Raw genomic sequence first — 54,877 nt, forward strand, 5'->3', positions numbered from 1 at the left:
AGGATGTCGCCGGCCCGGCCGCCGAGCAGCAGCAGTCCGCCGAAGGTGAGCGTGTAGGCGTTCACCACCCAGGACAGGCTCGTGGTCGAGAAGTCCAGCGAGCTCTGGATGTGCGGGAGCGCGATGTTCACGATGGTGATGTCGAGGACCACCATCAACTGGCACGAGGCGATGACGAACAGCGCCATCGCGCTCCCGCCGCCACCGGATTCCCCGGTGGCGGTCGTCTGTGGTGCGGCCGGCTGCGGGCTGCTGCCTGCGGTGTCCACCGTTCGACGGTACGCCCGCCTCCCGGACCTCACCACTCGTGCCGTGCTGTGCCGTCCGGCGGGCCGGTCGTGCCCGCGGCCCGGAGGGCGGTCGTCCGGGCGGGCGGTGATAATCCGATCGTGATCCGCGTTCTGCTCGTCCAGCACACCCGTCTCGTGCGGGGAGCGTTCGCCGCGCTGCTGTCACGCGAGGACGACATCGAGGTCGTCGCCGAGGCCGACGGCGACGGTGACGTGGTGGCGCGCGCCCTGGCGTGCCGGCCCGACGTGGCCGTGATCGACGTGGACTCCCGGGCGGGCGAGGAGGTCGCCGTCCGCGGCGAGCTGCGGGAACGGCTGCCGGAGTGCCGGATGCTGCTGATGATGGCCTCCACGACGCCGGAGCGGCTGCGTCGCATGCTGGATCTGCACGCGGCCGGTGTCATCAGCACGAACGCGCCGCCGGACCGGCTGGTGCACGGGGTGCGCAAGCTGGTGCGGGGGCAGCGGTTCGTCGATCCCGAGTTCGCCCTGGCCGCGCTGGACGCGGCAGCGAACCCGCTCACGCCCCGCGAGGTGGAGGTGCTGCGGCTGACCGCCGACGGCACGCCCACGCGGGAGATCGCCGAGCGGCTGTGCCTGTCCGTGGCGACGGTCCGCAACCATCTGTCGGCGATCAGCCGCAAGACCGGCGGACGCACCCGCATCGACGCGGTCAGGATCGCCACCGAGTCCGGCTGGGTGTGAGCAGCCGGGCCTCGCCGCGCCCTGCGGACAGAGGACGGCCGGGCAGGTCATCGAGGTTGTACCTGCCCGGCCTCCGTGGGCCCTCACGCCCTGTCCCGGGATCCGGTACGAGCATCTCAGAGCCCGGGGGCCGCGGACCAGCGCCGTTCGTCATGTGTACGGCGTGAGACCGTACGCGCGGACCCGGGAGGAACGTCGGGACGGGATGGGCGTTCGGCCCGGCGCCAGCCGCGGATCAAGCTCGTGAGCCGTCGCGCGGATCAGGCCCGTGAGCCGCCGCGGATCAAGCCCGTGAGATAGCGCCACAGTGAGGAGCGCTGCCGGGCGGACGGGTCGGGCAGGACTTCCCGCGCCACCTCGGGGGCCGGGTCGTCCACCGTCCCGGCTCGTCGCGCGGGCGTCGCGGCGAGCTCGTAGCGCACGGGCAGCGAGCGCAGGCCGCGCATGAACGGGGAGGACCGCCAAGGGAGTTGGTCGGCGGGCAGGGCCAGGTCGAGGTGGTCGAACCGCTCGAAGACGCGCCCCGCTGCCACCGCCGCGACCGTCGAGGCGAGTTCGCGGGCCGGGCACTGGCGCGGACCGGCTCCCCAGGACAGGTGCGCCCGGGTGCTGATGGCGGTGCCGGAGGCGACGTGGTCGGCGAAGAGCGGATCGGCGTGCGCGGCGGCCGAGGAGACCCACACCGGGTCGCCGGCCCGGATCGTGTAGTTGCCGAGCGGGGTGTCCCGGGCCGCGAAGCGCGGGACGAAGTTGACCAGCGGCGGCTTGCGCATGACGACCCGGTTCATGGTCTCCCTGACCATGCCGGCGGACAGGCTGGCGCGCACGCTGCTCTCGCCCGAGACGACCTCCACGACGGTGTTGGAGATGAGGATGCCGACGTGGTCGGAGGTCATGCCGAGCAGCATGAACAGCTCGCGGGCCAGGTGGTCGAGCGACAGGTCCGGGTGGGCGGCCAGCAGGTGGGAGGGGAAGTCGTCGCCGGGCTTCTGAAGCTTCTGCGCGGCCAGTTCGGCCAGCGTCGCCAGCAGCCGCTCCAGCGCGGCCTCGGCGTCCGGGCCCGCGTCGAGCACGCGCCACATGTCCATCAGCGCGTCGTCGCCCTGGGAGCCGGGGAAGCCGAGCAGGTGGCTGGCCACCATCAGCGGCAGCGGGCGGGAGAACTGCGCGGACAGGTCGGCCACGCCGGTCGTCCCGCCCTGCCCGATCAGGGTGATCAGTTCGTCGGCGTAGGCGGTGACGGCGGACTTCAGACGCTTGGCCTGCGCGTGGCGCGGGTCCTGGAAGGGCTTGAGGGCGGCGTCCCAGGCGGTGCGCAGCGGCCGGTAGCCGGGGCCGCCCTGGATCAGGATGTGGTTGACCTCCAGGGAGGGGCCGAGCGGCCAGTCGGAGGGCACCCGGCCCTCGGAACGGGCCCGCCAGTTCTCCAGCCCCTTGGGCCAGCCCTCGTCGTCCTGGAGCACCTGGAGCGCCTCGCGGTAGCCGAGGACGAGCCAGGCGGGCACACCCAGCAGGTCGACGGGGGCCACGGGGCCGTGCTGCCGGCGCAGCCGCTCGTACACGAGGGAGGGACGCGTCTCGTAGTCCCGGGTCAGCAGCGGTTCGGGACTCAGCGTCTCCAGCCCCGTGTCCTGAAGGTCCACGGATCCGCCGTCGTACCACTGGGAGTCCATCGTCTTGCCACCCTCCGACACGCCCTGTACCGGCACACCATCAGTCGGTAGCCGGAAACGGTGGGGACCCTACCCCAGAGGCAACCCGCGGGTAACGACGGGGGGTGGCGGGCGGCCGGGCCGGCGTCCCAATCGGGGCGCAGGGCACCCGAGTTGGCGGTGCCTATAGGGCGTCACCAGGGCCTTTCCCCTTGGCGGGGGTGGTGCGGCCAGCCCTGGAGGGGCACCGCGGCGTCACACGTCACGGACGGCGCTCGGCCCAGGAAGCTCACCCCAGGAGCTCAGCCGGGGAAGCTCACCCCAGGAAGCTCAGCCGCACCGTGCGGTCCGGGTTGTCGCGGTTGGTGTCGACCAGGCACACCGACTGCCAGGTCCCGAGCTCCAGCCGCCCGCCGAGGACCGGCAGGGTCGCGTGCGGCGGGACGAGCGCCGGCAGGACGTGGTCGCGGCCGTGGCCGGGGCTGCCGTGCCGGTGCTGCCAGCGGTCGTCGGCGGGCAGCAGCGTGTGCAGCGCGGCCAGCAGGTCGTCGTCGCTGCCGGCGCCGGTCTCCAGCACCGCGACGCCGGCCGTCGCGTGCGGCACGAAGACGTTGAGCAGACCGTCGCGGCCTGCGGCCGCCTCGCGCAGGAAGGACTCGCAGTCGCCGGTGATGTCGACGACCCTCTCCGCGGATCCGGTGGTGACATTCAGAACTCGGGTGGTGAACGCATCTGGCATGTCCTCCATCCTGACGCACCCGGCGGGATTCCCCCGGACCCGCCCGGCCGTGTTCCGGTACCGGAGTCCACTGGACGAGACGCCCGTTGACCGTGCGCATGCCGGCTGACTAGGTTCTGCGGCATGTTGCGTTCAGCCCTGCTCACCACGCGCGGTCACATCGACCTGCTGCGGGTGGCCTCCGCCGCGTGTCGCCGCGGCCGCTGACGCCCTCTTCCCTCACCTTCCCCACCCTTCTTTCCTCGCCTTCGTCGCGCCTGCCCGCCGACCGCCGCTGATCCCGGTCGCGTCGGTGTGCCGCGCGAGCAGGGCGTGCCCTCGTCTCGGCCCCCGCTCTCCTCCCGTGGAGCCCTCATGAGCATCAGCCATGCCCCGCCCACGCCCTCGAAACCCGCCGTATCCCCCGCAGAGGGCTCCGGTCCCGAACTTCAGCCCCTGGTCCCCGCTTCCTCGCGCCGCACCCGGGTGCCCCGCTGGCTGCGCCGCACCAGCGGTCCCGTCCTGCTGCTGGCGCTCTGGCAACTCCTCAGCAGCACCGGTGTGCTGGCCTCGGACATCCTGGCCTCGCCGGGCCGGATCGCGCGGGTCGCCGGGGACATGGTGGCCGACGGCTCGCTGCCCGCGGCCATGGGCACCTCGCTGCAGCGGGTCGCCGCCGGGCTGCTGCTCGGCCTCGTCGTGGGGACGGGACTCGCCCTGCTGTCGGGGCTGTTCCGGATCGGCGAGGACCTCGTGGACGCGCCGGTGCAGATGCTGCGGACCGTGCCGTTCGTGGGTCTCGTCCCGCTGTTCATCATCTGGTTCGGCATCGGCGAGGCCCCCAAGGTCGCCATCATCACCCTCGGCGTGACCTTCCCGCTCTACCTCAACGTCTACGCCGGGATCCGGGGCGTGGACGCCCAGCTGATCGAGGCCGGGGAATCGCTGGGACTGTCCCGCCGGGGGCTCGTGCGGCACGTCGTCCTGCCGGGCGCGCTGCCCGGCGCGATGACCGGGCTGCGCTACTCGCTCGGCATCGCCTGGCTCGCGCTGGTCTTCGCCGAGCAGGTGAACGCCGACTCCGGCATCGGGTTCCTCATGGTGCAGGCGCGGGACTTCCTGCGGACCGACGTGATCGTGGTCTGCCTCGTCGTCTACGCCTTCCTCGGCCTGCTGGCCGACTTCATCGTCCGCTCCCTCGAAAGGCTGCTGCTGCAATGGCGACCGACGTTCACCGGCCGGTGACCCCGCAGGCGGTCCATGTCCAGGGGCTCACCCGCTCCTTCGACGGACGCGCCGTCATCGACGATCTGCGCCTGGACGTCCGGCCGGGCGAGTTCGTGGCCCTGCTCGGCCGCAGCGGCTGCGGCAAGTCGACGCTGCTGCGCATCCTCGCCGGGCTCGACCGCGAGATCGAGGGCACCGTGCTGGTGCCGCGCCGCAAGGCCGTCGCCTTCCAGTCGCCGCGGCTGATGCCGTGGAAGAAGGTGTGGCGCAACGTCGTGCTCGGCCTGCCCGGCCGGCCCGAACGCGCCGTCGCCGAGCGGGCCCTGCACGAGGTGGGCCTCGGCCACCGCTCCACCGCCTGGCCCAAGACCCTGTCCGGCGGTGAGGCCCAACGCGCCTCCCTCGCACGGGCGTTGGTGCGCGAGCCCGATCTGCTGCTGCTGGACGAGCCGTTCGGCGCGCTCGACGCGCTCACCCGCCTCAAGGCGCAGCGGCTGGTCGGCGAGCTGTGGCAGCGCCGGGGCTGCGCGGTCCTGCTCGTCACCCATGACGTCGAGGAGGCCGTGCTGCTCGCCGACCGGGTCCTGGTGATGGACGGCGGAGTGATCGCGCACGAGCAGCGCGTCGACCTCGACCGGCCCCGCGACATCACCGACCCGCGCTTCGCCGCGCTGCGCGCCGGTCTGCTCGAACGCCTCGGTGTCGAGGCGACGGCCGCCGACGCCGCCTGAACCACCCCCCGCGAACGACCCGTAGGACCCGCTCGTACGTCCCTGCCGTACGACCCACACGAACGGAACCGTCATGCGACGACGTCTCATCCCCGCCGCCCTGCTCCTGCCCCTGGCCCTGCTGCTCACCGCCTGCGGCGGGAACTCGGCCGCGAGCACCTCGGAGGGCGGCACCGACGGCCGGGGCTCGGTGACGATCGACGTCGGCGACCAGAAGGGCGGCTCGGAGGCCATCCTGCGGGCCGCCGGGGAACTGGAGGACCTCGACTACAAGATCAAGTGGTCGACGTTCACCTCCGGTCCGCCCCTGCTGGAGGCCGTCAACGCGGGAGCCGTCGACATCGGCGGCGTGGGCAACACCCCGCCGGTCTTCGCGGCCGGGGCGGGCTCGAAGATCAAGGTGGTGGCGGCCTGGCACGGCACCTCCAAGGGCGACGCCGTCCTCGTCCCGGACGACTCGCCCCTGAAGCGTCCCGAGCAGCTGAGGGGCCGCTCGGTCGCCGTCGCCCAGGGCTCCTCCGCGCACTTCCAGCTGGTGGCGTCACTGAAGAAGGCCGGGCTGAAGCTGAGCGACGTCAAGGTGAAGTACCTCCAGCCGGCCGACGCGCTCGCCGCGTTCACCGCCGGCAAGGTCGACGCGTGGGCGGTGTGGGACCCGTACACCTCGCAGGTCCTCAAGGGCGGGCAGGGCCGGATACTGACCGACGGCGACGGGGTGACCAACGGCCACACCTTCCAGGTCGCCGCACCGGCCGCGCTGAAGGACGAGAAGAAGGCGGCCGCCGTCGAGGACTACCTGGAGCGGCTGCGGCGCGCCTACACCTGGGTCTACGACCACGAGGAGGAGTGGGCGAGGGTCTGGGCGAAGGAGACCGGGCTGCCCGAGGACGTGGCGCTGGCGGCGGTGAAGCGGACGTACACCACCCGTGTCGCCGTGGCGGTCGACGAGCCGCTGATCGCCTCCGAGCAGGAGATCGCCGACACGTTCACGGCGCTGAAGCTCATCCCGCGCAAGGTCGACTTCGCCGCGTTCACCGACACCCGGTTCAACGGCGACCTGCCGCCGTCGACCTCGGCGGCCCGGCCCTCGGAGGGCTCGTAGCGCGGGAAGATCCACGGCCGTCGCACCGTTGGTAGAAGCGTGAACAACACACGCGAGGTCGAGGTGGTCGTTGTCGGCGCGGGTCAGGCCGGTCTGGCCGCCGCCTATCACCTGCGGCGATCCGGTTTCGAGCCGGAGCGCGACTTCGTCGTGCTGGACCACTCCCCCGGCCCCGGCGGCGCCTGGCAGTTCCGCTGGCCGTCGCTGACCTACGGCAAGGTGCACGGGATGCACGCACTGCCGGGGATGGAGCTCACGGACGCGGACCCGGCACGGCCCTCGGCCGAGGTGATCAGCGCGTACTTCGACCGGTACGAGCGGACCTTCGGCCTGCGGGTGCGGCGGCCGGTCGACGTCCGGGCGGTGCGCGAGGGCACCGGCGGGCGGCTGCGGGTGGAGACCTCGGACGGGGTGTGGTCGGCCCGGGCGCTGATCAACGCGACGGGCACCTGGGACCGGCCGTTCTGGCCGCGTTACCCGGGCCAGGAGACGTTCCGGGGGCGGCAGATGCACACCGCGCAGTACCCCGGACCGCGGGAGTTCGCCGGGCAGCGGGTCGTCGTGGTGGGCGGCGGCGCCTCGGGCACGCAGCACCTGCTGGAGATCGCCTCGTACGCCGCGGCCACCACGTGGGTGACGCGGCGCCCGCCCGTCTTCCGGGAGGGGCCGTTCGACGAGAACGCGGGCCGGGCCGCCGTCGCGCTCGTCGAGGAGCGGGTGCGGCAGGGGCTCCCGCCCCGCAGCGTGGTCTCGGTGACGGGGCTGCCGCTGAACGACGCGATCCGGCAGGGCATCGAGGACGGGGTGCTGGACCGGCAGCCGATGTTCGACCGGATCACCCCTGACGGGGTCGCGTGGGACGACGGGCGACGGGTCGACGCCGACGTCATCCTGTGGGCCACCGGCTTCCGCCCCGCCATCGACCATCTGGCTCCGCTGCGGCTGCGCGGTCCCGGCGGCGGCATCCGCATGGAGGGGACGCGCGCGGCCGCCGACCCCCGGGTCCACCTCGTCGGCTACGGCCCCTCGGCCAGCACGATCGGCGCGAACCGCGCGGGCCGGGCGGCGGTGCGCGACATCCGGCGGCTGCTGGAGCGGGAGCCGGCCGCGGCGTAGGTACGCGCGCCGGCCGCGGCGCAGGGCGCGCCGGCCGTGGCCGGACCGGAGGTCCGCCGTGCCCTCAGGGGCGCGCCTCGGCGCTCTTGGCGCGGTGGGCGTTGAACTCCGCCACGTTGCGCGTGTGCTGACGGTAGTCGGCGGTGAAGCGGGTGTCGCCCGGGCGGACCGTGACGAAGTACAGCCAGTCGCCCGGCGGCGGGTTGACGGCCGCGCGCACGGCGTCCTCGCCGGGGTTGTCGATGGGCGTGGGCGGCAGGCCCATGCGCTGGTACGAGTTGTAGGGGCTGTCGATCCGGGTGTCGCTCGCGGTGGTGCGCAGGGTGGAACGGTTCAGGGCGTAGTTGAGGGTCGAGTCCATCTGCAGGGGCATGCCGCGTTCCAGGCGGTTGAAGATCACCCGGGCGACCTTGCCCATGTCGGTGCGGTTGGCGGCCTCCGCCTGGACGATGCTGGCGATGGTGACGGCCTGGTAGACGTTCATGGCGTTGCGCTGCGCGCCGGCGGTGATGGGGGCGCCGTTGAACTTCTCGTTGGCGGTGTCGACCATGAGCTGCAGGAGCTTCTCCGGCCTGGCTTTCTCCGGGAGCGGATAGGTCGCCGGGAAGAGGTACCCCTCGGGGTTGCCCTCGGCGTCGTTGGGCAGTTTCAGCATCGCCTTCGCGAGGGACTTCTTCGTGCTGCCGGCGGGCAGGGCGAGGGCCTTGTCGACGGCGGCGTAGACCTGGCTCGCGCGCCAGCCCTCGGGGATCACCAGGGTGGTGGGCCGGCTGTCCTCCTCGGGCGCCAGGGTGAGCAGCGGCACCGCCACGGCGGTACCGACCACGACGGCCCCGGTCACGACGAGGGCGATACGGCCCCGGCGCGTCAGTCGAATCGTGCTCCGTGGCGGAGTGTTCTTCTGCATGCGGGCACGGTAACCCGCATATCGTCACAAACCCGGCATATTTTCATCTTGTCGGCTCCAGTTGGGCGTCCCGGCGTACGAGGGCCGCGTACCGGCCGCCGTGCCGCAGCAGTTCCTCGTGCGTGCCGCGCTCGACGGCCCGGCCCGCGTCGAGGACGACGATCTGGTCGGCGCCGCGGACGGTGGAGAGCCGGTGGGCGATGGTGATCGTGGTGCGGTTCGCCGACAGGGCGTCGATGGCGTCCTGGACGGCGGCCTCGGTGCGGGTGTCCAGCGCGCTGGTGGCCTCGTCGAGGACGAGGACCGGCGGGTCGCGCAGGATCGTGCGGGCGATGGCCAGGCGCTGCTTCTCACCACCGGAGAAGCGGTGGCCGCGCTCGCCGACGACGGTGTCGTACCCGTCGGGCAGGGACGCGATGTGGTCGTGGATCTGCGCCGCCTTCGCCGCCCGGTGCAGCTCCTCGTCGGTGGCGTCGGGCTTGGCGAAGCGCAGGTTGTCGGCGACCGAGGCGTGGAAGAGGTAGGTCTCCTGCGAGACGACGCCGACCGCGCGGGCCAGGGTGTCGAAGTCGAGGTCGCGCACGTCGACCCCGTCGAGCGTGACCCGGCCGCCGGTGACGTCGTAGAGCCGGGGCACCAGGTGGCCGAGCGTGGACTTGCCGGCGCCGGTCGGGCCGACGACGGCGAGGCTGCCGCCCGCCGGGACCGTGAGGTCGATGTCGTCGAGGACGGGGCCGCGCTGGCCGTCGTAGCCGAAGGAGACGTGCTCGAAGCGGACCTCGCCCTTGATCCGGTCGAGGTGGACCGGGTCCGGGCGTTCGGTGATGTCGATCGGCAGGTCGAGGTACTCGAAGATGCGCTGGAAGAGGGCGAGCGAGGTCTGGATCTGCACACCGGTCGACAACAGGCTCACGGCGGGCCGGAACAGGCCCTGCTGGAGCGAGACGAAGGCGACGATCGTGCCGATGGAGACCGCGGGGCCGCCCAGTTGGAGGGCCATGCCGGCGGTCCAGTAGATGACGGCGGGCAGGGCGGCCATGACGATCGTGATGACGGCCATGCGCCACCGGCCGGCCATGTTGGACCGCACCTCCAGGTCGACCAGTTCCTCGGACTCGTCGGCGAAGGACTTCGTCAGGGAGTCGGAGCGGCCCATCGTGCGGCCGAGGAGGATGCCGCTGACGGAGAGCGACTCGGTGACGGTGGCGGCCATGACGGCCATCTGCTTCTGGCGCCGGGTGGTGATCTTGCGGCGTTCGTCGCCGACGCGGCGGCTGATCCACACGAACACCGGGAGCAGCAGCAGGGAGACGACGGTCAGGCGCCAGTCGAGGGCGATCATGGCGACGATCGTGGCGACGACGCTGGTCAGGTTCGAGACCAGGGACGTCGCGGTGGAGGTGACGGTGGCCTGCATGCCGCCGATGTCGTTGGCGATGCGGGACTGCACCTCGCCGGTGCGGGTGCGCGTGAAGAACGCCAGGGACATGCGCTGCAGGCGGCCGTAGACCGCGGTGCGCAGGTCGTGCATGACGCGCTGGCCGACCGTGGTGGAGATGAGGGTCTGCAGGACGCCGAAGACGCTCGTGAGGACGGCGCTGAGGATCATGCCGAGGGCGAGCAGGCTGAGCAGGCCCGTGCGCCCCTCGGGGATGGCGACGTCGAGGATCTCCTTCAGCAGGAAGGGCGTGGCGACCGAGACCAGCGACGCGGCGCCGACCAGCAGGCCGACGACGGCGAGCCGGCCCCGGTAGGGGCGGAACAGCCGCAGGATGCGGCGGACCTGCCGGGGCTGTTCCTCGGCGCCGGCCGGTGGGGTCCAGGGGGCTTCGCGGTCGGGATGCATGGGCTCCTTCGGGGACGGTCGGGCCGGGCGGCGCCGCCACGGGTGCGGCCCCGGCGCCCGGGCGGATCGGATCACAGCTCATTGTTACCTATACTCACAATGAACGTCATCCTGATATTGTTCCCGCATGACCACGCCCGATTCCGACGGCCTGCTCGCCGAGCAGCTGCTGCGGCTCACCCGCCGGGTGCACCGCATCCAGAAGCGTCATCTGGAGCAGCGCGACCTCGGCATCACCCCGGCCCAGTCCCGGCTGCTGCGCACCCTCGCGCACTGGGGTTCGCCGCCCCGCATGGCCGACCTGGCCGAGCGCCTGGAGGTGGTGCCGCGGGCCGTGACGACGCTGGTCGACGGGCTGGAGGCGAGCGGCAAGGTGCGCCGGGTCCCGGATCCGGCGAACCGCCGGGTGATCCGCATCGAGCTCACGGACGACGGGCGGGCCGCGCTGCGCGAGCTGCGGGCGGCGCGCCGGTCGGCGGCGGAGGAGATCCTCGCGCCGCTGACGGAGGAACAGCGGGAGTCGCTCGGCGGGCTGCTGGACACCCTGATCGACGGGACACCGGTGCGCTCCTGCTGACGACCCGGGACGTACCGCGGGCCGTGGCCGCCGCTCCTGCACGAGAAGCGGCGGCCACGGCCCTTTCCGGTCATGTGACAGCAGCTCACACGGCCCGCGTCACGGGTACGGCCCGCCTGTCGTCAGCAGCGGCTGCGGTCCTCCGTGAGGACGCCCTGCACGGTGGTCAGGGTGCGGTCGTGGCAGCCGTGCGAGCCGTACAGCCGGTAGCGCTCGCTCGTGGTCCCGACCGCGTGCCGCTGGTCCCGGGGCACGTTCGCCGTGTAGGTCGCGTCGCCCGTGTAGGTGTCGTCGAGCCGCGACCAGGCGGTGCGCCGGGCGCCGTGTGTCTCGACGGTCGTGGCGCGGTCGCCGAGGGTCAGGACCGTGCGCAGCCGGTCGCCCGCGCCGAGGGTGGTCGTGCCGTCCATCGTGTAGGTGCGGTGCGTGCGCGTGGTACGGCCGTCCACGGTCACCGACTCGCGGTCGGTCCAGGTGGCTTCGAGACCGTCGCTCGTCTCGCCGTCGGTCCAGCGGTGCACGGAGGTGTGGGCGAGGGAGCGGCCGACGGTGGTGTGGACGCGGCCGTGCGAGGTGTCGACGTATCCCGCGACGGTGAGGCGGTGGGCGGCGTCGGTGTCCACCCGGTGTTCCGTGCCGGGCGTGTGGGTGGAGGAGCCGGTCGGGTCGCTCTCCCGGTGCGCGGTGAGCTTCCCGGTGACCCGCGCGCGCCGCTCGTCCTGCCAGACCAGGACGTTCACGGGGGTGCTCCAGCCGGGCTGTCCCTCGGGCACGCCGGTCACCGCGACCTCGACGCGGTGCGGGCGGCCGTCGTTGAGGAGCCCGGCGAACGGGGTGAGGTCGTAGGTGATCGGCTTGATGTCGAAGGCGCGCGGGCCGGGGACGACGTACCACAGGAACGGGTTGGACCAACCGCCGGTCCACACGGTCGGGAACGGTGTGGCGATGCCCGCGAGCCGGCCGTCGACGCGGATCTGCACCTCGCGGTAGGGGCCGCGGGCGGCCTTGCATGAGTAGGGCGCCGGGTCGGGCACGGTCAGGTACCAGTACTCCTCGCAGCCGCCGCCGGAACCGGTCGCGTACACCTCGGCGACGACACGCTCGCTGTTGCGCGGGGTGGTGAGGGTGGTGCCCTGGTCGAGGGTGAGGACCCGGTCGGGGAGCGCGGGGTCGGGGCGGCCCGGGTGGAAGGTCAGCGTGACCTCGACGTCGAGCACGCCGGTGTAGGTGTCGTCGACGACGTTCCCGATGAGCATCTCGACGTCCTGGCCGCTGCGGAAGGTGTCGGCGTAGCGCGTGACGTCCTTCTCCACCGACCACGTGATGCCGTCGGGTGAGGGCTGTGGTGTCGAGGTGCGGAAGATCTCGACGCCGCCGACGTGGAGGTAGCCGAGCCGGTCGTACTGACGCCCCTTCACCTTGCCGTCGAGCCGCAGCACCACCTTGCTCCAGCGGTCGCCGCAGTCCTCGGGCGGGGTGTAGGTGCCGCGGTAGGGGGTGAAGTCGCGGAACTGCGCCCGCGCGAGGGTGACGTCGCAGGACTTCCCGGACGGCCTCTCGACGGGCGGGGCGGCCGTGACGGGGTCGTGCCAGTCGGTGGCGAACTCGGCGGGGACGTCGGCCGCGTGGGCGGGACCGGTCCCGAGGAGGGTGCTCACCAGGAGGGTCGCCCCGGCAAGCATGGACATGACGATCCGTCTCTTCATGGCCGGTGTTCTACGGGGAGTCGGCCCGCCCGCGCAATGCGCACCGGCCCGCCGCGCAGCCCTGTCCCCACCCGTGTCGGCCGGTTCCGTTCGGTGGGCGGAAAACCTGTTGCCTCCGACCACGCGGCGAAGCGAACCTGTCACGGTTTGCTGCCCGCGGCCCGCTCCCGCCGTGGCGGCTGCCCTGCCCGCTCCCCCTCCCCCCATCCCCTGACACGAGCCACTGGGACGTCATGCAGATTCAAGACCTTCCGTATCCCGACCCAGGTGTGCCCGACGCGCGTTCGGGGCCCCGATTCCTGTGGTGGCTCTTCCGCAATCAGCTGGGCGGTCAGCTCAAGTCGCTCGCCTGGGGGCTGCTGCACTTCGCCTCCGTCGCCGCCCTGCCGTTCTGCGTCGGTGTCGCCGTGCAGGCCGTCGTCGACCGCTCCGGCTCGCGCCTGGCCCTGGCGGGCGGCCTGCTGGCGCTGGCCTGCGTCGGCAACGCGGTCGGCGACACCTTCCTGCACCGCACCGCCATCACCAACTGGATCACCGCGGCCGCCCGCGTGCAGCAGCTCCTCGCCCGCAAGGCCGCCGGGCTGGGCTCGGCACTGACCCGGCGCGTCGCCGCCGGCGAGGTCGTCGCCGTGTCCACCGGCGACGTGGAGAAGATCGGCTGGTTCGTCGAGGCCCTGTCCCGGTTCACCGCGGCCCTCGTCACCATCGTGCTGGTCTGCGCCGGCCTGCTGGTCTACCAGCCGGCGCTCGGCGTGGTCGTCGCCGTGGGCCTGCCCGCGCTGGCGCTCGCCGTGCTGCCGCTGCTGCCCCGCGCCACCCGGCGCGCCGACGTCCAGCGCGAGAAGGCCGGACGCGCCACCGAACTCGCCTCGGACACCGTGGCCGGCCTGCGCGTGCTGCGCGGCATCGGCGGGGAGGAACTGTTCCTCGACCGCTACCGCCGCGCCTCCCAGGAGGTCCGCCACGCGGCCGTGCGCAGCGCCCGGATGTGGTCCCTGATCTCGGCGATCCAGGTCCTGCTGCCCGGACTGCTGCTCATCGCGGTCGTCTGGCACGGGGTCGGACTGGCCCGCGAGGGCCGGATCACCGTCGGTGAACTGGTCACCGTCTACAGCTCGGTGATGGTCCTCACCTACCCCCTGCGGCACTTCGAGGAGATCGCCATGGCGTACTCCTTCTCCCGGCCCTCCGCCAAGCGGGCCGCGGGCGTGCTGTCACTGGAGCGGGCCACGGACACCGCCGGATCGCGCGCCGCCGAGGTCCCCTCGGGCGACCTGTACGACCCGCGGACCGGACTGCTCGCGCCGGCCGGTCTCCTGACCGCCGTGGTGTGCGGCGACCCGGACGCGGCGGGCCGGCTGGCCGAACGGCTGGGCGGACACCCGTCGCAGGAGGGCGTCGCGGTGCTGCTGGGCGGGGTCCCGCTGGACGACCTCCCGCTGGACAGCGCCCGCACGGCCGTCCTCGTCCAGGACAAGGACCCGGTGCTGCTGTCGGGCATGCTGCGCGAGCTGCTGGACGTGCCCGCCTCGGGCGGCGTCTCGGCGGAGGCCGCGCTGGCCGCCGCCCAGTGCGACGACGTGCTGGCGGCACTGGTGCAGGGCTCGCTGGACGCGGCCGACCCCATGGACGCGCGCATCACCGAACGCGGCCGGTCCCTGTCCGGCGGCCAGCGGCAGCGGCTCGCGCTCGCCCGGTCGCTGATCACCGACCCGGAGGTGCTCGTCCTGGACGAGCCGACCTCGGCCGTCGACTCGCACACCGAGGCACGGATCGCCCAGGGCGTACGGGAGTTGCGTGCCGGGCGCACGACCGTGGTGTTCACCTCCTCCCCGCTGCTGCTGGACCGCGCCGACCGGGTGGCGTTCCTGCACGGGGACGAGGTCGTGGCGGTGGGCGCCCACCGGGAGCTGGTGCACAGCGAGCCCCGCTACCGGGCCGTGGTCACCCGCGAGACGGACGACGAGGCCGCCCCGGTCGGTTCCGTCGCCCTGACGGACGTACTGCAGGAACTGGAAGAGATCGAGGAGAAGGCATGATCGGCGTCGCGCCCCCGGCGTACGACCCGGCGGCCCCGACGACGGCGAGCACCCTGCCCGTCGGGGCCCCGGCGACCGTCCGCGCGTACGTGGCCGAACTGCTGCGGCGGCACCGCCGCGCGTTCCTGCTGCTGATCGCCGTCAACACGGCGGCCGTCATCGCCTCGATGGCCGGTCCGTGGCTGCTGGGCGGTCTGGTGGAGCGGGTCTCCGACGGGGCCGCCGAGCTGCGGCTCGAGCTCACCGCCGGGTTGTTCGTGGCGGCGCTGGCCGTGCAGGCCGTGTTCGTCCGTCAGGTGCGGCTGCGCGGCGCGATGCTGGGCGAGCGGATGCTGGCCGATCTGCGCGAGGACTTCCTCGTGCGGTCGGTCGGGCTGCCGCCGGGCGTGCTGGAACGGGCCGGGACCGGCGACCTGCTGTCCCGCATCACCACGGACATCGACCGGCTGGCCAACGCGATGCGCGAGGCCGTGCCGCAGCTGTCGATCGGTGTGGTGTGGGTGGTCCTGCTGATGGGCGGACTGGTCGTCACGGCACCGCCGCTGGCGCTCGCCGTGCTGCTCGCGCTGCCGCTGCTGATCGTCGGCTGCCGCTGGTACTTCCGGCGGGCACCGGCCGCCTACCGTTCGGAGGCCGCCGGGTACGCCGCGGTGGCCGCCGCGCTCGCCGAGACCGTGGACGCGGGCCGGACCGTGGAGGCGCACCGCCTGGGCGAGCGCCGGGTCGCGCTGTCGGAGCAGCGGATCAGGGAGTGGACGGCCTGGGAGCGCTACACGCTCTGGCTGCGGTCGGTGCTCTTCCCGGTCGTCAACGTCACCCATGTGACCGTGCTGGCCTCGGTGCTGATCATCGGCGGTGTGTTCGCCCTGCACGGCTGGATCGACGTCGGCCAGCTCACCACCGGCGCGCTGATCGCGCAGATGCTGGTCGACCCGGTCGGCATGATCCTGCGCTGGTACGACGAGCTGCAGGTGGCACAGGTGTCACTGGCCCGGCTCGTCGGGGTCCGGGACATCGAGCCGGACGCCGGGGACGCGGCGGTGGTGCCCGAGGGACGTCATGTGCACGCCGACCGGGTGCACTTCGGCTACCTGGAGGGCGTGGACGTGCTGCGCAAGGTGTCCCTGGAGGTCGCGCCCGGCACCCGGCTGGCCCTGGTCGGCCCCTCCGGTGCGGGCAAGTCCACGCTGGGCCGGCTGCTCGCCGGGATCTACGCGCCCCGCGACGGCCGGATCACGCTGGGCGACGCCGAGCTGTCCCGGATGCCCGCCGAGCGGGTCCGCGCGCACGTGGCCCTGGTCAACCAGGAGCACCACGTCTTCGTCGGCTCCCTGCGCGACAACCTCCGGCTCGCCCGGACCGGCGCGGTCGACGCCGAGCTGTGGGCGGCGCTGGGCGCGGTCGACGCGGACGGCTGGGCCCGGGCGCTCGACGACGGCCTGGACACCGAGGTCGGCTCGGGCGGCCTGGCGCTCACCCCGGCGCAGGCGCAGCAGATCGCCCTGGCCCGCCTGGTGCTGGCCGACCCGCACACGCTGGTCCTGGACGAGGCGACCTCCCTGCTCGACCCGCGCGCGGCCCGCCACCTGGAGCGCTCCCTGGCCCGGGTCCTCGACGGCCGCACGGTGGTCGCCATCGCGCACCGGCTGCACACCGCGCACGACGCCGACGTCATCGCGGTGGTCGAGAACGGGCGGATCAGCGAGCTGGGCAGTCACGAGGAGCTGGTCGCGGCGGACGGGGCGTACGCGGCCCTGTGGAGGTCCTGGCACGGCTGAGCGGGCCGGGGGGCGGGGCGGGCTCCGGTGGGACCGTGGCGTTGCGCGGTCCCGAGGCTCGGTGGAAGGCTGGAAGCAGGCACCGGCTCGGGGAACGCCCAAGGACAGTGGTTCCGGGCGGCGCCAGTGCCGTGCGGCGGCGGCCCGGCGCGGGCCCGGTGAGACGGGCCCGTCCCCACCCCCTGGAGGTACCCGTGAACAGCTCCGACGGCTGGGGAGACGACGTCTACCAGCCGGACCAAGACGAGCAGAGGGAGGACACGGGGCTGCTCGACGCCGAGGACACGCTGGAGTACGACGGTGTCGACGATCCCCTGGACCGGGGCTGGTCCCCGCCGGAGCGGCCGTGGGCCGTCGAGCACCTCGGGGTGACGGCGGCCGAGCGGCAGCGGGGCGAGACGCTGGACCAGCGGCTCGCCGAGGAGCTGCCGGAAGCCGTCGCCCAGGACGGCGACGGGCTCGGGGACTGCGCGGGCAGCGACGGGGAACTCCTGGACAACGAGGTCGGCGCCGCCCGCTCCGGCCGCCTGGTCGCCCCCGACGAGGGTGCCCACGAGGACGAGGAGTCCGCGCTGGTCGCCACGGACGTGGGCATCGACGGCGCCGCGGCGTCGGCCGAGGAGGCGGCGGTGCACATCGTCGACGAGGACACCCTGCCCGGCTGACCGCACCCAGCTGACCCGCACCCGCCGACCGCCCGCCTACCGCACACGCTGATCGCACAGGCCGACCGCACCGGCTGATCGCAGAACGGACCCGAGTCGCCCGAGGAGCATCCATGCAGCAGGACAAGCACCCCGACTACCACCCCGTCGTCTTCCGCGACCGCGCCGCCGGTTACGCCTTCCTCACCCGGTCCACCGCGACCAGCGAGCAGACCATCGAGTGGGACGACGGCGAGACCTACCCGGTCGTCGACGTGGAGATCTCCTCGGAGAGCCACCCCTTCTACACGGGCAAGGCCCGCACGGTGGACTCGGAGGGCCGGGTCGCGGCCTTCGAACGGCGGTACGGGGGCGGGTGAGCGCCGCAGGCCGGTGGGCGCCCGGGGGCGGATGACGTTACCGGGGTCAGATGACGTTGAGCGCCACCGCGCAGCCCACCCCGCCGAGCAGCATGAACGCCGGCATCAGCACCCTGAGCTCGACCCAGCTGCCCGCTCGGAACCGCATGAACTTCGGCGGCCCGACCGGGTACCAGCGCTTGCGCCCGACCGGGATGGGCCACAGGATCGGGCAGCCGGAGACCGTCAGCGCGTCCCCGATGTCGTGCACGATCGCGCCCAGCACGACCGGCAGCCCCAGCCACAGGTACTCCTGGCCCGGCGCCGTGAACAGCCAGTCCGCGCCGTTGCCCGGTTTGTCCAGCATGCCCGCCAGGATCCACGCCGTGGTCGCGGCCAGCAGCCACACCAGGACGTCGGCGCTGGAGCCGCGGGTCGCCCGCCACAGCAGGCCCTCGATGGCCAGGACCAGGTGCACGAAGAGGATCGCGAGCACACCCCAGCGGTCACTGGTGATCGCCACGACCGAGGTGCCCGCGCCGATCAGCACCGCCCACAGCCAGGTGTGCGTGAGCGTGCGGTGCCCGCCGGAGCGGCGCGGGTCGCCCTGCTTCTTCGTGGCCTTGTAGACGGCGTACGACAGCTTGTCGACGATCTCGCACAGCCAGCGCGACAGCGGTCCGAAGGACCGGGAGATGGTGGCCGCCTTGTGGTCCAGGTCCGGGGCGAGGGCGGCTCCGGCGCAGATCAGAGCGCCGACGAGGAGGACCGGCCAGGGCATCGGCTGCCCGGCGGCGGCCGCGGCCGCACCGACGCCGAGCCAGGCGGCGGCGCCCGACAGTGAGTGTGCTGGTCCCATCATGGCCGTAGCCCGCCCCATTCCTCGTGTGCCGCTGTCCAGTTGACCGGGAGCGCTGACGCGTCGTCGGCGCCCCAGCGTAGCGTTCGTGATCTTCCCCGCCGCAGCCGATTCCCGCATCGGGCACCGGGCCAGGCAAGATGGGGGCGTGACCCTCATCGATCAGCTGCCGCGGACCGCCGACCCCGACGCCCTGTACGAAGCCTTCGAGTCGTGGGCCGGCGAGCGGGGGCTCACGCTCTACCCCCACCAGGAGGAGGCGCTGATCGAGGTGGTCTCCGGCGCGAACGTGATCGTGTCGACGCCCACCGGCTCCGGCAAGAGCATGATCGCGGCGGGCGCGCACTTCGCGGCCCTGGCCCGCGACGAGGTCACCTTCTACACGGCTCCGATCAAGGCGCTGGTGTCGGAGAAGTTCTTCGAGCTGTGCAAGATCTTCGGCACCGAGAACGTCGGCATGCTCACCGGCGACGCCTCGGTCAACGCCGACGCCCCCGTCATCTGCTGCACCGCCGAGGTCCTCGCCTCCATCGCGCTGCGTGACGGCAAGGACGCCGACGTCGGCCAGGTCGTGATGGACGAGTTCCACTTCTACGCCGAGGGCGACCGCGGCTGGGCCTGGCAGATCCCGATCCTGGAGCTGCCGCAAGCGCAGTTCGTGCTGATGTCGGCGACGCTCGGCGACGTCTCCTTCTTCGAGAAGGACCTCACCCGCCGCACCGGCCGCCCCACCGCGGTGGTCCGGTCCGCCACCCGCCCGGTGCCGCTGTCGTACGAGTACCGCTACACCCCCCTCACCGAGACGCTCACCGACCTGCTGTCCGCCCGGCAGGCCCCCGTCTACATCGTGCACTTCACACAGGCGCAGGCCGTGGAGCGGGCGCAGGCGCTGATGAGCATCAACATGTGCTCGAAGGAGGAGAAGGAGCAGATCGCCGAGCTGATCGGCAACTTCCGCTTCACCACCAAGTTCGGCCGCAACCTCTCCCGTTACGTCCGGCACGGCATCGGCGTGCACCACGCCGGCATGCTGCCCAAGTACCGCCGCCTGGTGGAGAAGCTCGCGCAGGCCGGTCTGCTGAAGGTCATCTGCGGCACGGACACCCTCGGCGTCGGCGTCAACGTCCCCATCCGCACGGTGCTGTTCACGGCCCTCACCAAGTACGACGGCACGCGCGTGCGCACCCTGCGGGCCCGGGAGTTCCACCAGATCGCGGGCCGCGCCGGACGGGCGGGCTTCGACACGGAGGGGTTCGTCGTCGCACAGGCCCCCGAGCACGTCGTGGAGAACGAGAAGGCCCTCGCCAAGGCGGGTGACGACCCGAAGAAGCGCCGCAAGGTCGTCCGCAAGAAGGCACCGGAGGGGTTCGTCGCCTGGTCGGAGCAGACCTTCGAGAAGCTCATCGCCTCCGAACCGGAGCCGCTCACCTCCCGGTTCCGGGTGACGCACACGATGCTGCTGTCGGTGATCGCCCGCCCCGGCAACGCCTTCGAGGCGATGCGCCGGCTGCTGGAGGACAACCACGAGCCGCGCAAGCAGCAGCTGCGGCACATCCGCCGGGCCATCGCCATCTACCGCTCGCTGCTCGACGGCGGCATCGTGGAGAAGCTCGACGAGCCGGACCCGACCGGCCGCATCGTCCGGCTCACGGTCGACCTGCAGCAGGACTTCGCCCTCAACCAGCCGCTGTCCACGTTCGCGCTGGCCGCGTTCGAGCTCCTCGACCCCGAGTCGCCGTCGTACGCGCTCGACATGGTGTCCGTCGTGGAGTCGACCCTGGACGACCCGCGGCAGATCCTCGCCGCCCAGCAGAACAAGGCGCGCGGCGAGGCCGTGGCCCAGATGAAGGCCGACGGCGTCGAGTACGAGGAGCGCATGGAGCGGCTCCAGGACATCACCTACCCGAAGCCCCTGGAGGAGCTGCTCTTCCACGCGTACAACACGTACCGCAAGAGCCATCCCTGGGTCGGTGACCATCCGCTGTCGCCGAAGTCGGTCATCCGTGACATGTACGAACGGGCGCTGTCCTTCACGGAGTTGGTGTCCCACTACGAGCTGGCCCGCACCGAGGGCATCGTGCTGCGCTACCTCGCCAGCGCCTACAAGGCCCTCGACCACACCGTCCCCGACGACCTCAAGTCCGAGGACCTGCAGGACCTGATCGAGTGGCTGGGCGAGATGGTGCGCCAGGTCGACTCCAGCCTGCTGGACGAGTGGGAGCAGCTGGCCAACCCGGAGGAGTTGACCGCCGAGGAGGCCCAGGAGAAGGCCGACGAGGTCAAGCCGGTCACCGCCAACGCGCGCGCCTTCCGCGTCCTGGTCCGCAACGCCATGTTCCGCCGCGTCGAACTGGCCGCCCTGGACCAGGTCGAGGAGCTGGGCGAGATGGACGGCGAGTCCGGCTGGGACGCCGACGCCTGGGGCGAGGCGATGGACAAGTACTGGGACGAGTACGACGACCTCGGCACCGGCCCCGACGCCCGCGGCCCGAAGCTGCTGCTCATCGAGGAGGAGCCGCACAACGGGCTGTGGCGGGTCCGGCAGATCTTCCACGACCCGAACCGCGACCACGACTGGGGCATCAGCGCGGAGGTCGACCTCGCCGCCTCGGACGCGGAGGGCCGCGCGGTCGTGCGCGTCACCGACGTCGGCCAGCTGTGACCGGCCGGGCAGCAGCGAGCACAGGAGCATCCCACCCATGACGACGAACCCGGCCGAAAGGCTCGTCGATCTGCTCGACCTGGAGCAGATCGAGGTCAACATCTTCCGCGGGCGCAGCCCGCAGGAGTCCCTGCAGAGGGTCTTCGGCGGGCAGGTCGCCGGCCAGGCCCTGGTCGCCGCCGGGCGCACCACGGAAGGGGACCGGCCCGTGCACTCGCTGCACGCCTACTTCCTGCGCCCGGGCATCCCCGGAGTGCCGATCGTCTACCAGGTGGAGCGGGTGCGCGACGGACGCTCGTTCACCACCCGGCGGGTCACGGCCGTGCAGCAGGGCCGCACGATCTTCAACCTCACCGCCTCCTTCCACCGGCCGGAGGACGGCAGCTTCGAGCACCAGCTGCCCCCGGCCCGCGAGGTCCCCGACCCAGAGTCGCTGCCCAACGTCACGGACGAGATCCGCGAGCACCTGGGCGCGCTGCCCGAGCAGCTGGAGCGGATGGCCCGCCGCCAGCCTTTCGACATCCGCTACGTGGACCGGCTGCGCTGGACCGCCGAGCAGGTCCAGGGCGCCGAACCGCGCAGCGCCGTGTGGATGCGCGCCGTCGGGCCGCTCGGCGACGACCCGCTCGTGCACACCTGCGCCCTCACCTACGCCAGTGACATGACCCTGCTGGACGCCGTGCGCATCCCGGTCGAGCCGCTGTGGGGGCCGCGGGGCTTCGACATGGCCTCCCTCGACCACGCGATGTGGTTCCACCGCCCGTTCCGCGCGGACGACTGGCTGCTGTACGACCAGGAGTCCCCCATCGCGGTCGGCGGCCGCGGTCTGGCCCGCGGCAGGATCTACGACCGCGACGGCCGGCTGGTGGTGTCGGTCGTGCAGGAGGGGCTCTTCCGGAAGCTGGGCTGACGGGCGGGCGTGCTCCGGCCGGGTGGCTCCGATCGCGCCCGTGTCCCGATCCGGCGACCATGGCAGGAGGCGGCCCAGTCTGCGTCACGCGCCCGCCGATCCGGGAGGTGACCACGCTGCACACCGTGCTCCCCGTGCTGTTCGCGGTCTGCGCGGCCCTCAGCAACGCCGTCGCGACGGTGTTGCAGCGCAAGGCGGCGCTGTCCGTGCCGCGCTCCGAGGGCCTGCGCGCCGGACTGATGCTGGATCTGCTGCGCCGGCCCGTGTGGCTGGCCGGCATCCTCGCGGTGATCGGCGCCGCGGTCTGCCAGGCACTGGCTCTGGCGACCGGACCGCTGACGATCGTGCAGCCGCTGTTCGTTCTGGAGCTTCCCCTCACTCTGGTCGTCGCCTCTCTGCTGATGCACCGGCGGCTGCCGGGCTCGGGCTGGCTGGCCGTGACGGTGGTGGTGGCGGGGCTGGCCGTCGCCCTCGCCGCCGCCGCACCCTCCGGCAACCGCACCCACGTGGAGCTGGACCGCTGGATTCCCGCGCTCGCCGTCTGTGCGGGCGCCGTGGTAGGTCTCGCCCTCGCGGCCCTCAAGCGCCCGGAGGGTCGTGCCCGGGCGGCCTGCCTGGGCGCCGCGACGGCGATCAGCTACGCGGTGACCGCGGCCCTGATGAAGGCGGCCACCCACATCCTGGACGACCAGGGGCTCGTGGCCTTCCTCACCACCTGGCAGACGTACGCCTTCGCCGCGACCGGCGTGTGCGCCCTGTTCCTGCTGGAGAACGCCATGCAGGCCGGTCCCCTGGTCGCCTCGCAGCCCGCGCTCACCCTCGGCGACGCCCTGGTGAGCCTCGCCCTCGGCATCCTGCTCTACGAGGAGACGGTCCGCTCCGGGTGGTGGCTGCTGCCCCAGCTGTTCGGTGTCGCACTGATCGCCGCGGGGGTGCTCGCCCTGGCCCGGATTCCACTCACCCAGTCGCTGGTGGCGCCGGACGAGGAACGCCGGACGGTGGACGCGCCCTGAGCAGCCGATGGTGAGGGCGGGCGCTCTGGTGGACCGTGGAGACGCCCTGGCCGGTGGGCGGGGAGGCGCCTGGGTGGGCGGGCTGTTGGCCGGTGCCCGGCTGGTGTCCGCTGGGGTCAGGCGGTCGGCTGGCAGTGCGGGCACCAGACCGTGCCGCGGCCCGCCATCCGGGTGCGGCGCAGAGCGGTACCGCAGCGCGGGCACCTCGGGTCGCGGTCGTCGCGCCGTCCGGTCAGCCAGGAGTCGCGCGGCGGAACCCGGCCGGCCGCGACGGAGGCACGCAGGGTGTGCCGCATCTCCCGGTACAGGCGCCGGCGGTCGGCCTCGGCGAGGTCGCGCGCCGGGCGGTCGGGACGCAGCCGGGCACGCCACAGGATCTCGTCGGCGAGCAGGTTGCCGAGGCCGGCGAGGACGGACTGGTCGGTGAGTGCCGTCTTGAGGTGCCCGCGCCGGGCCGCGAGCACGGTCTCGAACTCCGTCCGGTCCACCGCCAGCGCGTCGGGACCCTGCCGCCCGAGCAGCCGGTCGACGTCGGACTCGTCGTGGGCGAGCCAGAGGCCCTGGAGCTTGCGCTGGTCACGGAAGCGGAGCTGGCGGCCACCGCCCAGCGTGAACAGCACACGGTCATGAGCCTCGACCGGGTCGTCGGCGCGAGCACAGACCAGGCTGCCGGTCATACCGAAGTGCAGGGCGAGGGTGGGACCGCCGGTGCGGGCGAGCAGCCACTTGCCGTGCCTCCGGGGTGTGCCGAACCGCCGCCCCTGAAGCGCGTCGCGCAGTCCCCGGGCGTCGATCCCGTGCAGGACGCCCGGGTCCCGTACGTCCACCTGCCGGATCACCCGGCCGCTCGCGCAGGATTCGAGCACCAGCCGGAAGCCCTCGACGTCGGGCAGTTCGGGCATGGTCTGCGCCCTTCCTCCGGCCCATGGCGGGCGGCGGCAGGCCGGTGATCTCCGCCGACGGCGGGCCGTGCGTCCGTCGCAGGCCATTCGTCCGTCTCGGGCCGTGCGTCCATCGCGGGCCGTGCCGCCCTGTTCCCTCCAACCGGGTACCGCGTTCTCGGCACATCAGACGGACACCTGCCCGGTGGGCCGGACCGGGCGGGGCGGGTCGGACCGGGGGAAGGAGCGCTGCCAGAACCCCACGTCATGCCACTCCCCGTGCTTGTAGCCGGCTGCCCGCAGCGTCCCGCACGCGGTGAATCCAAGGGTCTCGTGCAAGCGCACGCTCGGGTCGTTGGGCAGTCCGATCACCGCGACCGCGCTCTTGAAGCCCTGTTCCTCCATGGACGTCAGCAGGTGGGTGTAGAGGGTGGAGCCGAGGCCCAGCCGCTGGTGCCGGTGGGAGACGTACACCGTCGCCTCCGCCGTCCAGTCGTAGGCACTGCGGGCCTTCCAGGGGCCCGCGTAGGCGATGCCGGCGACCACGCCGTCGACCTCGGCGACGAGCCAGGGGTAGCGCTCCCGGAGGCGCTCCAGGTCCTCGATCCACTCCTGTGCCGTCTGCGGTTCCGTGCGGAAGTTGACCGTGCTTGTCTCGATGTAGTGGTTGACGATGTCGCAGACGGCGGGCATGTCGGCGACGGTGGCGGGACGGATCTCGACCGGGCGTCGTGCGGGGTTCACGTGTGGTCGTCCTTCGGGGTTCCTCGGTGCCGGATGGGCGGGCACCTCTTAACTACGTCACGTTGGTCTTTCGGAGGGCCGATCCGGGCATGCCCACGGGGACGGGCGGCCGGCAGCGACGCACTCCGGGCCGACCGCCGGCTTCTGCGCCGCAGCAGGCCCAGCAGGCCGGTCGGCGGCTGCGGCACGGCGGGGAATGTCGGCTCTGTGGGTCCTGTCGGCTCTGCGGGTCCTGTCGGCTCTGTGGGTGGTGTCGGGTCCGTGGTTGGTGCCGCTGTGGGCGGCGTCGAGGCCATGGTCGGTGTCGCTGTCGGTGGTGTCGGATCCGTGGCAGTTGGTGCCTGCTCCCAAGGCGCGCCCGGTCGTGGTGCCGGGCGTTCCGCGCGTGCCGTCTCCATCGTGTGGGCCAGGTCCGCGCGGAACCAGGCCACTTCGTCGGGCTCGCTCGCCGTCATGAGCCGCTGGGCGAGCTCGGCGGCCGGTGAACCGGGCGCGCCGTGGGCGGGAAGGCTAGGGCGGAGGCGGTCCAGATGGGCTCGCTCGTAGGAGTCCTCGACGACTGCCGCCACGTCGGCGGGGTCGAGGAGACTCGCGACCGCCGCCGCGTGCGCCCACGGGTCGTCGCCCGCCTGCCGCAGCAGGAATCCGCTGTGGCGTCCCCGCCAGTTGCGGGGGCGGCGGTCCAGCCCGCCCTTCAGCCCGTCCCGGATCTCCGCGGGCAAGCGCCCGGAGAGCAGCCCGGCGTTGCTCGGCTCGGCCGCGAATTGCCGTAGCTCTTCGGCCAGGTACAGCCAGACGATCGTCCTGTAACGGTTGAGGTAGAACCTCACCGGTACGAGCAGGCCGAAGCGGGCGAGGCTCGTGAACCTGGTCGGCGCGATCTCCATGAGCGCGGCGCTCTCGTCTGTGCCGGTGGTCCGGACGCGTTCCCGGAGTCCGTCGGGGAAGCGGTCGGCGGCACGCAGCCGGTCGAGCTCCGTGCGGGTGACGCGGAGGCCTCCGCCGCCTTCGTCCGGGACAGTGCGGACGAGCCCCAGGTTCACCGCGAGGTCGAGCTCGCCTCGTTTGAGGCCCAGTTCGCGGGCGGCCCGGCTCGGGCCGAAGGTGGGGCGGTCGGTTTTCGCGATCGTGCCTGACATGGTCGTCTCCCCCGTGGAGTCAGTGGCTCGACGCCGACGCCTACCGTGGTCACATCTACGGTCAGGGCTACCGTCGCCGCGCGTGGTCACCGTGTGCGGTCGGCGTGTGCGTCGTCGTGAAAAAACCGTAGCCGGTTCCGCGCACCTCGGGGCGAGCCTGTGGATAACTCCGCGAAGGGGGCGAACGCGCAGGTCAGGCCTCCGTGGAGGGCTTTCGTTCGGGCTGGCGGGCGTCCACGTCGAGGTGCTCGCCGACCCGGTTGACCAGCAGTGTCATCTCGTACGCGATCTGGCCGATGTCGGCCTCCGCGCCGCTGAGGACGCACAGGCAGCTGCCCGTGCCGGCCGCCGTGACGAAGAGCACCGCGTCGTCGAACTCGATCATCGTCTGGCGGACGCTGCCCGCGCCGAAGTGCCGTCCCGAGCCCTTGGCCAGACTGTGCAGGCCGGACGACACGGCCGCGAGGTGCTCGGCGTCCTCGCGACGCAATCCGGTGCTCGCGCCCGTCACCAGGCCGTCGTTGGACAGGACCAGTGCGTGCCGGACCTCGTGGACGCGCTCGGTCAGGTCGTCCAGCAGCCAGTCGAGTCCCTGGTTCTGCGCCATGTCCCGATCTCCCCGTTTTCTCCCCGTGCGATTCTCCTCCTGGCCGGAGGATCTCCATGCCAGCCTTCCCCAGGACCGCGGCAGGGGCAAGGAGGATGGGAGCCATGGCAGAGAAGATGACCGACGCGCAATGGCGGGAGTTCGTCTCCCAGGGCACCCGCACCGCGAAACTCTCGACGGTCCGGGCCGACGGCAGCCCGCATGTGGCCCCGATCTGGTTCGTGCTGGACGGGGAGGAGTTGGTGTTCAACACCGGCAAGAGCACTGTGAAGGGGCGCAACATCGCCCGCGACGGCCGCGTCGCCCTGTGCGTGGACGACGACCGGCCGCCGTACTCGTTCGTCGTGCTGACGGGCCGTGCCCGAATCTCGGAGGACCTCGACGACGTCAGGCACTGGGCCACCCGGATCGGCGCCCGGTACATGAGCGAGGAGCGCGCCGAGGAGTTCGGCGCCCGCAACGGCGTGCCGGGGGAACTCCTCGTCCGCGTCACGATCGACCGGGTCCTGGCGGAGCGGAACGTCGCGGACTGACCAGGCGGCCAATCGGTCACAAGGTCACGCAGTGACGGGGCCACGGGGTCGCGAGGCCACGGAGCCACGGGGTCACGGGGTCACAGGGCTCAGCCGACCGAGTCGAGAAGTCGGGCGGTGTGCATCCGCCCGGCGTACTCGACCAGCCGGATCAGCACCTCCTTTCCGGAGTCGCGGTCCCGCGCGTCGCACAGCACCACGGGCGTACCCCCATCGAGGTCGAGGGCACGCGAGACGTCCGGTGCGCCGTGCTGCCGGGCGCCGGCGAAGCAGTTCACGGCGACGACGAACGGGATGCGCCGGTGCTCGAAGTAGTCGACCGCCGGGAAGCAGTCCTCCAGGCGCCGGGTGTCCGCCAGGACCACCGCACCGAGGGCCCCCTGGGCCAACTCGTCCCACAGGAACCAGAACCTGTCCTGGCCTGGCGTGCCGAACAGGTACAGGGACAGGCCGGAGCGGATGGTGATGCGTCCGAAGTCCATGGCGACGGTCGTGGTGGTCTTGTGGTCGACGCCGTCGGTGTCGTCCACCGACTGGCCGGCCTCGCTGAGGAGTTCCTCGGTGCGCAGCGGCCGGATCTCGCTGACGGCGCCGACCAGGGTGGTCTTGCCCACCCCGAACCCACCGGCGACCAGAATCTTCAACGCCAGCGCGGCGCTCTCGCCGTCCGCGGCGTCGGAGTGTTCGGAGACCATTGATCACTTCTCTCGGGAGTGTGGGACGCGGGTTGGTTCGTGCATGTCGGACACGGGTCGCCCTTGTGCTTGGACAGCGGATGCGCCCTCGTGTTTGGGTGGCGGATTCGTCCTCGTGCTTGGGCAGCGGGTTCGTCCTCGTGTTTGGGTGGCGGGTTCGGCTACAGCGCCCTCAGTCCTTCGATGACCTCGCGCAGGATGCGTTCGTCGGGCAGTTGGGCCGGTGGCACGGGGCGGCTGACGGTGACGCAGCCGAGCTCCAGGAGGTCGCCGAGGAGTACCCTGACCACGCCCACGGGCAGGTCCGCTCCGGCGGCGAGTTCGGCGACCGACTGGGTCTCCTCACGGCACAGGTCGATCAGGGTGCGGTGTTCCGGGCCGAGCGGGGCGTCGTCCACGCCGGGCGCGCCCGGGTCCAGGGTGACCAGGGCGATCAGGTCGAACCGGACGCCCGTGGGACCGGGCCGGGTACGTCCCCCCGTCATGGCGTAGGGGCGGACGAGCGGGCCCGCCTCGTTGTCGTACCACTGGCTGCCCTGCTCGCGCGGGGTCTTCGTCATGTCCTCGGTCATCTGCGCGGACCGCCCTCCCGTCTCATCCGGCGGCGGGTGGCCGCGCGCCGACGCGGGGTGCCGTGCCGAGGTGCTCGCCGACGCGCTTGACCATGCGGGCCATCTCGTAGGCCACGAGGCCGATGTCGGCGGTCACGGCGATGAGGAGTGCGAGGCAGGAGCCGTCGCCCGCGGCGGCCACGAAGAGGAAGCCCTCGTCCATCTCCACCATCGTCTGACGGACCCCGCCGACGCCGAAGTGCCGTCCCGTTCCTTTGGCGAGGCTGTGGAACCCGGAGGCGACGGCGGCGAGATGCTCGGCGTCCTCACGGCGCAGGTCGCTCGATGCGCCCACCGCGAGGCCGTCGTTGGACAGCACCACGGCGTGCCGGATCTCGCTCACGCGGAGCACCAGATCGTCGAGCAGCCAGTCGAGTTCGCCGGAGTGCCGGGCGGAGTGCGTGCTCGGGTCCTGGATCATGCGCGGTCTCCTTCACTGCTGTCGCCGCCCATGTCGGGGCGGTAGGTGGTTCCGCGGCCGGGTCGCCTGCCGCCGCCGCGCGCCCAGCCGTCGCGGTAGGCGGCCATGCGGTCCCGTACGAGTTCGGGGGTGCGTTCGTCGTCCCGGGGTGCGGAGGCCTGGGGTGACTCCTCGGGGCGGCCGTCGCGCAGTTGCGGGGCGAGGCTGGCCTGGCGCACGCGACGCGGCAGTTCGTCGGATCCGTCGGGCTGCTCCTGGGCGCGGTGCAGTCGCAAGGTGGCGACTCCTGGAGGTGGGGTGGGGCTCATGGTCTCGGCGTGACTCGCGGTCTGCCCGGCCCGCCCGGTCTGCGCGGGGTGGGTGGTGTCTGCGGTGCCGGTGATTTCCACAGGGCCGGTGGCCGTACCGGGGCCGGTGGTGGTCCCGGCGGGGCCGGTGGCGGTCCCCGCCGGCCCGGTGGCGGTCCCCGCCGGCCCGGTGGCGTTCCTCGCCGGCCCGGTGGTGGCGGCGGGGCCGGCCGCGTCCGCTGACGCCACCGGCACGGGGGCCACCAGGGCCCGTCGGTCGGCCGGGGCGGGGACGGCCTCGTGCGGTGGGTCGGCGTCGGGCACGCGCGCGGAGGCCCGTTCCTCGTGCTGCCGCGCGTGGGCCGCAGCTGTGGAGGGACGTTCCGCCGCCGCGGAGTGCAGCAGTGCTGTGGGCAGCAGCACGACCGCTGTTGTCCCGCCGTACGGCGAGGTCCTCAGATGCACTTTGATGCTGTGCCGGGCGGCGAGCCTGCTGACGACGAACAGGCCCAGCCGGTCGCTGTCGAACAGATCGAGCGCCTCGGACTGGGCGATGCGGCGGTTGGCCTCGGCGAGGGTCTCCTGGCCCATGCCGAGTCCGCGGTCCTCGACCTCCACGGCGTAGCCGTTGCCGACGGGTTCCCCGGTGACCCGCACGCGCGTGTGCGGCGGCGAGAACTGGGCGGCGTTCTCGATGATCTCGGCCAGCAGGTGCGTGAGGTCGGCGACGGCGGCGCCGACGACGGCTGCCTCGGGGAGTTGCCGTACCTCCACGCGCGCGTAGTCCTCCACTTCGGAGACGGCGGCACGGACCACGTTGGTCAGCGGAACCGGCATGCGCCAGGCCCGGCCGGGGGCGGCTCCGGAGAGGATGATCAGGCTCTCGGCGTGGCGCCGCATGCGGGTGGTGAGGTGGTCGAGGCGGAAGAGGTCGCTCAGTTCGTTCGGGTCGTCGGAGCGGCGTTCCATGCTGTCGAGGAGGCTGAGCTGCCGGTGGACAAGGATCTGGCTGCGGCGGGCGAGGTTGACGAAGACGCCGGAGATGCCGCTGGCGAGTTCGGCGCGTTCCACGGCGGCCCGCAGCGCGGCCCGGTGGACGGTGCCGAGGGCCTCGGCGACCTGGCCGGTCTCGTCCTCAGCGGGTGGTCCCGGCGGGGCTTCGGCGTGGACGTCGATCTCCTCCCCCGCGCGCAGTCTCCGCATGGCCTCGGGGAGTTTGCGCCGGGCGATCTCCAGGGCGGTGTTGCGCAGGCTGACGAGTTCCACGACGAGACCGCGTCCGATGCGCACGGAGATGACGAGCGAGGCGGCGACGGCGGCGAGTCCGAGCAGCACGGCGGCTCCGGCCGGGGTGAGCAGGCCTCGGGTGAACGGGTCCGCTCGTCGGGCGACGCCGCGCGCCGCCTCGTCCTCGATCGTGCGCATGCCGTGCTGCACGCGCGCGTGCGCCGTGTTCCAGGTGGCTTCGGAGGCCTTCTCGACCGCCCGGGCCCCCGGCCCGTCGGCGAGGACCCTGTCCTCTACGGCGCCCAGCCCGGCATAGGCGCCGCTGTCGGCGAGGGCGTCCCAGGCGGAGCGCTCGGTGCCGCGCAGGTCGGCGACGGCGGATCCGGTGAGCGTGCGGCGCAGTTCGACGGCGCCGGTGAAGAGCCGCAGCCGCTCTCCGTGGAATGTGCCGTCCAGGCGGGCACTCGCCAGGACCGCGTCCTCCTGCGCCAGGGCCTCGCCCGCGCGGGCGAATTCGAGCAGCACGCGCGCGTCAGAGCCGAGGTCGGCATCCTGGATGCTGGTGAGGGCGCCGCCGACGCCGAACGCCGCCGCGATGGTCCGGGTGTAGCGGCCGTACGTCTCCGCCCAGCCGGCGCTGCCGTCCCGTACCGCGGTTCGCAGTGGGCGCAGTTCCTCTGCGGCGGTGACGAACTCCTCCAGCCTGCCGGCCACTCCGGCGGGCAGTTCCTCGCCGTCGGCGACGGTGCTGTCCTTGCCGAGCCGCAGCTTCGCGACGGCCCGGTCGGTGCGCCGGGCGAGCTCTCCCAGTTCGCCGGTGGGTACGGCGGAGGGGTCGGTGGCGTGGCGTACGGCGGCCGCGCGTTCCGCCTGGAGAGCGGCGATAGTGCCGGAGACGGGGGCGCGGACGGCGGCGTCCACGCGCTGCACCTGCCGGAGCCGGGCGACGTCCTGGGCGGTGGTGACGGTGGCGTAGGCCCACAGGGCCAGCAGGGAGACGACCGGCACCATCAGCAGGCAGACGATCTTGGCGCGCACGGTGCGCGGGCGTATGTGCCAGCGCTCCGCACGCGTGGACGCCCCGTCGGGTGCGCTGCCCGAGGGCTCTTCGGGGCCCTCGTCGGCGGGTGGTCCGGCGTGCGCACGACGACCGCGCACGGGCGGGGGCGGCGCCTCTGCGCCGGTGGTCGGTGGCCTACGGGGTGTACGCATGGACTCCTCGCTGGGGAGTGGGTCGGAGAGCGGGCCGCCCGCGACGGCGTGAGCGACAGGGGACTCGCAGGGACAGGGCGGGGACGCGGCGGACGGTCGGCGCGGGGATCACCGAAGACGCCCCCGGGGCCGAGGCGGGCCTGCGCGCGGCGCGCGGCGGGCCGGGGTCTGGGCCGGGACGAGCAACCGCCCCGCAGTGAGTCGTCCTCCGCCGGGGCCAGGTGCACGGGCTCGGAGCGAGCCGCCCGGAACGGCCCCGCACCGGTTGCGTGACCCCGTCCTCACGCCGGCTGCGCACGGCGCGGCGCTCCAGGGCAGGACGCCCCGGGGGCTCGACGTACGCCCTAGGGCGCGAGGCTCTCGACGGGCCGCTGGGCCGACGCGGACGCCTCCCGTTCCCCCGCCGTCGGCGACAGCGCGACGAAGGCCGACGTCAGGAACAGATAGGACCCGAGACCGACGGCGAGGGGGAAGATGAACTGCATCGCCGCGGCGCCGGGCAGGGCCTCTCCGGAGGGCGTCACCCGCACGCTCACCGCGAGCATGCCGGTGTAGTGCATGCTGCTGACCGCCGCGCCCATGATCAGGGAGGCGAGGGTGACCGCGACGGGCGACTTGATGTTGAGCGCCGCCCACAGCGCCGCTGTCGCGGCGACGACGGCGATCAGGACGGAGAGCATGACGAGCGCCGGGTCGTAGCTGACGTCACCGTGCAGGCGGACGGCCGCCATGCCGAGGTAGTGCATGCTCGCGACGCCGAGGCCGGTGGTGAGTCCGCCCACGAACAGCGCCCGGCCCCGGTCACGGCCGTAGCCGACGGCGAAGACGCCGGCGCAGACGACGACCATGGCCACGAGCAGGCTCAGCAGTGTGAGCGGCACGTCGTAGCGGATGTCGGTGCCTGTGACGCTGAAACCGAGCATGGCCACGAAGTGCATGGTCCAGATGCCGGTGCCGATCGCCGAGGCGGCGGTGAGGAGCCAGTTGCGGCGCGAGCGCCCCGTGGCGGCGAGGGCGCGGACGGTGCAGCGCAGTCCCAGGGCGGCGCCTATGCAGGCCATCACGTACGACAGCGCGGGGGTCAGCCACCCCAGGGCGGCGTGGTCCAGGTGTCCCATGGCCCCGGGACGCTAGACCCCGGGCGGGAGTACAAAGGGGGCGCATTTCGAAAGCTGTTGCAATCTGACACGCGATGCACCGGAACGATCGGGTCACGCTCGAACGTGTGCGCTGAGGCGTCATCCCTGCCGGTGAGGAATCATGCGGTGCATGAGCGACGACCAGACGCGTGTCCAGGAGTTCTTCACCGCCCGCGCCGCCGACTGGGACACACGGTTTCCTGACGACGGTCCGGCCTACGCCGCCGCGGTCGCGGAGCTCGGGCTGCGGGCGGGGGACCGTGTCCTCGACGCCGGTTGCGGCACCGGCCGCGCGCTGCCGCCCCTGCGCGCCGCCGTGGGGCCCTCGGGCGTGGTGATCGGGGCGGATCTCACCCCGGCCATGCTGCGGGAGGCCGTGCGGGCGGGACGGGACCGTGACGGGGCGCTGCTGCTCACGGACGTCGCCGCGCTGCCCTTGCGCGCCGGGTCGCTGGACGCCGTGTTCGGGGCCGGGCTCGTCTCGCATCTGGCCAGCCCGGCCGAGAACCTGCGGGAGCTGGCGCGTGTGGTGCGCCCCGGCGGTGTGCTGGCCCTGTTCCATCCGATCGGCAGGGCCGCCCTCGCGGCCCGCCACGGCCGTCCGCTCACCCCGGACGACCTGCGCGCGGAGCCCAACCTCCGCCCTCTGCTGGCCGGTTCGGGGTGGCGCCTGACGTCGTACGTCGACGAGGACTCCCGCTTCCTGGCCCTGGCCGTCCGCGAGAGCTGAGCCTCGCCCTCACCGTTCCCGGACCTGGCCGTCCGCGAGGCCCGGGCCTCATCCGGCTGCGGCGTCCGGCGCCTCCGTATGCCGCACCGGGCAGCCCCGGATGCCCGGGACCGGCCGTGTGCCGAGGTCGGCGAGTTCGTAGCCGTTCGGGTAGCCCTTGATCTCCCGGTTCTGGCGGGCGAAGTGCGGGGCGCTCCGGGGTGGCAGCAGCCGGACGGCGCGCCCCCGCAGCCGTACCGCGCGGCGCACCCACGCGCGCGTGAGGGCGCTCGGCGGGGTGTAGCGGAAGGCTTCCAGGAGCGAGTCGTCGAGCAGCGCGAGGGTCGTGGTGCGCAGCAGCGGCGCGAGCGGGCGCGGGTACCAGGAGGCCATCAGGTCGAGCGTGGCGTCCGAGACGCGGCGGGCGTCCTCGTCCCAGGCGAAGTGGGCCGCCTCGTAGTCGTCGAGGCAGGTCTCGAACTCCTCGTACGTCTCGGGGATGTCCTTGATGCCCATGTGGCGGCCGAGCGTGCGGTAGTGGACGACGGCGGCGACGGTCTCGTGGCGCGACATCCTGCGCCAGCCGTATGCGTCGATCCACCGTTTCGGCATCACGACGAACGTGCACAGCACGTAACGCATGTCCTCGTCGCTGATGTCGTAGCTGCGGTGCATGCCGTTGATCCGGCGGATCGCGGTCCGGCCCTGCTCGCTGCCGAAGCCGTGCTCGACGACGGCGTCCAGGAGCAGCGAGGTGTCGTCGTAGCGTTTTTGCGTGCGGTCCGTGAGTTCGGCGGTCTGAGCGAGCAGGCGGCCGATGCTCGGGACGGCGTAGGTGCGGTACAGGGCGAGTTCCAGGGAGCGGGCGAAGTCCCAGGGGAACTCGTAGGCCACACTGAGCCGGTAGATCTCCGTGGCCTCGCGGTACGGGTCCATCCCGCGGATTCGTTCGAGCCGTTCGAACCGCTTCACCGTGCCGTCCCCCTTCTGCCTCCGGGGCCCTAACTCTACGTTGGGGAATGGGAGATGAACGGTGAGCGGGGACAGCGCACAGGGGGAAGGTGGTCAGCATGTGGGACAGGATCCGCAAGGCCGGGGGCAAAGTCGCCGACACCCTGCGTCCGGAGCCGAAGGCGGGCGGCGGTGAGCGTCCGCACAACCTCTTCGAGGCCGCGGCCGTCTACGTCACGGCGAGCGCGCAGGACGATCAGGAACGGGCCGACGAGGCGGCCGGCTGGGTGTCCCCGGAGGCGCTGTCGTTCGGGGTGAACGAACTGGCCTGCCGGGCCGTGGTCGCGCTGGCGCGTGAGCGCGGCGAGTCGCCCGGGGCCGTGGCCCGGGACCTGCTGGGGCTGCCGGCGGCGTGACGGACCGGGCGCCGGACGGCCGATTCGCCCTCGTCCGCCGGAAAACTGCAGCTCCGGGTGTGCTTGCGAGGTCGTGACAAGCGGCTTCCGCTCGCACTAGGGTGCGCGCCGGTGGACCAATGATGGGGAGGCTGGGATGGCCGGGACGGACGAGGACACCGTCGCCGCCGCGGACGATGCGCTCTATGTGCTCACGGCGGTGCTGCTGACGCCGGCGAAGTTCCCGAGTGTGCTCGGCGACGACTACCCGGAGGCGTGCGCGGCGCTCGGCCTCGCGCCGCTCGCCGACGGCTACGGGCTGGTGCTCGGCCAGGACGGCGAGGGCGCCCGGTGGACGGTGGTCATCGACGACGTCTCCCTGGTGGCCGTCGCGATCGCGTCGTGGGACTGCGGGATGGAGTACGAGCTGTCGCCCGACGAGCGCACGGTCGTCGCGGCCCTGCCCGGCTGGCCCCTCGCGGTCGCCGTCGCGGCGCCCGGCGTGCCCGCGCCGCACGATCCCGGCCCGGAGGCCGACGACCGGCCGCCGCTGGCTCCGCCGGACACCGGCGTCTGGGGTCCGGCCCAGCGCCGCCTGGGCGCAGACGAGATCGCGCTGCAGTGGGCGACGTGGCGCGAGCAGGTCGACGACGCGGCCTTCCCGCAGCCCGCGGCGACGGCCGCGCCGGACGACGGGGGCGAGGCCGGCGGCGGTCCGGACCGCGGACAGGGGAGCAGCGGGCAGCCAGGGCACAGCGGCATCCGGCGCGTCCTGGCGGAGGCCCGCGCCTACATCGACTCGCCACCGCCGCTGGGCCGGGTGCGCTCCTCGTTCGCGCCGGGTGACGCGCGGACCCTGCGGGCCGACGGTCCGGGCTGGTCGCTGGTGGCCAGGACCGACGACATCGCCTTCGTCCTGCTGGACGAGGAGCCCGGCGAGGTCCTGCCGGTGGGGCGGGGCCCGGAGCTGCCGGGCCTCCTCGCGGCGCTCGACAAGATGGCCGTACGGCCGACCTGAGCGGCCCGGGCCATCAGCACGGCGCCGGGGCGTGCGGCCCTGGGCGCGTGCCCCGGCCGATCAGCGCCCCGTACCATCAGCGGACCCCACCATCAGCGGACCCGACGATCAATGGTCCCGGCGATCAGCAGTCACCGTCGGCCATCGGCGGCCCCGGGCGATCAGCGGCCCAGTTCCTTGCGGCTGACGCGGCGCAGCCTGCGGCGCTGTGCGGGGTCCAGCGCGAGGTAGGCAGCGGCCGGGACTCCGAGGATGATCAGAAGCGCGGCCCACCAGGGCAGCCAGATCAGCAGGATGAGCCCGGCCGCCACACCGCCCGCGGCGATCTTGGCGTTCTTCGACATGACTGTCGCCTCCTTCGCGGCCACTGCCGCTCTCTGTCCTGAAAACGGGCCCGCGCTTCCGGCGGTTCCGTTCGCCGCCCCTGAGACATCCCTGAGGCGCACCCCCGAGGCGACCCTGAGACGACGCACTGCCACGGCCGAACACCGCAGCGCCCACCACCGCGCATCCATAGTGACCCACCTCACAAGCCATCCACACCCACGCGCACCGAAAGTGCTGTACTCTCGGCGGCTCCGACTCCACTAGTCAAATTTGAGGAATAAGCCATAGCCGAGCAGTCGACTCCCCCGGCACCCTCCTCCGATCTCTCCGAACTGACCCACTGCAGCGCCGTGTTCCTGCCCGGCGACCCGGCCCGCACCGGCGCACTCGCCTTCTGGCGGCCCGACGGGGCGCCCCCGCCGACGGTCGCGTCGGCGGTCGCGTCGGCCTCCGTCGCGGACCTGACCGTCGCCGTGCCCGGCCGCGACGGGGCCGAGGCGGTGGGCGTCCCCGCCGTACTGGTGCCGGTGGGTGCGGCCCTCCCGCTCCTCACCCGCGCGCGCGTGACCGGCGAAGGCCATCGCGCCACCGTCTTCTGGGGCGCGGCCGCCTTCCAGGCCCTGCATCTCGTGGCGCGCGGACTGCTACTGCCGGGCCTGTCGCCGGGCGACCACGACGCCTGGCGCGTGGGACCGCTGGGCGCTGAGGACATCGAGGACCTGCGCCGCCTGGCAGCCGCGATGCCGCCCGAGGCACACGCCGTGCCGCTGCCGGGCGCACTGCCCCTGCCGGGCGCAGGGCTCCCGCCGGGCGCCGGACCGCCGGCGGGCGCTGTGCCGCGGTCGGGCACAGGGCCGCTGCGGCTGCCCGAACCGGAGCGGCTCCTGCGCGCCTTTCTCGACGCCGTGGCCGACAGCCTGCCCCGCTCCCCCGCCGCGCCCCTGGTGACCGGCGGGCCCGCCTACGCGGCACCGGAGCCGGTGCACCTGCCCGAGCAGCGCCCCTGGGCCGAGGACATCGCAGCCGGTCTCGACGCGGGCGTGCGGCTGTCGCTCCGGATCGAAGCGGACGGCCTGACCGGAACGGCCGACGACAAGGCATCCGCTGAGGCCTCCGTCGAGGCCTCCGACGACGCCTCCGACGAAACTCCCGATGAGGCATCCGACGACGCCGCCCGCGTGACGTTCCGTGCCGTGCTCCAGGTGCACGGCGTGAGCGACCCGGCGCTCGTCGCGGACGCCGCGGACGTCTGGGCCGGCACCGCGGGCGAGGCACTCGGCCCCCGTGCGCGGATGGACGCCCTGCTCGCCCTGCGCCGGGCCGCCCGGGCCTGGACGCCGCTCACCCCGCTGCTGTCGGCGGCCGTGCCGGACGCGGTGGAGCTCGCCGACGACGAGGTCACCGAGCTCCTCGGCACGGGCGCCCGCGCCCTGGCAGCGGCCGGCGTGGACGTGCACTGGCCGAGGGGACTGACCCGCGAGCTCACCACGCGCGCGGAGGTGGGGCCTGCCGACGAGGAGCAGGGGTTCGGCCGCTCCTCCGCCGCCGTGCCGTCGTTCCTGTCCGCCGACGCGCTGCTCGCCTTCGACTGGTCCTTCGCCTTGGGCGACCGGAAACTGACCCGCGCGGAGCTGGACCGCCTCGCCGAGGCCAAGCGCCCGGTGGTGCGGCTGCGCGACCAGTGGGTCCTGATCGACCCTCAGGAGGTCGCGCTCGCCCGCTCCCGGCAGGACCGCAAGGTCACCCCGGTCGACGCCCTGGGCGCCGCCCTGACGGGCTGGACCGAGGTGGACGGCCGTCGGGTCGAGGTTCGGCCCACGGGCTGGCTGGCGACGCTGCGGGAGCGGTTGGCGGACCCCGAGGCGCAGCAGCCCGTGGCGCAGCCGGCCGCCCTCGCGGCCACCCTGCGGGACTACCAGCGCCGGGGCCTGAACTGGCTCGCGAGCATGACGTCGCTGGGCCTGGGATGCTGTCTCGCCGACGACATGGGACTCGGAAAGACGATCACGCTGATCGCGCTGCATCTGCACCGGCAGTCCGACGCGGCGTCCGCCGGCCCGACCCTGGTGGTCTGCCCGACCTCCTTGATGGGCAACTGGCAGCGGGAGATCGAGCGGTTCGCGCCGGGCACGCCGGTGCGGCGCTTCCACGGCCCGCGCCGTGATCTGGCCGGTCTCGCCGACGGGGAGTTCGTGCTCACGACGTACGGCACCATGCGTCTGGACGCGGCCCGGCTGGCCGAGGTGTCCTGGGGCATGCTCGTGGCGGACGAGGCGCAGCACGTGAAGAACCCGTACTCCTCCACCGCGCGGCAGCTGCGCTCCATCGGGGCACGCGCGCGCGTGGCGCTCACCGGCACCCCGGTCGAGAACAACCTGTCGGAACTGTGGGCGATCCTCGACTGGGCCACCCCGGGGCTGCTGGGCCGGCTCGGCACCTTCCGCACGCGCTACGCCGAGGCCGTCGAGGGCGGCCGCGACCCGGCCGCCGCGGACCGTCTGGCCCGGCTCGTACGGCCGTTCCTGCTGCGCCGCCGCAAGGCGGACCCGGGCATCGCGCCGGAGCTGCCGCCGAAGACGGAGACCGATCACGCCGTGTCGCTCACCGCGGAGCAGACGGCGCTGTACGAGGCCGTGGTGCGCGAGGCGCTGGCGGACATCTCGGGAGCCGACAGCATGGTCCGGCGCGGCCTGATCGTGAAGCTGCTGACCGGTCTCAAGCAGATCTGCAACCACCCGGCGCAGTACCTCAAGGAGGAGCGGCCGGTCGTCTCCGGGCGCTCCGGAAAGCTGGAGCTGCTGGACGAACTGCTCGACACGATCCTCGCCGAGGGGGCGGGCGTGCTCGTCTTCACACAGTACGTGCGGATGGCCCGCCTGCTGGAGCGGCATCTGGCCGCCCGCGGCACGCCGTCGCAGTTCCTGCACGGCGGGACGCCCGTCGCGGAGCGGGAGGCCATGGTCCAGCGCTTCCAGGACGGCGAAGTGCCCGTGTTCCTGCTGTCGTTGAAGGCGGCCGGCACCGGCCTGAACCTCACCCGGGCCGAGCACGTCGTGCACTACGACCGCTGGTGGAACCCGGCCGTCGAGGCGCAGGCGACCGACCGCGCCTACCGCATCGGGCAGACCCGGCCCGTGCAGGTGCACCGGATCATCGCGGAGGGAACCATCGAGGACCGCATCGCGGAGTTGCTGACCCGTAAGCGGGAGCTGGCGGACGCCGTCCTCGGCTCCGGCGAGGCCGCGCTCACGGAACTGACCGACGCGGAACTGGCCGATCTGGTCGCACTGCGAGGAGGCCTGCGATGACCCGGCACGACGGTGACACGGAACGCACGTTCGCGGCGCTGCCGCCGGCCGGCGGGCGGAGCTTCGCCCAGACCTGGTGGGGGCAGGCGTGGCTGAAGGCGCTGGAGGACACGGCACTGGACAACGCACAGCTCAAGGCGGGCCGCCGGCTGGCCCGGGCGGGGGCGGTCGGCGCGGTCTCCGTGCGACCGGGCCGGCTCACGGCCGTCGTTCAGGACCGCGACCGCACGGCGCACCGGGCCGACGTCCTGCTGGAGCAGCTGTCGCCCGGGCAGTGGGACCGCTTCCTGGACATGACGGTGGAGCGGGCCGGGCACGTGGCGGCGCTGCTGGACCGGGAGATGCCGCCGCATCTGGTCGAGGACGCGGCGGCTGAGGGTGTCGACCTGCTGCCCGGCCTGGGCGACCTGGAGCCGGAGTGCGACTGCGGAGCCTGGGACCACTGCGGGCACACGGCAGCGCTCTGCTACCAGGTGGCGCGGCTGCTGGACCAGGACCCGTTCGTGCTGCTGCTGATGCGGGGGCGGGCCGAGGACGGTCTGCTGGCCGATCTTCAGAGACGCAGTGGCGCCTCCACGGTCGCGCCCACCACACCGGAGGGTGTCGACGCCGCCGAGGCCTACGCCACCGGGGACATCCTCCCGCCGCTCCCGGCCCTGCCCTCCCTGCCCGACGAGGCCGGTACGCCGCCCTCCCTGGACGCGGAGACAGCGCCCGCGCGCGGTGTCGACCCGGCCGCGCTGGAGTTCCTGGCCGCGCGGACGGCGGGACGGGCCCACAGCGTGCTCGGGGAGGTGCTCCGGGGTGCCTGCGAGGCGGAGCTGACGATCGCGCAGGACGCCGTGCGGCTGGCGGCGGGCGAAGCCGGGCAGCGAGCCTCCGCCCAGGAGGCCACCTCCTCGCAGCAGACCGCCGGCTCGCGGCAGACCGCTGCCTCACAGCAGACCGCTGCCTCGCAGCAGGCCGGCTCGCGAGAGGCCGCCTTCGGCCGGGAGTTGACGGATCGTCTCGCCGACGGCTCAGGACGCGGCCGGGAGGGTCTGGCGGCGGCCGTGCGCGCCTGGCGCCACGGCGGCGTCGAGGCACTGTCCGTCCTCGACGAGGAGTGGCGCGTGGAGGGCGAGGCGCTCGCACGCGCGCGTGCCGCCCTGGCATCGGCCTGGGACGCGGACGAGCGGCCGGAGCTGCGGGCCCGGGCCAACCGGTGGACGGCTGTCGGCGCGCCGGTGCAGTTGCGCCTCGGCCGGGACGGCCGGTGGTGGCCCTACCGCAAGGAACGCGGTCGCTGGCTGCCCGCGGGAGCCGCCACCCGGGATCCGGCCACGGCCCTGGCATCTGCATCCGCCTCTGCGTCGGCGGCGGAGCTCACCGGTGACACGGCCGCGCCCGGTTCAGGGCGGTAGCTCACTCACCGACATCCAGGGACGGAAGGAGCGATTCCAGCCCACTGGGCAGTCCGCTCGGCAACTTGCTCGGCAACTCAGTGGGCAGATCGCTGGGCAGGCCGCTCGGCAGCCGGGTCGGGAAACCCGACGGCAGATCGGTCGGCAGCTCGCTGGGCAACCGGGTGGGGATGCCGAAGGAGGGTGCCGGCGTGCTGCTCGATCCCGCTCCGGGCGGCTCGTCGTCCGGCGAGTCGTCCCGCCCCGAGGCCATCAGCACGACGACGGACACTGCCGCGACGGCCACGAGCACGGCCAGCAGCAGGAGCAGCGGATTACGGCGCCGGGGAGGCCCGGGCGGGTGGGGCGGTACGGGCGGCATGGCCATACCGACCAGAGTCGCCGCGCACCGCCCGGCGCGGGAGGGGCGCGCGGAAGCTGATACGGACTCACGGCGTGGACCGCACGATTCCGCAGCATGCCGGGCCCACCCGGCCGGGGCACCGTGGTCCTGCTACGTGGTCCCGCTGGCCCCAGGCCGGAGCATGCTCGTCCGCTCGGCCGGACGCGGCGGGTCCGCAGCCGGACGTGACCGGTCCACGGCCAAACGTGGCCCGTCCACGGCTCGACGTACCCGGCCCCGTCGACCGGCCGGACGCGCCCGGGCCCGTCGACCGGTCGGCATGACCGGCCGACGGGCCCGCACGCGCGCGTGCCGCCCGCTATCACCGCGACCGCACCCGGACGGGATCAGCCGCGCGCCCCCAGCAGGTGGTCCATGGCCAGCTGGTCCAGGTGCTCGAAGGCCATGCCGCGGGCCGCGGCGGCCTCGACGTCGAACGCCTCGAAGGCCGAACTGTCGGCGAGGAGGGCCTGCAGGCCGTCCGCCGCCGTGGGCTGGGCCAGCTCGTCCAGCCGGGCCGCCCGCAGGGCCTCCTGGACCTCCGGGTCGGCGCGGAACGCGGCCGCGCGCTCCTTGAGGATGAGGTAGTTGCGCATGCAGCCCGCCGCCGAGGCCCACACGCCGTCGAGGTCCTCGGTCCGCGGCGGCTTGAAGTCGAAGTGGCGCGGACCGGTGTAGCCGGCCGACTCCAGCAGGTCGACCAGCCAGAACGCGGCGCGCAGGTCACCGGCGCCGAAACGCAGGTCCTGGTCGTACTTGATGCCGGACTGGCCGTTGAGGTCGATGTGGAACAGCTTGCCCGCCCACAGGGCCTGCGCGATGCCGTGCGGGAAGTTCAGCCCGGCCATCTGCTCGTGCCCGACCTCGGGGTTCACGCCGTACAGCTCCGGACGCTCCAGGCGCTCGATGAACGCCAGGGCGTGGCCGACCGTCGGCAGCAGGATGTCGCCGCGCGGCTCGTTCGGCTTGGGCTCGATCGCGAAGCGCAGGTCGTAGCCCTGGGAGGTGACGTACTCACCGAGCAGGTCGAAGGCCTCCTTCATCCGGTCCAGGGCCGCGCGGACGTCCTTCGCCGCGCCCGACTCGGCGCCCTCCCGGCCGCCCCAGGCGACGTACACCTGGGCGCCGAGCTCGACGGCGAGGTCGATGTTGCGGATGGTCTTGCGCAGCGCGTACCGCCGCACGTCGCGGTCGTTGGCGGTGAACGCGCCGTCCTTGAAGACCGGGTGCGTGAAGAGGTTGGTGGTGGCCATCGGGACCTTCATGCCCGTGGCGTCCAGCGCCTGCCGGAAGCGCTTGATGTGGGCCTCGCGCTCGGTGTCGTTCGAGCCGAAGGGGATCAGGTCGTCGTCGTGGAAGGTGACGCCGTGGGCGCCGAGCTCGGCCAGGCGCTGCACCGTCTCGACCGGGTCCAGGGCACGCCGCGTGGCGTCGCCGAAGGGATCCCGTCCCTGCCAGCCGACGGTCCACAGGCCGAAGGTGAACCTGTCCTCGGGGGTGGGCTGGTAGCTCATGCCGCGGCTCCTTGCTCGCTGAGGCTATTTCGTCATGCCGATTTACAAATTAGTATGCGAACACCTCTCTGGGAAGAGACGACGTGCTCCGGAACGGAGACACGTGCCGCGCGCAGTAGGGAGAAGCCCGATGTCAGCAGCCGAGGGTCCGCTCGTCGTCGGCGTGGACTCGTCCACCCAGTCCACCAAGGCGCTGGTCGTCGACGTGGCGACCGGCCGGGTCGTCGCGAGCGGCCAGGCGCCGCACACGGTCTCCTCCGGGGCCGGCCGTGAGAGCGACCCGCGCCAGTGGTGGGACGCGCTGTGCGAGGCGCTACGCCAGTGCGGTGAAGCGGCGCACGAGGCCGCCGCGGTGTCGGTGGGCGGCCAGCAGCACGGCCTGGTGACCCTGGACGACCGGGGCGAGCCGGTGCGCCCGGCCCTGCTCTGGAACGACGTGCGCTCGGCGCCGCAGGCCCGCCGGCTCACGGAGGAGCTGGGCGGGGCGAAGTTCTGGGCGGAGCGGACGGGCAGCGTCCCCGCCGCCTCCTTCACGGTCACCAAGTGGGCCTGGCTGGCCGAGCACGAACCGGAGGCGGTCCGCGCCACGAGGGCCGTGCGCCTCCCCCACGACTACCTGACCGAGCGGCTCACGGGCCAGGGCACGACCGACCGCGGCGACGTCTCCGGGACGGGCTGGTGGGCGTCCGGCGCGGAGGCGTACGACGAGGAGATCCTGGCGCGGGTGGGACTCGACCCGGCCCTCCTCCCCCGGGTGGTCCGTCCCGGCGAGGTGGCGGGCACGGTGCGCGACAGTCATGATCTGCCGTTCTCCAAGGGGACGCTGGTCGCGCCCGGCACCGGCGACAACGCCGCCGCGGCCCTGGGCCTGGGCGTGCGTCCGGGCACGCCGGTGATGAGCCTCGGCACGTCGGGCACGGTGTACGCCGTGTCGAGGCACAGGCCCACCGACCCGAGCGGCACGGTGGCGGGCTTCGCCGACGCTCGCGGGGACTGGCTGCCGCTGGCCTGCACCCTGAACTGCACGCTCGCCGTCGACCGCGTCGCGACGCTGCTCGGCCTGGACCGCGAGGCCGTCGAACCGGGCACGGCCGTCACCCTGCTGCCCTTCCTGGACGGCGAACGCACCCCGAACCTGCCGAACGCCTCGGGCCTGCTGCACGGTCTGCGTCACGACACCACGGCCGGCCAGCTCCTCCAGGCCGCCTACGACGGCGCCGTCCACTCCCTGCTGGGCGCGCTCGACCTCGTCCTCGACGAGGACGCCGACCCCACGGCACCCCTGCTGCTGATCGGCGGCGGCGCCAGGGGCACGGCCTGGCAGGACACCGTACGGCGGCTGTCGGGACGTCCCGTGCAGGTGCCCGAGGCGAAGGAGCTGGTGGCGCTGGGGGCCGCCGCGCAGGCGGCCGGACTGCTGACCGGAGAGGATCCGGCGGCGGTCGCACGGCGATGGGACACGGCCGCCGGGCCCGTGCTGGACGCCGTGGAGCGGGACGAGGAGACGCTGGCGAGGATCGCCGGGGTACTCTCCGACGCGGCTCCGCTGCTGGAGCGGCCCACCGACACCCACTGAGGACTGGCGTCAGGCATGACCGCACCGCCGCACGAGCCCCATCCGACCGGACCGGAACCGCACGAGACCCCTACGGCCCGATCGGGACGCGCCCCGCACGAACCGCACGCCACCGGGCCTGCACGCACGCCGCACAAACCGCACCCCGCCGGGCCCGGGCGCACGCTGCCCGACACCCAGCAGGGCATGCGTCGGCGCAATCTCGCCCGCGTACTGCACACCGTGCGTGCCGAGGGGCCGCTCTCCCGGGCCGCCGTGGCCTCGCGGATCGGTCTGACCCGGGCCGCGGTGTCCACGCTCGTCGACGAACTGATCCGCTCGGGGCTGCTGGAGGAGCTCGGGCCCGAGCGGCCCGGCCGGGTGGGCCGCCCCGGCTCCGCGCTCGCGGTCAGCGGTCGCGGTCCGGCCGGGATCGGCGCGGAGGTCGGCGTGGACCACCTCGCGGTCTGTGCCGTCGACCTGCGCGGCGCGACCCGGTCCCGGGCGATACGCCAGGGCGCGAACCGCGGCCGCTCCCCCGAACCGGTGCTCGCCGAACTCACCGAGCTGATCCACCGGGTCGTCGCCGAGGCGGAGGGTGAGGGACTGTGGCCCGCCGGGCTCGCGGTGGCCGTACCGGGTCTGGTGGGGCGCGACGCCCGGACCGTGGTCCGCGCCCCGAACCTGGGCTGGCACGACACGGACCTGGGCCCGCTGTTGCCGGCGGACCTCCCGCTGACCGTGGACAACGAGGCCAACTTCGGCGCCCTGGCGGAGCTGTGGCTCGGCGAGGGCACCCCGCGCGACTTCCTGCACGTGTCGGCGGAGATCGGTATCGGCGCGGCGGTCGTCGTGGACGGCGGGCTGCTGCGCGGAACGCGCGGATTCGCGGGCGAGTTGGGGCATGTGCCGGTCCGGCCCGACGGCCCGGAGTGCGCCTGCGGGGGGCGCGGGTGCCTGGAGCAGTACGCCGGTGAGGAGGCGGTGCTGCGCGCGGCCGGTCTCGAACCGGACGAGGACCGGGTCGGGTTGCTCGCGGGACGCGCGGCCGAGGGCGACGCGGACGTCCGCCGGGCCCTGAGCGACGCGGGCACCGCGCTCGGCATCGCCCTGACCGGCGCGGTCAATCTGCTCGATCCCGAGAGCGTGGTGCTGGGCGGGGAGCTGTCCGGGCTCGCGCCCTGGCTGCTGCCCGCGCTGCGGGACGAGCTGGCCCGGCGCACCGCCGGCCCGGCCTGTCCCGTGTCGGTGTCCCGGCTTGGCCCTCAGGGACCGCTGCTCGGCGCGGCGCACTCGGTCGTGCGAGCGGTGCTGGACGATCCGGCGGCGGCCGCGCAGCGGGCCTGAAGACCGGCCGGGCCCACCACGGCGTACGCGGTCAAGACGCCGCAATCACCCGACCGGGTGAGCGAGTTGTCCACAATCCCCTGTCCTTCCACGAAAACGCAGTGCGTCCCCCGGACCGCCCTGCGGGCGCCGTAACTTGATCGACGCGGGCCGCGACCACACCGGCCGCCTGCTCCGCGCAGTCGAGCACGACACCCCCGCCCGTCGATCCCGGAAGGCACACCCATGGACCGGACCACTCCCTCCCCCAGCAGGCGCGGCCTCCTCGTCGGAGCCGCCCTCACCGCCGTCCCCTCCGCCCTGTTCGCCGGCACACGCGCCGTGGCCCGGTCCCAGGCCGTCGACCACCCCGGAGCGGCATGGCATCCGGCGAGCCGCGCCAACTACACGCCCTCGAACCGCCCCAGGGCCCACCCGCTGCACTACGTGGTCATCCACGTCGCGCAGACGACGTATGCCGGCACCCTGTCGGTCTTCCGCGACCCGGGGAAGAAGGTGTCCGCCCACTATGTGGTGCGCGCCTCCGACGGGCACGTGGCGCAGTGCGTACGCGAGACCGACATCGCCTGGCACGCGGGGAACTGGGACTACAACACCCGCAGCATCGGCATCGAGCACGAAGGCTGGGTGGACCGGCCCCGGTACTTCACCGACGCCATGTACGAGCGGTCGACCCGGCTCACGGCGGCGATCTGCGCGCGGTACGGCATCCCCCGCAACCGCGCGCACATCATCGGCCACCACGAGGTGCCGGGCAGCGACCACACCGATCCGGGCCGGCACTGGGACTGGAAGCGCTACCTCAGACTCGTCAAGTCGGCCTGAGGACCGGGCCGGTGTCCCCGCCGACGGCTCACGTCCCGGTTACAAATCACTCAACCACTGGTTGCGGCGCGGTAAGCAGGCGACGATGGGCACATGACTCTGGCCCAGCACGCCCTGGAGCGTCTGCAGGCCTGGCCCGACCTGACAGCGGGCCCGGCGAGTTGCGGCACCGGACGGGCACTCCGTTCCGTCCGCGACGAGATCGTCCACTTCCACTCGAACCGGGACGTGGACCTCCACCTCACCCGCCAGGCCATTCAGCGCTTCCACTACGACCTGTCCGGGTCGAGCGCGATCCACCTGGTTCCGGGTTCGTGCTGGCTGACGGTCCACCTGGACTGCGAGGCGGACGTCGACCTGCTGCTCACGCTGGTGAGCATCGCCCTCAAGACCCACCAGACCCGGCCGTCCGCCGGCGAGGCCGGGCCGACCGGCTGCAACTTCCACCGGGTCACCGTGCTGCCGCGCGACGCGGTGGCGGGCGGCTGAGCGTTGGCGACCGGACGACCCGAGGCCGCCAACGTCGAGGCCTGGCAGGCCTACGGCACCCACCACCTGCGGCGTGGCACGGTCCTGCCCGAAGCGGCGCGCGTCGACTGGGGCTTCGAGGGCGGGGGGCCGGGGGTCGAGGTGCTCGGGGAGCTCGCCGGGCGGCGGGTGCTGGACCTCGGCTGCGGTCCGGCCCGGCACGCCGCTCATCTGGTCCGGGCTCATGGCGCGCTGGTGGACGCGGTCGACGCCTCGGCGGGTCAGTACGAGCGGGCCCGCGCCCGGTACGGCTCCCTGCCCGGGCTGCGGCTGGTCCTGGCCGACGCGGTGGAGCACCTGCGCGCGTCGGAGCCGTACGACGTCGTCTACTCGGTCAACGCCGTCCCGTACATCGACCCGCACCGGCTGCTGCCCGCCCTGGCCGGGGCGGTCAAGCCGGGCGGCAGGCTCTGCTTCACGGTGCTGCACACCAACTCACGGGGTGACGGGCCGTCGGACCGGGTGGCGGCCCGGCCCGAGATCCTGCGGCTGGCCGGCGGCGGAGAGCTCACGGTGCACATGTGGGTCCTCACGACCGACGTGTGGACGGCCCTGCTCACCGAGTACGGGCTGCGCGTGGAGCACGTCGACGTGCTGGACGCGCCCGAGCCGGGCAACCGGGCCTCCTACCGGCTGTTCCGGGTGACACGGCCGGTCCGGGTCTCCTCCAGGCCGCGTACGGACAAGCCGCCGGTGGCGCACGCGGCGCTCGGGGTGGGTGCCATCCTGCACGGGCCGCGCGGCGTGCTGCTCGGGCGGCACCGGCACGGGACGTGGGAGCTGCCCGGCGGGACGGTGGAGCCCGGGGAGTCCTTGCAGGAGGCGGTCGTGCGCGAGCTCGGCGAGGAGACCGGCCTCGCCGCGAGGCCGGAGGACGTCCGGCTGCTCGGGACGCTCCTGGACGACGCGGGCGGGGTCGTGCGGGTGACCGTGGCCGCCCGGGTCACGGCCTGGCGGGGTGAGCCGTCGGACCAGCCCGGGGAGAGTGTGGGCCGCTGGCGCTGGTTCGCGCCGGACCGGCTGCCGGAGCAGCTCTTCGTGTGCAGCGCACAGGCCCTCACGGCCTGGCGCCCCGCGCTGCCGATCGACCACGCCCCAGCGCGTTTCACGCCGTACGGCACCGGAACGGGCAACCGCTGACGCACCCGGAGGAGTGCGTTTTTTCAGCCGTTCCCGCGTTGTCGGCGCTCGGCCACCCCGGTGGCCCGTGCGGTCTGGTGCACTGCCCCTGAGTGTCGGGACATCTGACGAGACATCAGGGGGCATGGTGACCGGTCGTCACAGACACGGAGCGGGACGGGCGGTGCTGGCGCTGCTCACGGCGTTCGCCGCGCTGGCCGGTGCGGGCCTGGCGGGGGCGGCCCCGGCCGGCGCCGTGCAGAAGGGCGTGCGGATCGCGCCGGGCGTCACGTACGAGCAGTTCGACATCAAGGCGGCGAAGGGGGTGACGCGTGCGCACCTGGTGCGGGTCGACCTGGGCAATCCGCAGGTGAAGGTGGATCTGCTGTATCCGGGGGCGGTGGCCTCCCGGGCGCAGGTCTCGCGGATGGCCGATGCGCAGGGGGCGGTCGCCGGTGTCAACGGCGACTTCTTCAACATCAGCGAGACGCAGCACCCGGGTGTGGAGGTGACGGGGGCGAGCGTGGGTCCGGCGATCGCGGCCGGGCGGACGCTCAAGGCGGCGGTGCCCAAGGGGCAGCGTTTCGGGCCGGCGCTGCCTCCGGGCACGACCACGCAGGACGTGTTCGGCGTCGGCACCGACAGTGTGGCGCGGCTGGACAGGCTGGCCCTGGACGGCTCGGTCCGCACGGCCGAGGGGCAGTTGCCGCTGGGGGGACTCAACCAGTACGCGCTGCCGGTGGGTTCGGTCGGGGCGTTCACGTCCGAGTGGGGCAGTGTCTCCCGGGTACGCGCCACCTGCGGTACGGACACGGACCGGGGCGCGCCGTGCAGCACCGACACGTACGAGGTGACGGTCCGTGACGGCAAGGTCGTCTCGGCCGCCGACACCCCGGGCAGCGGCGCCATCGCCGACGGGACGACGGTGCTGGTCGGCCGGGAGGCGGGCGCCCAGCAGTTGCGCAAGCTGTCCGCGGGTGCGGCGGTGGAGGTCGAGCACCGTCTCGTGGCGGCCACGGACGGCGCCGCGTACCGGCTCGCGCTGGGCGGCTACCCGGTCCTCGCGGGCGGGCAGCCGCTGTCGGGGCTGGACGACACGACGTCGGCCGTCCGCACGGCCGTGGGGATCGCCGACGGCGGGCGGCGCGTGCTGCTGCTCGCCCTGGACGGCGCAGCCGCCTACCGCAGCGGCCTGACCATCGCGGAAGTGGCGGACACCATGCGGAAACTGGGCGCGGCCGACGCGTTCAGCCTGGACGGCGGCGGCTCGTCGACGCTGGTCGCCCGGAAGCCCGGCGCGAGCGCGGTCACGGTCCGCAACCACCCCAGCGGGGGCGCCGAACGAGCCGTCCCCAACGGAATCGGCGTGTTCTCAGCGCCGTGAGCGCCGTGAGCCCGAGTCAGGGCCGCAGGCTGCTGACGATGTCCGCCGTTGCCGTGAGGCCGCTGTGGATGGTGGGAGCGATGCTGGTGCTCGCCAGGTAGAAGCCGAGCAGCAGGCAGACCAGCGCATGGGAGACCTTCAGCCCGCCGTTGCGCAGGAAGATCACCGCCAGGATCACGAGCAGCAGCACCACAGAGATGGAAATGGCCATCGTCGACTCCTCCGCCACGCCGCCTTGTCCGGTTCACGGCGTTCGGCCGTAAGTGTGGCGTAGCGGAGGGTTCGTCCGGGCGGCTGACCTGTCCGCCGAACGTGTGGTGTTCGGCCCGTGTCTACGCCGTCCGGCGGGCGTCGAGGAACGCCTCGAGGCCGGCGAGGTCGTCGGTGTTGAGGTGGTCGACGTCGGCGGCGAGCAGTTCGCCCCAGAGTGCGTCGCGGGCGGGTCCGGGCAGGTCCGGGGTCCCCCAGAAGCGCACTCGCCGGCCCTGCCGGTGGGCGGCGCCGACGATGTTCCGCAGCTTCTGCCGTTCGGCCTCGGGGAACGCGCCCACGCCCCGCCAGGTGAAGTTGAGCGTCCAGTTGTCGCTGATCAGCGGGATGAAGGAGGCCGGGGCCTGGCCGCCGAGGTCGGCGAGGCGGCCGTCGTAGAAGGCGCGGCGGACGGTCTGGGCCTCCATCGGGACGCGGGCGGCGCGGTCGCCGGAGATGACGGCGGTGACCGGGCCGCGGTGGACGCGGCCGTGGGCGTAGGTGGTGAACAGGTGCCGGTAGCGCCGGAGGTGGCGGTCGAGTTCCCGGTAGGTCGACGAGCCCTCGGTCTTGATGTCGATCAGCAGTTGCAGCGATCCGCGGTGCCCCCGGTACACCCGGCCGTGGTGGGCCCGGACGCGGGCGGCGAGCGGGTCGAGGTAGAGGGACTCCAGGGTGCGGGAGGGGTCGAGGTCCTCCGGGTCGTGGGCGACGAGGAGTTGGTCGCCGACGAGGTGGATGTCGGCCTCGACGCTGCCGAAGCGGTGGTCGAGGGCGTCGAACAGCGGGCGCGGGTGCTCGTAGTCGTTGTGGGCGTGGGCGCGCCACAACGGGCGGGGCCGGTGGCCTCGTTCACCGGCCGAAGCGGGGGCCGCGGGAAGGGCGATCGGGCCCGCGAGGGCCGCGCCGAGGGTGGTGAGGGCTCTGCGACGGGTGGTGAGGGCCATGCTCTGCCTCCCTGGAGGTGCCGTACGGGAACCCTGCGAGTATGGGGTGGGGACGGCTCCAAGAGGCAGGCCTGGGAGCGGAGTTGGCCGGGTCGCCGCCGCGCGTTCACTTCACGGGCGCAGGGCGCACGGAAAAGCCCGCCCCGGGTGGGGCGGGCTTTGCGCGCGGGCCGGCCGGATGTGTCCGGGTGTCCGCCGGGTGTACGTCAGGGGGCCTGGAGGTCCACCAGGTGGGCCAGCGCCTCCCGGTGGGCGCCCGCGGTGCCGTAGGCGATCGAGTCGGCCTTCGCCCGCTTCAGGTACAGGTGGACCGGGTGTTCCCAGGTCATGCCGATGCCGGCGTGCAGTTGCAGGGCCTCCTCGGCGGCGTGGACCGCGACGGGTGCCGCGTAGGCCTGGGCGACGGTGACCGCCACGTCGACGTCCTCGCCGGTCGTCAGGGCGTCGGCCGCGTTGCGGGCGGCGGCGCGGAGGTTGACGACCTCCAGCCAGAGCTGGGCGAGCCGGTGCTTGAGCGACTGGAAGCCGCCGACGGGCCGGTTGAACTGCTTGCGGTCCTTCAGGTAGCGGACGGTCTCGGTCAGCGTCCATTCCGCGAGGCCGAGTTGTTCGGAGGCGAGCAGTCCGGCTCCGGTGCGCAGGGCGCGCCGGACGGCGGGTTCGGCGTCGCCCAGCAGCCTGCCCGGGGCTCCGTCGAAGGTGACGGTGGCGAGGGGCCGGGTCAGGTCCAGGGAGGTCTGCGGGGTGACGGTCGCGGCGGCGGCGTCGACCGCGTACAGGCCGCCGTCGTCGGCCGGCACCAGCAGGACGTCCGCGGCGGCGGCGTCGGCGATGCCGGTCAGTTCGCCGTGCAGCAGGCCGTCCTCGTGCCGGACGGTGCGGAGGGCGGTGCCCGGCGCGACGTGGAGGGCGACCGCGAGGGCGCCGATCGTCGTCCCGGTCGCCAGCTCGCGCAGCAGGTCGTCGGCGCCGCAGGCCAGCAGCGCCTCGGTGGCGACGACCGCGCTCGTCAGATACGGCACGGGCGCGACCGCGCGGCCCAGTTCCTCCAGTACCACGGCGGCTTCACGGTGGGTGGCGCCCTGGCCGTCGAGTTTCTCGGGCACCAGCAGTCCGGCGAGGCCCATGCCGTCGGTGAGGGCCTTCCACAGGGCCCGGTGGTGCGGGGTGTCCGACTCGGTGCGGGCGATGACGCCGGGCGCGTCGCAGTGGTCGGTGAGCAGGTCGCGGACGGCGGCGCGCAGCGCCTCCTCCTCTTCCGCGTACAGCAGGTCGCTCATCGGGCGAGGTCCTTCCAGGCGACGTCCTTGTCGGTGCGCGGCTCGGGGGGCAGGCCGAGGACGCGCTCGGCGACGATGTTGAGCAGGACCTCGCTGGTCCCGCCCTCGATGCTGTTGCCCTTGGAGCGCAGGTAGCGGTAGCCGGCCTCGCGGCCGGTGAAGTCGACCAGCTCGGGGCGCCGCATGGTCCAGTCGTCGTACAACAGGCCCTCCTCGCCGAGGAGTTCCACCTCCAGGCCGCTGATCTCCTGGTTGAGGCGGGCGAAGGCCAGCTTCATGCCGGCGCCCTCGGGGCCGGGCTGGCCCGCGACGAGCTGCTGGCGCAGCCGCTCGGCGGTGAGGCGGGAGACCTCGGACTCCACCCAGAGCTTGAGCAGCCGCTGGTGCAGGTCGTGGGTGCGCAGCTCGGGACGCTCGCGCCAGGTCTTCGAGACGGGGCCGATCATGCCGCCCTCGCGGGGCAGCCGCATGCCGCCGATGGCCACGCGCTCGTTGTTCAGCGTGGTCTGGGCGACCTTCCAGCCGTCACCGACCGCGCCGAGGCGCCGGGAGTCGGGGATGCGGACGTCGGTGAGGAACACCTCGTTGAACTCGGCCTCACCGGTGATCTGCCGCAGCGGGCGCACCTCGACGCCCGGGTCGGTCATGTCGCAGACGAAGTACGTGATGCCGCGGTGCTTGGGCACGTCCGGGTCGGTGCGGGCGATGAGGATGGCCCAGCGGGCGACGTGCGCGCTCGACGTCCACACCTTCTGCCCGTTGACCACCCAGTCGTCGCCCTCCCGCACGGCCCGGGTGCCGAGCGCGGCCAGGTCGGAGCCGGCGCCCGGCTCGCTGAACAGCTGGCACCAGACCTCCTCCCCGGTCCACAACGGCCTCAGGTAGCGCCGCTTCTGCTCCTCGGTGCCGTACTGGAGGATGGTCGGCGCGGCCATGCCGAGGCCGATGCCGATGCGCCGGGGGTCGTTGTCGGGCGCTCCGGCGGCTTCCAGCTCGGCGTCCACGACGGCCTGCAGCGAGCGGGGCGCGCCCAGTCCGCCGAGGCCCTGCGGGTAGTGCACCCAGGCGAGTCCGGCGTCGAAGCGGGCCCGCAGGAAGTCCAGGCGGTCGGTGGAGGCCGGCGGGTGGGCGGCCAGCAACTCCCGTGTCTTGCCGCGCAGTTCTTCGGCGGTGGTCATGCTGACTCCTCCAGGACGACGGCGATCCGGCCGGTGGTCAGACCGTCCGCGACCCGCTGCACGGCGGCGGCCGCCTCGCCGAGCGGCACGCGCTCGCTGACCAGCGGCTTGATGGCGCCCCGGGCGGCCAGTTCGGTGAGTTCCTCGTGGCAGCGCCGGACCAGTTTCGGGTCCTTGGTGTTGTACAGGCCCCAGTGCAGGCCGAGGATCGAGTAGTTCTTCACCAGGGCGTGGTTGAGGGCGGGGCTGGGGATGGTGCCGCCGGCGAAGCCGACGACGATGATCCGGCCCTCGAAGGCGACGGTCTTGGCGGACTGGGTGTAGGCCTCGCCGCCGACCGGGTCGTAGATCACGTCGGCGCCCTTGCCGCCGGTGGCCTCCTTGACGGCGGCGACGACGTCCTGGCTGCGGCGGTCGATGACCACGTCGCAGCCCAGGTCCTTGGCGACGGCCGCCTTCCCGGAGCCGCCGACGACACCGATGACGGTGGCGCCGGCGGCCTTCCCGAGCTGCACGGCCGCGCTGCCGACCCCTCCTGCGGCAGCGTGGACGAGCAGGGTCTCCCCGGCCTGCAGGGCGGCCCGGCGGTGCAGGCCGAACCAGCCGGTCTGGTAGCCGATGTGCAGCGCCGCGGCCTCGGCGTCGTCGAGGGCGTCGGGGGCGGGCAGCAGGGCGGCGGAGTCGGCGACGGCGTACTCGGCGAAGCCGCCGTGGGGCAGCGCCGGGTTGGCGATCACGCGGCGTCCGTCCTCGGTCTCGCCGCAGATCTCCACGCCCGGCGTGAACGGCAGCGGCGGCCTGACCTGGTACTGGCCGCGGCACAGCAGGGCGTCCGGGAAGTTGATGTTCGCGGCGCGCACCTTCAGCAGGACCTGGCCCTCGCCGGGCGTGGGCGGCTCCGCCTCTTCGAGGCGCATCACCTCGCTCGGCTCGCCGTTCTCGTGCACGTGCCATGCCTGCATGCGGTGCCTCCACGGGGGACTGCTTCGTCTGACCGGGGTCGTTCGCATACTAAGCGGTCGCTTGCCGATCAGGGAACAGTCTCCGGGAGAAGAGTCCGGCCGTCTTGTATCGCGTGCGTCACGACCGCTTCGGCCGCGCCCGCACGTGCATCCGCTCCCCCTGCGGCCCGAACAGGCTGAGGAATTCCACGGGCCCCTCCCCCGTCGACCCGAACCAGTGCGGCACCCGGGTGTCGAACTCGGCGGCCTCCCCGGCCGTGAGCACCACGTCGTGCTCGCCCAGCACCAGCCGCAGCTTCCCGGACAGTACGTACAGCCACTCGTAGCCCTCGTGCGTGCGCGGTTCCGGCTCCAGCCTGCGCCGGGGCTCGAGCACCTTGTAGGCCTGGAGGCCGCCGGGCTGGCGGGTGAGGGGCCAGTGGGTGCGGCCGTACATCTCGATCGGTTTGGCGCGCACCCGGGGATCGCCGGCCGGCGGCGCCCCGACCAGGTCGTCGAGCGCCACCTGGTGGGCGCGCGCGATCGGCAGCAGCAGCTCCAGACTGGGTTTGCGCAAGCCGGACTCCAGCCGCGAGAGGGTGCTGACGGAGATGCCGGTGGCTTCGGAGAGCGCCGCCAGGGTCACCTCCCGGTCCTTGCGCATCTGCCGCAGCCGGGGGCCGACGCCCGCGAGTACCTCGTCCGTGGTCATGGTCGTATTGCAGATTCGGCAAACGCGTTTGTCAATCCCGTACCGCCGGGCGACGCTCGGGGTACGGAGGTGGTCACATGACCGAGAAGTACGCAGTGGTCGTCGTCGGCGGGGGCGCGGCGGGCCTGTCCGCGGCGCTGGTGCTGGGGCGGGCCCGGCACCGCACGCTGGTCGTCGACGCGGGCGAGCCGCGCAACGCGCCCGCCGCGCACATGCAGGGCTACCTGACGCGGGACGGCATGCCGCCCGCCGAGTTCCTGGCGATCGGCCGGGAGGAGGTCGCGCGCTACGGCGTCGAGCTCGTGCGGGACCGGGTGGTGGACGTCGAGCGCGGTGAGGACTTCGCCGTGGTGCTGGCCGGCGGCCGGACCGTGCGGGCCCGGCGGCTCGTCGTCGCGACCGGGCTGAAGGACGAGCTGCCCGCGGTGCCCGGAGTCGCCGAGCGGTTCGGCCGGGACGTGCTGCACT

53 protein-coding genes (2 of these 53 only partly in view) are annotated in these 54,877 nt (G+C 73.3%); 27 read left to right on the forward strand and 26 right to left on the reverse strand.

The window, feature by feature from the left end; all coding sequences use genetic code 11:
* Nucleotides 1-188: the start of an MFS transporter gene (locus tag CHR28_RS15585; protein WP_094054236.1), read on the reverse strand. 1,294 nt of this gene lie to the left of the window's left edge; the window shows 188 of its 1,482 coding nt (coding positions 1-188); the start codon lies at nt 186-188; its stop codon lies beyond the left edge, outside the window.
* 201 nt (nt 189-389) lie between these two features.
* Between CHR28_RS15585 and CHR28_RS15590 the strand changes: the two genes are divergently transcribed.
* A complete protein-coding gene (locus CHR28_RS15590; protein WP_256984267.1) occupies nt 390-995 on the forward strand; it encodes a response regulator transcription factor in 606 nt (201 codons plus the stop codon).
* Nucleotides 996-1,255: 260 nt separating this feature from the next.
* Here CHR28_RS15590 and CHR28_RS15595 read toward each other — a convergent pair whose 3' ends face one another.
* Entirely contained in the window at nt 1,256-2,668 is a 1,413-nt protein-coding gene (locus CHR28_RS15595) for a cytochrome P450 (protein WP_094054237.1), read from the reverse strand.
* 295 nt (nt 2,669-2,963) lie between these two features.
* Entirely contained in the window at nt 2,964-3,386 is a 423-nt protein-coding gene (locus CHR28_RS15600) for a YjbQ family protein (RefSeq protein WP_094054396.1), read from the reverse strand.
* 123 nt (nt 3,387-3,509) lie between these two features.
* On the opposite strand from CHR28_RS15600, the gene CHR28_RS38980 reads away from it, so the two are divergent.
* From CHR28_RS38980 to CHR28_RS15620, 5 genes are all read left to right on the forward strand, one after another.
* On the forward strand, nt 3,510-3,593 hold the full coding sequence (locus tag CHR28_RS38980) for a putative leader peptide (protein WP_313884353.1): 84 nt from the start codon (nt 3,510-3,512) through the stop codon (nt 3,591-3,593).
* A gap of 147 nt (nt 3,594-3,740) precedes the next feature.
* Nucleotides 3,741-4,610 (forward strand): ABC transporter permease, encoded by an 870-nt coding sequence (locus tag CHR28_RS15605; RefSeq protein ID WP_094054238.1) that lies wholly within the window; start codon nt 3,741-3,743, stop codon nt 4,608-4,610.
* Nucleotides 4,583-5,323, forward strand: a complete 741-nt coding sequence (locus CHR28_RS15610; RefSeq protein ID WP_094054239.1) for an ABC transporter ATP-binding protein — start codon at nt 4,583-4,585, stop codon at nt 5,321-5,323. The genes CHR28_RS15605 and CHR28_RS15610 overlap by 28 nt, the downstream gene beginning before the upstream one ends.
* 73 nt (nt 5,324-5,396) lie before the next feature.
* Nucleotides 5,397-6,425: an ABC transporter substrate-binding protein gene (locus CHR28_RS15615; protein ID WP_094054240.1), complete on the forward strand. Its 1,029-nt coding sequence runs from the start codon at nt 5,397-5,399 to the stop codon at nt 6,423-6,425.
* Nucleotides 6,426-6,464: 39 nt separating this feature from the next.
* Nucleotides 6,465-7,541 (forward strand): NAD(P)-binding domain-containing protein, encoded by a 1,077-nt coding sequence (locus CHR28_RS15620; protein ID WP_094054241.1) that lies wholly within the window; start codon nt 6,465-6,467, stop codon nt 7,539-7,541.
* A gap of 64 nt (nt 7,542-7,605) precedes the next feature.
* On the opposite strand, the gene mltG is transcribed toward CHR28_RS15620, so the two are convergent.
* Together mltG and CHR28_RS15630 are read right to left on the reverse strand one after the other, a co-directional pair.
* The gene (mltG, locus tag CHR28_RS15625; protein ID WP_094054242.1) at nt 7,606-8,448 is read right to left on the reverse strand and encodes an endolytic transglycosylase MltG; all 843 of its coding nucleotides are present in this window, start codon (nt 8,446-8,448) and stop codon (nt 7,606-7,608) included.
* Nucleotides 8,449-8,491: 43 nt separating this feature from the next.
* A complete protein-coding gene (locus tag CHR28_RS15630) occupies nt 8,492-10,294 on the reverse strand; it encodes an ABC transporter ATP-binding protein (RefSeq protein ID WP_094054243.1) in 1,803 nt (600 codons plus the stop codon).
* Between the two features lie 127 nt (nt 10,295-10,421).
* On the opposite strand from CHR28_RS15630, the gene CHR28_RS15635 reads away from it, so the two are divergent.
* Nucleotides 10,422-10,871, forward strand: a complete 450-nt coding sequence (locus CHR28_RS15635) for a MarR family winged helix-turn-helix transcriptional regulator (protein ID WP_094054244.1) — start codon at nt 10,422-10,424, stop codon at nt 10,869-10,871.
* Between the two features lie 122 nt (nt 10,872-10,993).
* On the opposite strand, the gene CHR28_RS15640 is transcribed toward CHR28_RS15635, so the two are convergent.
* A complete protein-coding gene (locus CHR28_RS15640) occupies nt 10,994-12,577 on the reverse strand; it encodes a peptide-N4-asparagine amidase (protein ID WP_179272457.1) in 1,584 nt (527 codons plus the stop codon).
* Nucleotides 12,578-12,810: 233 nt separating this feature from the next.
* Between CHR28_RS15640 and CHR28_RS15645 the strand changes: the two genes are divergently transcribed.
* From CHR28_RS15645 to CHR28_RS15660, 4 genes are all read left to right on the forward strand, one after another.
* Nucleotides 12,811-14,616: an ABC transporter transmembrane domain-containing protein gene (locus CHR28_RS15645; protein WP_094054246.1), complete on the forward strand. Its 1,806-nt coding sequence runs from the start codon at nt 12,811-12,813 to the stop codon at nt 14,614-14,616.
* Nucleotides 14,613-16,394, forward strand: a complete 1,782-nt coding sequence (locus tag CHR28_RS15650; protein ID WP_094054247.1) for an ABC transporter ATP-binding protein — start codon at nt 14,613-14,615, stop codon at nt 16,392-16,394. The genes CHR28_RS15645 and CHR28_RS15650 overlap by 4 nt, the downstream gene beginning before the upstream one ends.
* Nucleotides 16,395-16,588: 194 nt before the next feature.
* On the forward strand, nt 16,589-17,059 hold the full coding sequence (locus tag CHR28_RS15655; protein ID WP_094054248.1) for a DUF5709 domain-containing protein: 471 nt from the start codon (nt 16,589-16,591) through the stop codon (nt 17,057-17,059).
* Nucleotides 17,060-17,172: 113 nt separating this feature from the next.
* Nucleotides 17,173-17,418, forward strand: coding sequence for a type B 50S ribosomal protein L31 (locus CHR28_RS15660; protein ID WP_030835231.1), 246 nt, complete (start codon nt 17,173-17,175; stop codon nt 17,416-17,418).
* 46 nt (nt 17,419-17,464) lie between these two features.
* On the opposite strand, the gene CHR28_RS15665 is transcribed toward CHR28_RS15660, so the two are convergent.
* Nucleotides 17,465-18,259: a metal-dependent hydrolase gene (locus tag CHR28_RS15665; protein ID WP_094054249.1), complete on the reverse strand. Its 795-nt coding sequence runs from the start codon at nt 18,257-18,259 to the stop codon at nt 17,465-17,467.
* A gap of 145 nt (nt 18,260-18,404) precedes the next feature.
* Between CHR28_RS15665 and CHR28_RS15670 the strand changes: the two genes are divergently transcribed.
* The 3 genes from CHR28_RS15670 to CHR28_RS15680 all read left to right on the forward strand — a co-directional run bounded on the left by CHR28_RS15670 (nt 18,405) and on the right by CHR28_RS15680 (nt 22,841).
* Nucleotides 18,405-20,918 carry a DEAD/DEAH box helicase gene (locus tag CHR28_RS15670; protein WP_179272458.1) on the forward strand — a complete coding sequence of 838 codons (2,514 nt, stop codon included), beginning with the start codon at nt 18,405-18,407 and terminating at the stop codon, nt 20,916-20,918.
* Between the two features lie 37 nt (nt 20,919-20,955).
* Nucleotides 20,956-21,828: an acyl-CoA thioesterase gene (locus CHR28_RS15675; RefSeq protein WP_094054250.1), complete on the forward strand. Its 873-nt coding sequence runs from the start codon at nt 20,956-20,958 to the stop codon at nt 21,826-21,828.
* A 116-nt stretch (nt 21,829-21,944) separates the two neighbouring features.
* Nucleotides 21,945-22,841: a DMT family transporter gene (locus tag CHR28_RS15680; protein ID WP_094054398.1), complete on the forward strand. Its 897-nt coding sequence runs from the start codon at nt 21,945-21,947 to the stop codon at nt 22,839-22,841.
* Nucleotides 22,842-22,957: 116 nt separating this feature from the next.
* Here CHR28_RS15680 and CHR28_RS15685 read toward each other — a convergent pair whose 3' ends face one another.
* The 4 genes from CHR28_RS15685 to CHR28_RS15700 form a co-directional block, all read right to left on the reverse strand.
* Nucleotides 22,958-23,743, reverse strand: coding sequence for an Fpg/Nei family DNA glycosylase (locus tag CHR28_RS15685; protein WP_094054251.1), 786 nt, complete (start codon nt 23,741-23,743; stop codon nt 22,958-22,960).
* 165 nt (nt 23,744-23,908) lie between these two features.
* Complete coding sequence (gene pat / locus CHR28_RS15690; RefSeq protein ID WP_094054252.1) at nt 23,909-24,466, reverse strand: phosphinothricin N-acetyltransferase; 558 nt, start codon at nt 24,464-24,466, stop codon at nt 23,909-23,911.
* Nucleotides 24,463-25,605: a DUF6397 family protein gene (locus CHR28_RS15695; protein WP_373453357.1), complete on the reverse strand. Its 1,143-nt coding sequence runs from the start codon at nt 25,603-25,605 to the stop codon at nt 24,463-24,465. Before CHR28_RS15695 ends, pat begins: the two co-directional genes overlap by 4 nt.
* 193 nt (nt 25,606-25,798) lie before the next feature.
* Nucleotides 25,799-26,212: a roadblock/LC7 domain-containing protein gene (locus CHR28_RS15700; RefSeq protein ID WP_094054253.1), complete on the reverse strand. Its 414-nt coding sequence runs from the start codon at nt 26,210-26,212 to the stop codon at nt 25,799-25,801.
* 104 nt (nt 26,213-26,316) lie between these two features.
* Between CHR28_RS15700 and CHR28_RS15705 the strand changes: the two genes are divergently transcribed.
* The gene (locus CHR28_RS15705) at nt 26,317-26,745 is read left to right on the forward strand and encodes a PPOX class F420-dependent oxidoreductase (RefSeq protein ID WP_094054254.1); all 429 of its coding nucleotides are present in this window, start codon (nt 26,317-26,319) and stop codon (nt 26,743-26,745) included.
* A gap of 89 nt (nt 26,746-26,834) precedes the next feature.
* Here the strand turns inward: CHR28_RS15705 and CHR28_RS15710 are convergent, their stop codons facing one another.
* The 5 genes from CHR28_RS15710 to CHR28_RS15730 form a co-directional block, all read right to left on the reverse strand.
* Nucleotides 26,835-27,440 carry a GTP-binding protein gene (locus tag CHR28_RS15710; protein WP_094054255.1) on the reverse strand — a complete coding sequence of 202 codons (606 nt, stop codon included), beginning with the start codon at nt 27,438-27,440 and terminating at the stop codon, nt 26,835-26,837.
* Between the two features lie 161 nt (nt 27,441-27,601).
* The gene (locus CHR28_RS15715; protein ID WP_094054256.1) at nt 27,602-28,012 is read right to left on the reverse strand and encodes a DUF742 domain-containing protein; all 411 of its coding nucleotides are present in this window, start codon (nt 28,010-28,012) and stop codon (nt 27,602-27,604) included.
* Between the two features lie 22 nt (nt 28,013-28,034).
* Nucleotides 28,035-28,472: a roadblock/LC7 domain-containing protein gene (locus CHR28_RS15720; protein ID WP_094054257.1), complete on the reverse strand. Its 438-nt coding sequence runs from the start codon at nt 28,470-28,472 to the stop codon at nt 28,035-28,037.
* Nucleotides 28,469-31,198 carry a sensor histidine kinase gene (locus tag CHR28_RS15725; RefSeq protein WP_094054258.1) on the reverse strand — a complete coding sequence of 910 codons (2,730 nt, stop codon included), beginning with the start codon at nt 31,196-31,198 and terminating at the stop codon, nt 28,469-28,471. The genes CHR28_RS15720 and CHR28_RS15725 overlap by 4 nt, the downstream gene beginning before the upstream one ends.
* A 344-nt stretch (nt 31,199-31,542) precedes the next feature.
* The gene (locus tag CHR28_RS15730) at nt 31,543-32,316 is read right to left on the reverse strand and encodes an MHYT domain-containing protein (RefSeq protein WP_094054259.1); all 774 of its coding nucleotides are present in this window, start codon (nt 32,314-32,316) and stop codon (nt 31,543-31,545) included.
* Nucleotides 32,317-32,467: 151 nt separating this feature from the next.
* Here CHR28_RS15730 and CHR28_RS15735 point away from each other — a divergent pair, with 151 nt between their 5' ends.
* On the forward strand, nt 32,468-33,067 hold the full coding sequence (locus tag CHR28_RS15735; protein WP_094054260.1) for a class I SAM-dependent methyltransferase: 600 nt from the start codon (nt 32,468-32,470) through the stop codon (nt 33,065-33,067).
* A 48-nt stretch (nt 33,068-33,115) separates the two neighbouring features.
* Here CHR28_RS15735 and CHR28_RS15740 read toward each other — a convergent pair whose 3' ends face one another.
* A complete protein-coding gene (locus tag CHR28_RS15740) occupies nt 33,116-34,018 on the reverse strand; it encodes an oxygenase MpaB family protein (protein ID WP_179272459.1) in 903 nt (300 codons plus the stop codon).
* A 98-nt stretch (nt 34,019-34,116) separates the two neighbouring features.
* Between CHR28_RS15740 and CHR28_RS15745 the strand changes: the two genes are divergently transcribed.
* Both CHR28_RS15745 and CHR28_RS15750 read left to right on the forward strand, forming a co-directional pair.
* The gene (locus tag CHR28_RS15745; RefSeq protein WP_094054262.1) at nt 34,117-34,413 is read left to right on the forward strand and encodes a hypothetical protein; all 297 of its coding nucleotides are present in this window, start codon (nt 34,117-34,119) and stop codon (nt 34,411-34,413) included.
* 136 nt (nt 34,414-34,549) lie between these two features.
* A complete protein-coding gene (locus CHR28_RS15750) occupies nt 34,550-35,410 on the forward strand; it encodes a hypothetical protein (RefSeq protein WP_094054263.1) in 861 nt (286 codons plus the stop codon).
* Between the two features lie 161 nt (nt 35,411-35,571).
* Here the strand turns inward: CHR28_RS15750 and CHR28_RS15755 are convergent, their stop codons facing one another.
* Nucleotides 35,572-35,754, reverse strand: coding sequence for a hypothetical protein (locus tag CHR28_RS15755; RefSeq protein WP_094054264.1), 183 nt, complete (start codon nt 35,752-35,754; stop codon nt 35,572-35,574).
* A 333-nt stretch (nt 35,755-36,087) separates the two neighbouring features.
* On the opposite strand from CHR28_RS15755, the gene CHR28_RS15760 reads away from it, so the two are divergent.
* Both CHR28_RS15760 and CHR28_RS15765 read left to right on the forward strand, forming a co-directional pair.
* Nucleotides 36,088-39,045 (forward strand): DEAD/DEAH box helicase, encoded by a 2,958-nt coding sequence (locus CHR28_RS15760; RefSeq protein ID WP_256984268.1) that lies wholly within the window; start codon nt 36,088-36,090, stop codon nt 39,043-39,045.
* Nucleotides 39,042-40,448 (forward strand): SWF or SNF family helicase, encoded by a 1,407-nt coding sequence (locus CHR28_RS15765; RefSeq protein WP_094054266.1) that lies wholly within the window; start codon nt 39,042-39,044, stop codon nt 40,446-40,448. Before CHR28_RS15760 ends, CHR28_RS15765 begins: the two co-directional genes overlap by 4 nt.
* Nucleotide 40,449: 1 nt before the next feature.
* Here the strand turns inward: CHR28_RS15765 and CHR28_RS15770 are convergent, their stop codons facing one another.
* Both CHR28_RS15770 and xylA read right to left on the reverse strand, forming a co-directional pair.
* Complete coding sequence (locus CHR28_RS15770; protein WP_094054267.1) at nt 40,450-40,815, reverse strand: hypothetical protein; 366 nt, start codon at nt 40,813-40,815, stop codon at nt 40,450-40,452.
* Between the two features lie 362 nt (nt 40,816-41,177).
* Nucleotides 41,178-42,344: a xylose isomerase gene (gene xylA / locus CHR28_RS15775; RefSeq protein WP_094054268.1), complete on the reverse strand. Its 1,167-nt coding sequence runs from the start codon at nt 42,342-42,344 to the stop codon at nt 41,178-41,180.
* Nucleotides 42,345-42,474: 130 nt separating this feature from the next.
* Here xylA and xylB point away from each other — a divergent pair, with 130 nt between their 5' ends.
* From xylB to CHR28_RS15805, 6 genes are all read left to right on the forward strand, one after another.
* Nucleotides 42,475-43,920, forward strand: a complete 1,446-nt coding sequence (gene xylB / locus CHR28_RS15780) for a xylulokinase (protein WP_094054269.1) — start codon at nt 42,475-42,477, stop codon at nt 43,918-43,920.
* Nucleotides 43,921-44,106: 186 nt separating this feature from the next.
* Complete coding sequence (locus tag CHR28_RS15785) at nt 44,107-45,246, forward strand: ROK family protein (protein WP_373453358.1); 1,140 nt, start codon at nt 44,107-44,109, stop codon at nt 45,244-45,246.
* Between the two features lie 225 nt (nt 45,247-45,471).
* Nucleotides 45,472-46,071, forward strand: coding sequence for an N-acetylmuramoyl-L-alanine amidase (locus CHR28_RS15790; protein WP_094054271.1), 600 nt, complete (start codon nt 45,472-45,474; stop codon nt 46,069-46,071).
* Between the two features lie 93 nt (nt 46,072-46,164).
* Nucleotides 46,165-46,560: a luciferase domain-containing protein gene (locus CHR28_RS15795; protein WP_094054272.1), complete on the forward strand. Its 396-nt coding sequence runs from the start codon at nt 46,165-46,167 to the stop codon at nt 46,558-46,560.
* A 3-nt stretch (nt 46,561-46,563) separates the two neighbouring features.
* On the forward strand, nt 46,564-47,739 hold the full coding sequence (locus CHR28_RS15800) for a bifunctional class I SAM-dependent methyltransferase/NUDIX hydrolase (protein ID WP_094054273.1): 1,176 nt from the start codon (nt 46,564-46,566) through the stop codon (nt 47,737-47,739).
* Nucleotides 47,740-47,863: 124 nt separating this feature from the next.
* Complete coding sequence (locus tag CHR28_RS15805; RefSeq protein ID WP_179272460.1) at nt 47,864-49,102, forward strand: phosphodiester glycosidase family protein; 1,239 nt, start codon at nt 47,864-47,866, stop codon at nt 49,100-49,102.
* Between the two features lie 16 nt (nt 49,103-49,118).
* Here the strand turns inward: CHR28_RS15805 and CHR28_RS15810 are convergent, their stop codons facing one another.
* From CHR28_RS15810 to CHR28_RS15835, 6 genes are all read right to left on the reverse strand, one after another.
* Complete coding sequence (locus CHR28_RS15810) at nt 49,119-49,313, reverse strand: hypothetical protein (RefSeq protein WP_031114944.1); 195 nt, start codon at nt 49,311-49,313, stop codon at nt 49,119-49,121.
* Between the two features lie 121 nt (nt 49,314-49,434).
* The gene (locus CHR28_RS15815; RefSeq protein ID WP_094054274.1) at nt 49,435-50,298 is read right to left on the reverse strand and encodes a phosphatidylinositol-specific phospholipase C/glycerophosphodiester phosphodiesterase family protein; all 864 of its coding nucleotides are present in this window, start codon (nt 50,296-50,298) and stop codon (nt 49,435-49,437) included.
* A 206-nt stretch (nt 50,299-50,504) separates the two neighbouring features.
* On the reverse strand, nt 50,505-51,578 hold the full coding sequence (locus CHR28_RS15820; protein ID WP_094054275.1) for an acyl-CoA dehydrogenase family protein: 1,074 nt from the start codon (nt 51,576-51,578) through the stop codon (nt 50,505-50,507).
* Nucleotides 51,575-52,756 (reverse strand): acyl-CoA dehydrogenase, encoded by a 1,182-nt coding sequence (locus CHR28_RS15825; RefSeq protein ID WP_094054276.1) that lies wholly within the window; start codon nt 52,754-52,756, stop codon nt 51,575-51,577. The genes CHR28_RS15820 and CHR28_RS15825 overlap by 4 nt, the downstream gene beginning before the upstream one ends.
* On the reverse strand, nt 52,753-53,718 hold the full coding sequence (locus CHR28_RS15830; RefSeq protein WP_094054277.1) for an NADPH:quinone oxidoreductase family protein: 966 nt from the start codon (nt 53,716-53,718) through the stop codon (nt 52,753-52,755). Before CHR28_RS15830 ends, CHR28_RS15825 begins: the two co-directional genes overlap by 4 nt.
* 118 nt (nt 53,719-53,836) lie before the next feature.
* Entirely contained in the window at nt 53,837-54,409 is a 573-nt protein-coding gene (locus CHR28_RS15835) for a helix-turn-helix domain-containing protein (RefSeq protein ID WP_094054278.1), read from the reverse strand.
* A gap of 77 nt (nt 54,410-54,486) precedes the next feature.
* Here CHR28_RS15835 and CHR28_RS15840 point away from each other — a divergent pair, with 77 nt between their 5' ends.
* Nucleotides 54,487-54,877, forward strand: partial view of an NAD(P)/FAD-dependent oxidoreductase gene (locus tag CHR28_RS15840; protein WP_094054279.1) — the beginning only. 539 nt of this gene lie beyond the right edge of the window; 391 of the gene's 930 nt are visible here — the first part of the coding sequence; its start codon is at nt 54,487-54,489; its stop codon lies beyond the right edge, outside the window.

This window comes from Streptomyces sp. XY006, from assembly GCF_002237655.1.
Lineage (GTDB): Bacteria > Actinomycetota > Actinomycetes > Streptomycetales > Streptomycetaceae > Streptomyces > Streptomyces levis.

Excerpts from the sequence above, each read along its gene's own strand:
- CHR28_RS15595 (WP_094054237.1), bottom strand. The coding sequence starts at position 2,668 with ATGGACTCCCAGTGGTACGACGGCGGATCCGTGGACCTTCAGGACACG.
- CHR28_RS15600 (WP_094054396.1), bottom strand. The coding sequence starts at position 3,386 with ATGCCAGATGCGTTCACCACCCGAGTTCTGAATGTCACCACCGGATCC.
- CHR28_RS38980 (WP_313884353.1), top strand. The coding sequence starts at position 3,510 with ATGTTGCGTTCAGCCCTGCTCACCACGCGCGGTCACATCGACCTGCTG.
- CHR28_RS15605 (WP_094054238.1), top strand. The coding sequence starts at position 3,741 with ATGAGCATCAGCCATGCCCCGCCCACGCCCTCGAAACCCGCCGTATCC.
- CHR28_RS15610 (WP_094054239.1), top strand. The coding sequence starts at position 4,583 with ATGGCGACCGACGTTCACCGGCCGGTGACCCCGCAGGCGGTCCATGTC.
- CHR28_RS15615 (WP_094054240.1), top strand. The coding sequence starts at position 5,397 with ATGCGACGACGTCTCATCCCCGCCGCCCTGCTCCTGCCCCTGGCCCTG.
- mltG (WP_094054242.1), bottom strand. The coding sequence starts at position 8,448 with ATGCAGAAGAACACTCCGCCACGGAGCACGATTCGACTGACGCGCCGG.
- CHR28_RS15630 (WP_094054243.1), bottom strand. The coding sequence starts at position 10,294 with ATGCATCCCGACCGCGAAGCCCCCTGGACCCCACCGGCCGGCGCCGAG.
- CHR28_RS15635 (WP_094054244.1), top strand. The coding sequence starts at position 10,422 with ATGACCACGCCCGATTCCGACGGCCTGCTCGCCGAGCAGCTGCTGCGG.
- CHR28_RS15640 (WP_179272457.1), bottom strand. The coding sequence starts at position 12,577 with ATGAAGAGACGGATCGTCATGTCCATGCTTGCCGGGGCGACCCTCCTG.
- CHR28_RS15645 (WP_094054246.1), top strand. The coding sequence starts at position 12,811 with ATGCAGATTCAAGACCTTCCGTATCCCGACCCAGGTGTGCCCGACGCG.
- CHR28_RS15650 (WP_094054247.1), top strand. The coding sequence starts at position 14,613 with ATGATCGGCGTCGCGCCCCCGGCGTACGACCCGGCGGCCCCGACGACG.
- CHR28_RS15660 (WP_030835231.1), top strand. The coding sequence starts at position 17,173 with ATGCAGCAGGACAAGCACCCCGACTACCACCCCGTCGTCTTCCGCGAC.
- CHR28_RS15665 (WP_094054249.1), bottom strand. The coding sequence starts at position 18,259 with ATGATGGGACCAGCACACTCACTGTCGGGCGCCGCCGCCTGGCTCGGC.
- CHR28_RS15675 (WP_094054250.1), top strand. The coding sequence starts at position 20,956 with ATGACGACGAACCCGGCCGAAAGGCTCGTCGATCTGCTCGACCTGGAG.
- CHR28_RS15685 (WP_094054251.1), bottom strand. The coding sequence starts at position 23,743 with ATGCCCGAACTGCCCGACGTCGAGGGCTTCCGGCTGGTGCTCGAATCC.
- CHR28_RS15695 (WP_373453357.1), bottom strand. The coding sequence starts at position 25,605 with ATGTCAGGCACGATCGCGAAAACCGACCGCCCCACCTTCGGCCCGAGC.
- CHR28_RS15700 (WP_094054253.1), bottom strand. The coding sequence starts at position 26,212 with ATGGCGCAGAACCAGGGACTCGACTGGCTGCTGGACGACCTGACCGAG.
- CHR28_RS15705 (WP_094054254.1), top strand. The coding sequence starts at position 26,317 with ATGGCAGAGAAGATGACCGACGCGCAATGGCGGGAGTTCGTCTCCCAG.
- CHR28_RS15710 (WP_094054255.1), bottom strand. The coding sequence starts at position 27,440 with ATGGTCTCCGAACACTCCGACGCCGCGGACGGCGAGAGCGCCGCGCTG.
- CHR28_RS15715 (WP_094054256.1), bottom strand. The coding sequence starts at position 28,012 with ATGACCGAGGACATGACGAAGACCCCGCGCGAGCAGGGCAGCCAGTGG.
- CHR28_RS15720 (WP_094054257.1), bottom strand. The coding sequence starts at position 28,472 with ATGATCCAGGACCCGAGCACGCACTCCGCCCGGCACTCCGGCGAACTC.
- CHR28_RS15725 (WP_094054258.1), bottom strand. The coding sequence starts at position 31,198 with ATGCGTACACCCCGTAGGCCACCGACCACCGGCGCAGAGGCGCCGCCC.
- CHR28_RS15730 (WP_094054259.1), bottom strand. The coding sequence starts at position 32,316 with ATGGGACACCTGGACCACGCCGCCCTGGGGTGGCTGACCCCCGCGCTG.
- CHR28_RS15735 (WP_094054260.1), top strand. The coding sequence starts at position 32,468 with ATGAGCGACGACCAGACGCGTGTCCAGGAGTTCTTCACCGCCCGCGCC.
- CHR28_RS15745 (WP_094054262.1), top strand. The coding sequence starts at position 34,117 with ATGTGGGACAGGATCCGCAAGGCCGGGGGCAAAGTCGCCGACACCCTG.
- CHR28_RS15750 (WP_094054263.1), top strand. The coding sequence starts at position 34,550 with ATGGCCGGGACGGACGAGGACACCGTCGCCGCCGCGGACGATGCGCTC.
- CHR28_RS15755 (WP_094054264.1), bottom strand. The coding sequence starts at position 35,754 with ATGTCGAAGAACGCCAAGATCGCCGCGGGCGGTGTGGCGGCCGGGCTC.
- CHR28_RS15765 (WP_094054266.1), top strand. The coding sequence starts at position 39,042 with ATGACCCGGCACGACGGTGACACGGAACGCACGTTCGCGGCGCTGCCG.
- CHR28_RS15770 (WP_094054267.1), bottom strand. The coding sequence starts at position 40,815 with ATGGCCATGCCGCCCGTACCGCCCCACCCGCCCGGGCCTCCCCGGCGC.
- xylA (WP_094054268.1), bottom strand. The coding sequence starts at position 42,344 with ATGAGCTACCAGCCCACCCCCGAGGACAGGTTCACCTTCGGCCTGTGG.
- xylB (WP_094054269.1), top strand. The coding sequence starts at position 42,475 with ATGTCAGCAGCCGAGGGTCCGCTCGTCGTCGGCGTGGACTCGTCCACC.
- CHR28_RS15785 (WP_373453358.1), top strand. The coding sequence starts at position 44,107 with ATGCGTCGGCGCAATCTCGCCCGCGTACTGCACACCGTGCGTGCCGAG.
- CHR28_RS15790 (WP_094054271.1), top strand. The coding sequence starts at position 45,472 with ATGGACCGGACCACTCCCTCCCCCAGCAGGCGCGGCCTCCTCGTCGGA.
- CHR28_RS15795 (WP_094054272.1), top strand. The coding sequence starts at position 46,165 with ATGACTCTGGCCCAGCACGCCCTGGAGCGTCTGCAGGCCTGGCCCGAC.
- CHR28_RS15805 (WP_179272460.1), top strand. The coding sequence starts at position 47,864 with ATGGTGACCGGTCGTCACAGACACGGAGCGGGACGGGCGGTGCTGGCG.
- CHR28_RS15810 (WP_031114944.1), bottom strand. The coding sequence starts at position 49,313 with ATGGCCATTTCCATCTCTGTGGTGCTGCTGCTCGTGATCCTGGCGGTG.
- CHR28_RS15815 (WP_094054274.1), bottom strand. The coding sequence starts at position 50,298 with ATGGCCCTCACCACCCGTCGCAGAGCCCTCACCACCCTCGGCGCGGCC.
- CHR28_RS15820 (WP_094054275.1), bottom strand. The coding sequence starts at position 51,578 with ATGAGCGACCTGCTGTACGCGGAAGAGGAGGAGGCGCTGCGCGCCGCC.
- CHR28_RS15825 (WP_094054276.1), bottom strand. The coding sequence starts at position 52,756 with ATGACCACCGCCGAAGAACTGCGCGGCAAGACACGGGAGTTGCTGGCC.
- CHR28_RS15830 (WP_094054277.1), bottom strand. The coding sequence starts at position 53,718 with ATGCAGGCATGGCACGTGCACGAGAACGGCGAGCCGAGCGAGGTGATG.
- CHR28_RS15835 (WP_094054278.1), bottom strand. The coding sequence starts at position 54,409 with ATGACCACGGACGAGGTACTCGCGGGCGTCGGCCCCCGGCTGCGGCAG.